The following is a 57276-nucleotide window of genomic DNA, read 5'->3' on the forward strand; positions in this document are numbered from 1 at the left end:
CACCGCCGTCTTCCCGAAGGGGCAGGTCAGCATCCGCGACATCGCGGGCCTGTACATCTACGAGAACACCCTCCGCGGAGTGGAGCTGACCGGAGCCGAGGTGCGCGACTACCTCGAGTTCTCGGCCCGCTACTTCGTGCAGACCGCCGAGGGCGCCGTGTTCGACCCCGAGACCGGCACCAACGCGACGACCGAGGACCGCCCCGACGGCATCCCGGACTACAACTACGACGCGATCTCGGGCCTGGACTACGTGATCGACGTCTCCCAGCCCGCCGGCTCGCGGATCCGCGGTCTCGCCCACGCCGACGGGACCCCGGTCGCCGACGACGAGCGCTTCGTGATGGCGGTCAACAACTACCGCCAGAGCGGCGGAGGCGCCTACCCGGCCGTCGCGCAGGCACCGCTCGTCTACGACGAGCGTCTCGAGATCCGCCAGCTCCTCATCGACTGGTCGACCGCCCGCGGCGTGATCGACCAGGCCGACTTCTACGACCCCAACTGGTCGCTGACGACGGAGCCCGCCGCCGAGGTCCCGGTCACCCCGGCGCCGACCGAGCCCGGCGCCCCGACGGAGCAGCCCACCACCGCTCCGTCGCCGCACCCCACCACCACGGCGGCCCCCGTCGCGGGAGGCTCCGGCCCGGGCTCGCTCGCGAACACCGGCGCCGACGCGGCCGGCCTGATCGGCGGAGCCCTCGTGCTGCTGCTGTCGGGTCTCGCGCTGGTCGTCGCGCGACGCCGCCTCGCGGCCTAGCCGAGCAGGGCACGGGCGGCGGTCGGCGGGGTCTCCCGCCGGCCGCCGTTCGTCGTTCCGGAGGATCGCGGGACGATCGGGCCGCGGACCGGCGGCTCAGTCCCCGCGGCGTCGCGACCGGCGGGCCCGCCAGGCCGAGAACGCCCCGGTCGACCAGAGCGCCCAGACCACCAGCAGGGGCTGGAAGACGAGCCGCACCGCGCGCGCCGCGTCCGTCTCGAGGCCGAACGCCGGCGTCCGCGTCACCAGCTGCGAGATGTTCCCCGGGAAGACCGCGACGAAGAACGCGGCCACCACGACTCCCACGATCACGCGCCACCGCACGAGCACGACGAGCGCGAGCCCGAGCGCGATCTCGACGACGCCCGACGCGACGACCACCAGGTCCGGGTCGGCCGGCAGCCACGGCGGGACCTGCGCCTGGAAGGCCTGACGCGCGACCGTCAGGTGCGCCGTGCCGGCCGTGACGAGCAGCAGGCCCAGGAGGATGCGGGCGAGAGTGCGCGGAACGGAGCGGCGTCCTCCGTCGGGCGCTGTGGCGGCGGTCATGCCCCCCAGTCTGCGCTCGGAGCCCGCTCGCGCCGACCGCGCGCGCGTTCCGGCGGCGCCCCGTATCCTCGTTACCGCCCCGTCCGCAGACCGTGAAACGAGTTCCATGAGCACCCTGCCCCGCCTGATGGCCTTCGACCTCGACGACACCCTCGCCGCCTCGAAGTCCCCCGTCGACCCGGCGATGGCCGACCTCTTCGTGAAGCTGCTCCAGGCCACCGAGGTGTGCATCATCTCGGGCGGCCAGATCGGCCAGTTCCGGATGCAGGTGCTCGACCGCCTCGAGGGCGCCGACCCCGAGGTCCTCGCGAAGCTGCACCTCATGCCCACCTGCGGCACGCAGTACTACCGGTACGAGAACGGCGACTGGGCGCAGATCTACGCCGAGAACCTCACCGAGGACGAGAAGTCGCGCGCGCTCGCCGCCGTCGAGGAGAAGGCGAAGGAGCTCGGCTACTGGGAGTCCGAGACCTGGGGCCCGATCCTCGAGGACCGCGACTCGCAGATCACCTTCTCGGCCCTCGGCCAGTCCGCGCCCGTCGAGGTCAAGCAGGCCTGGGACCCGGACGGCGAGAAGAAGAACACCCTCCGCGAGGCCGTGCAGGCCGTGCTCCCCGACCTCGAGGTGCGCTCCGGCGGCTCGACGTCGGTCGACATCACCCGCAAGGGCATCGACAAGGCGTACGGGATGAACAAGCTCACCGAGCTGACGGGCATCCCTCTCGACGACATGATCTTCGTCGGCGACCGCCTCGACCCGGACGGCAACGACTACCCCGTCAAGGCGATGGGCGTCGAGTGCTTCGCCGTCGAGGGCTGGCACGACACCGCCGCGTACCTCCGCTCCTACGGCCTGTAGGCCGCGCCCCGCGAGCCTCTGCCGCGGCGGGGGCGCTGCGGCAGGGCGGCGCCGGGCGGGCGTCGTTCAGCGGTCCTCGTTCAGCGAGCCGGCGGCGGTGCCGCCGAGGGCGAGCCGGAGCCGCTTGGGCAGTCCGGCGACGACGATCGCGTGGGACTCCTCGATCAGCTCCAGCACCAGCCCGGACTCCACCGCCCCGCCCGCATCGACGGTCACCCAGTGCTTCTTGTTCAGGTGGTACCCGGGCTCGATGCCCTCGACCCCCGCGACGAGGTGCACCACGTTCTCGGGCAGCGCCTTGACGCTCACGACGGGGCGCTCGAAGCGCTCCGACTCGAGCGCGAAGACCTTCCCGGCGACCTTCCACACCCGCGTGCCCGGGCCGAACGGGAAGCTCGCCTCCGCCCCCGCGAGCCCCTCGAGGAGCCGCCGTACCGCCGTGTCGTCCATCCGATCATCCTCCCGCACCCGACTGCGCCGGAGGCGGAACGCGCCCGCTCACCGGACCCGACCCGAGTCCCATCGGAGCGGCGCCCGTCGCCGCCGCTCCGGCGCCGAGGTCGGACGACGCGACGGCAGCGTCGGAGGAGCCGGAACGGAGCGGACGTCCTGATGGGTCGATGAGCGACTGCGGATGCGCCGGCGATCCTCCTCTCGCCGCCGGGGATCCGCGAACGAGCCCGCGCCCGGCCGAGGTGAGGCCGATCAGTCGGATCACGACGAGGCCGTGCAGCCGACGGAGACGCTGCACCTGAACGAGGAGGACGCCCTCGGGAGGCGGTCCTGCCCGTGCGCGCCTGGTGACGGAATCACGAAGGCCGCAGAGGCCGTCCTCCGATCGGCCTTGTAGGGGTTCCTCGGGCGGGAAAGCGAGCGGGGAGACGCATCCGGGCAGCCGACACCGGAGCGCCTCATCCGGCCGGACTCACGGCCCGATCGATCCGCCAGGAGAGAGAAGGAACACAAGCGGGAGACGGCTCTGCGCCTCACCTGTCGATCAATCATCTCTCTTGCGGCAGAACAGGGCGACCTCGGAGTGAGGCGGATAGTCGTTCCGCCGCCGTTTCGGAGCCTCTCTCATCTGTCTCGAGATCGTCGAACCCCGTTGCGTGGAATTACTTGGTGTGCAGTAGTCTCAGGCCTGCCGCGGGAAGGACAGCCCTCTCGCGAAATCAATCGTCGCGGAAAAACTCTCGGGACGCTGCGACATGAGCAGTGGATCTTCCGAGGGAACGTCTGCCGTCTACGGCTCAGGTCGTTCGTTGAAGATCCGCAGGCCATTCGTCCAACCAGAGAGGCATATTATGTCGAACACGTCCCCTTCTGATTCGCCCGTTCCGGCTCGCAATGCGGTTCCCGGCCGCCGGACCGTCCTGCAGGCGGCCGCATGGACCACTCCCGTCGTCGTCGCGGCGATCGGTGCGCCGCTCGCCGCCGCATCGGCCCCGGTGACCGTGCGCACGGTCGCTTTCGTCGACCAGGAGGGTGGCGATGCCACTACTTCCTACACGACGAGCAGCTGCAACCCGTTCAACGCCTACCTCCAGGTGAGCGATTCCGGAGTTCCGGCCGCCGCAGGCATCGCGGTGACGGTGACTCTGCCGACCGCGCTGCGCTGGTACGACGGCACGGCCACACCTCGCACGCTGTTCACGGGTGCCGGCGGAAGCCTCCTCCTGGAGGGCTTCAACGGTCTGCGTTTCGCCACCGCCGGAGTCAGCCAGACGGGCACCATCACGGCCACGACAGCAGGCGTGGTGAATCCGGCCCAGCCGACCGTTCCCGTGGCCGATGCGACCACCGCAGCGATCGTGAACGGCACCAGCGGCACCCGCACCTCGACCTTCCGCGGACGTCGCAACAATGTCGAGTCCGAGATGCCGGAAGCGGTCACCACTGTGGTCGATTTCGCAGTCGCGTGGACCGGCGTCGGTGACACGGCTGCGTCTGCGACCTACCTGAGCTACGTCGTCTCCCAGAACGGCGACGTCTACTCGCACACCGCCCCCTCCGGCGGCTTCTACGAGTGGGACACGACGACCCCCATCCGCATCGGCATGACCAGCATCGCGGCGGATGACGGTCTGATCATCGCCGGCGGCGACCGCGGAGCCCGCCTGTTCTCGGCCAGCGGCAGCACGGTGTACGACTGGGACGGCGTCGCGCTCGCGGCCGCGCCCGGAGGCCGCACTGTCCTCGACATCGCCGTGTCGTTCAGCGACGACAGCCTGTGGCGGGTGTCGCTCGTCGCGACCGACGGGACGGCATGGGAGGCGACGAAGACCATCGAGGCCGGAGCGTCTTGGTCGCCGTGGACGCAGGTCCTCGCCACAGTCACCGGGCTGCGTCAGGTCGCCGCCGACACCCAGGTCTTCGGCGCGACGCGTCGCATCTTCGCGACGACGGCCGCTGTGTTCGACCAGGACGGCACCCAGCTCACCGCACTTCCGGCCGGACGCACGGCGAAGGACCTCGGAGTCGAGATCGGCGGCAACTGGATCAACGTGATCGGTGACAACAACCAGTACTACCGCACCCCGTTGAGCAACCCCGGGACGTGGGACAGCAACAGCACCGGCAGCCCCGTCGTCACGATCACGAACGTCACCAGCGTGGCGTCGGCCTCGACGCCGAACATCGGCATCCGCGCGTTCTACGTGGCAGGCGCGGCACTCTGCGGCTGAGCTGATCACCAGGGGGCGCCCTGACGACGGCGCGCCCCCCCGAGCAGGACTCGCGGGTCCGGTGACGTCCTCCCCTCGATCACCGAGGGAGGACGTCACCGGACCCGCTCGTGCGAGCGGATGCCTCGCTCACAGGACGACCGGCTCGGGCGGACGGGGACAGGGCCTCGATCCCCGGTCGCGCTCACCGGCCCGAACCCGACACGACCCGAGCGATCCGCGACGTCCTGAACGGAGAGCGGAAGCGCCCCGGGAAGCCGTGACACGGCTCGTCATCGGCTCCGAGCAGCTCCCCGTCGAGGCAGGATCGTCCGCCGGCGAGGCACTCGCCCCCGGAGCGCCCGACCACGGGCGCCTGGCCGCGGCCGTGGCCGGAGCCGATGACCGCAGACGCATGCGCCGATCTCGGCTCCACGCCCAGGAGCACTCCGGCGCAGCACCTGTCCGTCTCGATGAGCACGAGTATGCCGTCGTCGTTTCCGGCAGCGGAAGCGTCCTGCTCGTCCCTGCCGGCGACGAAGTGCCCGCCGTCGGTGCCCGACGATCGTCCGCCGGTCTCCCCTCGCGAGCTCTCGCGGCGCCTCTCCCGAGTCTTCTCCTGCCGTTGCGCGTCACGCCCCATCGACAGCGGCGGGACGCCGCGACACCGCATCAGCACCGGACGCACGAGCGCCGACCGCGCGAGCCGAGAGACCTGAGCCGCCCGACGGATCCGACCCGCCGAACCACCTCGACTCCCCGTGCTCGGGACGTCTCCGCCGCCGACGTCCGAGCGGTCGTCGACGGCGCACAACGGAGGTCCGAGCGCGTCCTCATCGTCGGGGAATAGTCGGAATAGCCGAGAGCATCCCCTAGGAGGGGCCTTTGCGCGGAGCTTCGCTCAGGACGGAGGAGCACGACGCCCGACCACTACGCTGAGGGCAGGTCGCTTATGCGAGAGAACAGCGGTCAGTCGCAGACAGGGCTCACACGGTGAAACTGCAAACACCCACTTCCACGAAGAGCTCTTCCTCCGAGAAGGGCCGGAGCTCCTGGTCCCGAGCAGTGGCCAGAAAACTCGTCATCACCGATGTCCTCGTCATCGTGTTCTCGGTCTTCAGCAGTCAGTTCTTCTGGTTCGGAGTGGAGAGCCGAGAATTGTTCGTGGCCGGCCATCAGCCGGAGATCGCGGGCCTGCTCGCGAACTACTGGATCGTCTCCTCGATGATCGTGGTGCTGTGGGCCGCCCTGTTGAAGTTCTACGCCACACGCGAAGACCGTGTCCTCGGCGGAGAGGTGACGGAGTACAAGCGCATCCTCGATGCGACGCTCCTGCTGTTCGCCGTGATCACGTGCGTCGCCTACCTCGGCCAGATCGGCTTCGCCCGCGGGTACATCATCACCGCGCTCCCGCTCGGCCTCGTCCTGCTCTGGCTCGGACGCGGAGCCTGGAGGGTGTGGCTGCGGCAGCAGCGGAGCGCGGGCCGGTACTCCTCCTCCGTCGTCCTCGTCGGCTCGCCACGGAGCGTCGAGCACATCTACCGCGAGCTCGTCCGCGCCACCGGGGCCGGGTATCTCGTTGTCGGCGTGTGCATCCCCGAGGATCTGGCCAGCGATCGGGTGAGCGGGTGGGGGGTGCCTGTCTTCGAGAACATCACGGTGGATGCGGTGCCGGGCATCCTGAACCGGACCGGCGCCGATACCGTCATCATCACGAGCAGCGACCACCTGCCACCCGAGCAGATCCGACAGTTGAGCTGGAGTCTCGAGCCGAGGCGCCAGCACCTGGTCATGGCGCCGAGCCTCACCGACATCAGCGGACCGAGGATCCACATGCGCCCGGTGGCGGGCCTTCCTCTCGTGCACATCGAGACACCTCGATTCGAGGGCAGCAAGCAGGCCCGCAAGCGTGCCCTCGACATCGTCGGATCGCTGAGCCTCATCGCCGTGCTGATGCCTCTGATCGCCTCGGTCGCACTGGCCGTCAAGCTGACGAGCTCGGGGCCCCTGTTCTATCGCCAGACGCGGATCGGCATCAACGGCAAGCCCTTCGGCATGATCAAGTTCCGCTCGATGGTGGTGAACGCTCATGATCAGCTCGCCGAGCTGCTCGCCGCTCAGGGAACGTCCGGAACACCACTGTTCAAGATCACCGACGACCCTCGCATCACACCGATCGGACGCTTCATGCGCAAGTACTCGATCGACGAGGTCCCTCAGCTCTTCAACGTGCTGAGAGGCGACATGTCGCTCGTCGGGCCGCGGCCGCAGGTGGCGGGAGAAGTCGAGCTCTACGACGAGGCCGCGCGCCGGCGCCTCAACGTCAAGCCGGGCATGACCGGGCTCTGGCAGGTCAGCGGGCGGTCGACGCTCTCCTGGGAGGACGCCATCCGACTGGATCTCTACTACGTGGAGAACTGGTCGTTCACCGGGGACCTCGCGCTGCTCGCAAGAACCGTGCAGGCCGTCGTCGCCCCCGGAGGCGGCGCCCACTGACGCATCGGGCCACCGCGCGAGCGGCCGGTCCTCACATCTCGGTGACGACCGCGTCGTCGATGCCGACCGTTCCCGCGGCGGGGTCGTTCAGGCCGACGGTCACGCGGAAATGCGACGCCCAGGACGGCGCCTGGCGATCCACGCCGGTCGCGGGTCTTACCCGGAACGGGAGTGCCGCGGCCATCGCCGCCATCGACTGCGTCGTCGAGGAGACGGGCTCCGAGCGGACGGTGACAGGGATGCCGCGGGCGTCACGACCGGAGACGGTGACGAAGGACTCCGAGACGATCATCGACCCGTTCGCAGCGGCCTGTCCGATGACGAGGTCGGCGGCGTAGACCCGCCCGGGTCTGCTGAGCACATCGAACGAGAGACTCGTCTGTCCGGTGCCTGTCTTCCGGACCAGGAGCCGCCCTGACGCGACGGCGAGCGTGGCCGACGGGCTCGCACTCCGAGAGGTGGCGTCCGGAGTGTCCAGGTACGCGTCCGCGACCGTGCCCACATCGAAGGCTCCATCGACGAGCCGGTTCGCGGCGCGGTGGACGAGAACCGAGGTCGGCACGACGGAGGGCTCGTCCAGGATCGAGACGTCCGCCAACCGGACGAGTCCGGTCCCTCCGACGAGGTAGCCCGATGCCGGAGCGACGTTGCGGAAGGAGGTGCTCGTCACGACGATCCCGCCTCCCCAGCTCCTGTGAGCCGTCTCGAAGACTGTGGCCGCCGCCAGCGGGGCGGCGGCGGAGACCGTGCCGCCGTTGATGCTGATCCTGGCCGTCGTCGTCGCAGCGGTGGAGAACGCGCTGACCGTGCTCGCCGGGGTCAGGCGGACGGTCGCAGCGTGCAGCGTGACGGCACCCCCTGAAGCCTCGACCGCGCGATCGCATCCGCTGATGGCCAGCGACGTCGTGTGCAGCTCGCCACTGGTCGACGCGGAGGACAGTCCCGTCGTGCACGAGCGCACAGAACCGCCGACCATCGCGAGATTCGACCCAGGGGCAGTGCTGGCGACCAGGACGCCCGTGCCGCACTCCTCCACGGCCACGTGGAAGAGGCGCAGATGCTCGGCGCCGGGACCGAACCGGACACCCGTCTCGAATCCGATGATCTCCACTCCGTACAGTCCTGCGCCTCGGACGCCTGTCGCCGAGGACAGCTCGAGGCCGACGGATCCAGGAGCCGCTCGGCCGGGACCCGTGAGGCGCAGTCCGCGCAGGCTCACGCGCGTGTGCGGCGCATCATCGGAGGCCTCGGAGGCGGTGAGGACGAGCGCCGATCCCGACACCGCCGTCGCATCGACATCGCCTCCGGCGAACTCCATCGACACACGCGAGAGGTCGATCGTCAAGGGTGCTGTCAGCACGACGGGCTCGGAGACGACCAGGAAGGACTCGGTCGCGAGGGCGTGAGCCGCGTCGAGAGCGGCCCGGAGCCGCTGCTCAGCAGTCGCTCCCGGGAACTCGGTCGAGTCCCGGAAGCCGTCCAGCCGTGCGTCCGGGAAGGCGTTGGCCGCTGTCGCCGGGGGGGCCGTCGCCACCGCCGTCACGGCGCCCGCGCCCGCTGCCGCCGTCAGGCTCAGAAGCGCCCGTCGTCCTCGATCCCGCGATGATGCTCCCATTCCCGAACAGTACGGAGGAAAGGCCGCCGTCACGACCGCCGTTCACACCCCCCGCACGGCGCACACTGCTGCACGATGTCTCACCTTCAGCGCGAGGGCAGCCTGTGGACCACGTCTGCTGTGCTCAGCTCCAGGAGGAAACTGAGCACGTCCTCCTCGAGGACCTCTCGGGGGACGCCGAACTCGTCGGCGAGCCCCGCGAGGATCTCGACGGTCGTGGACGGATGCTCGAGCCTTCTCCAGATCGCGTGCGCCGTGCCCTTCAGCACGAGGGGCACGGGAAACGGCGACAACAGGTTCAGCAGCACCGCCTGCGCGTCGTCCTCGACGAAGGCCAGCTGATCGGATCGCGCCCACACGGCGTGATCCAGAGCTCCCGGATCGACGGTGGTCACGAGTGGGTCGCATTCTCTCGGCGACGGCGTCGACGATCGGCGGCGAGCGAGCGCACGAGCCCGAGGAACGCCCGCAGATCTGACAACGACGGCCGATCGAAGCGGACCATCCCCGTCTCCGCAGCCCTCCGGCGCGCCCGGCGTGTGAGACCGATCACGGTCGTCAGCGCGGACACGATCAGCACGATGCGCCGCTTCCCTGTGGCCTCGACGAAGGCGAGCGCCCAGTGATAGCTGGACCGCCCCGTTCCGGCCACCCGCAGATCCCACAACCGGCGCTCGTGCACGGCCAGGTCGTCCGGCACGTCCAGCCCGAGGGCGTGGAGCACCGGGCGGAGGGGGTAGGCGCTGCGGGTGCTCTCGACGAGCAGGAGCAGCGCCTCCCGGTCCGATTCGCTCGCGCCCCTGAGGAACCCGATGACCGACTCGAGCTCGGACGTGCTCCGGGCAAGGAGGGGATCCTTCAGCGCGTGGAGCGCGACGACGACCGCGCCCGCGACCGGGGAGGGCACAGCGACCCTCCTGTGCGCGATCGTCACGGTCCGGTGCGACGTCCACAGCACGTCGAGGACTTCCTCCGGCTCTGCGAAGAATCCGGGGTAGCGGTCGTGCACGTCGATGTCGCAGGTCCACTGCGGATGGAACAGGGTCACGGAGTGCACCGGGTACGCGCGCGGGGCCGGGCGGTCGGGCCGGGGGATCCATCCGCGCTCGGCCAGCAGGTCGACGAGGCGCTGGACGTCCGCCGGGTGGACGAGCACGTCGACATCGCTGGACACGCGTCTCGTGCGGATGCCCTGTGCATGGGCGGTGGGCCCCTTGATGAACAGGGTGCGGAGCCCGTGCGTGGAGGAGAGGTGGGCGGTGAGGGCGTGTGCAAGGTGTACCGCATCATCGAGGGAGAGCTCGGTCGTCGCGGGTGCGGAGCTCACCGTCGATCCGACAACTGCCGGTGCCGACCGGTGGACGGCGCCGGACGCACCGCCATGGATCGCGACACCGCCGCTGCCCGTCGCTCCGAGTCGAGGCCGGACCGGGCGATCGAGGTCGTCGCCGGCAGCGGCTCGGAGGCGAGCGATGCGGCGTACGCCAGCGCGATCCACACGGTCAAGGCGGTCCACGCGGGGGCGGAGGCCAGAGCGACGGCGAGGAAGACCCCCAGACCCAGTGCCGTCCCGTTGCGCCGATATCCCCGCACGATCAGCATCACGAGGAGGACGGCGAAGAGGGCCAGGGCGATCACTCCGGTCTCGGCAGCGAGCTGGGCGTAGACGTTGTTCGCGAGACCGCGAGAGGCGCCGTTCGAGGTGAGCCCCGCCACCGCCTGGGAGTAGTCGGTCCTCCACACGCCGAACCGGCCGGGTCCGACTCCGAACAGCGGATTGTCCGCGGCCATGGTGAAGCCCGTGCTCGACGACTGGGATCGGACGTTCAGCGAGCGGGTGCCGACGTCGACGGCGCCTGTGCCCAGTCCGAGCTTCGAGAGCTGCGCGAGGACGAAGCGCTGCAGGGCGGGAACGAGCAGGACGATCACCGCGCCCAGCGCGCCGACGCTGAAGATCTGCACTCCCACTCCCCGCTGGGGGCGGAGCGTCGCCGTGAGGACCGCCGCAGAGACGGTCGCGATCAGTGCCGACGTCGACTGCGAGTAGACGAGGCAGGCGACGGCGGCGGCGATTCCGATGCGGTCGCGACGGCGCAGGCAGGCGAACAGCGCGATCCCGGCGAAGAAACCGAGGTAGTTCCCCTCGAGGAACGGGCCGTTCCTCGGCAGGCTGACGCCGAAGGTCGCCCCCATCTGAATCGTCGAGTTGAGGAGAGCGGGCAGCGGGACCCCGGCGAGGTGGAGGGCCAGCTGGATCGCGCAGAAGACGAAAGCGAGGCGGACGGCGATCGAGAGAGCCCGCTCCATGTCCTGGAATCCCAGTCGGTGGCCGACGTACCACCAGACCACGAGGGCCAGCAGAGCGTATCCGCAGTAGAGGATCATGTCGTTGGTGAAGCCCAGGTCATAGCCGTAGGCGGCTGGAACCTCGGGTTGCTTGAACAGGAATGCCCAGATCGTCGCCAGAACGACCAGCGCACCGAGCCCCAGCACGATCTCCCGTCCCACCGGCGTGTACCGGTCCTTCTGGACGGTGATCACGGAGAAGCCGATGGCCAGGATGACGGCGATCTCGGTGATCTTCAGCGGAGAGCCGACCTGAATGGTGAGCGCCTGCTGGAACGGCATGAAGACGATGGCGAGGAACAGAAGCCGCTGGACGACATCCAGACGCGCCGCGCCCTCTCGCGTCGTCGCGGTCGCAGCGCCCCCTCGAGCCATCGCGCGCCTCATCTCCGACGTGATCGATCATCGATCGTCTCCTGCAGCAGCTCCGTTCAGCTCTGTAGGACTACAGACTAACCACGGTCCCGGTCCCCCGGAGGTGGTCCCCTTTCGACCTCATACCGTCGGCCGGGAGCACATAGGATCGCTCACGGAGTCATGCCGACGGACCGCGTGGTCGGTGAGGGATCCTGTCCGATGGACATCGACAGGGACCGGAGCCTTCCACGGCTCGGCCAAGCCGGAAGGGCGCGAACGGTTGACAAGCGGATCCACACTCGCTGAGGACTGGCGCGAAGGCGAGCGCACGATCGTGCACGTGACGGAGAGCTTCGGCGCAGGTACCGCGTCGGCGATCAGCGACTACGTAGCGGCCACGCCCGCCTTCCAGCACAGGCTCGTGTATTCACCGCGGGAGGACTCTCCGGTACCGGAGAGCGCCTTCGCGTCGTTCGCAGGCGTGACGGCGCTGCCGACAGGGCACGTCGCCCGAGTCCGCGCTCTGCGAACGGTTCTGGCCGGAATGCCGGGCGCTGTCGTACACGCGCACTCCAGCTTCGGCGGAGCGTACGCGCGCCTCGCGGTCCGGGCGGGCCGGCGACGTCCGATCGTCTACACGCCGCACTGCTACGGCTTCGAGCGCCGAGACCTCCCGCTGCCCGCCCGGGCGGCGTTCCGGGTCTTCGAGGGCGTCCTCGCCTTCAACACCACCGTGTTCGCCGCCTGCTCAGCTCGCGAGGCCCGTCTGAGCCGGTGGCCGTTCAGCCGGGCGGAGGTCGTGCACGTCCCCAACTCGGTGCCCGCCTCGCTCCCGCCCGCCACTCGCCCCGGCGGGCCGAGGCCTCTCCGCCTCGTCGGCGCCGGTCGGCTCTCGACGCACAAGGATCCCCGATTCTTCGCCGAGGCCGTGGAGGCCGTGCGCGCCGCCGGCCATTCCGTCGACGCGACGTGGATCGGCGGAGGCGAGGGGCGTCACCGCACCGCCCTCGACCAGGCCGGCGTCCACGTCACCGGCTGGCTCAGCCGCGACGAGGCGCTCCGCCGACTGGGCGATGCCGACGTGTACCTGCACAGCGCGCAGTGGGAGGGGATGCCGATGGCCGTTCTGGAGGCGCACGGCATGGGGCTGGCCCTCGTCGTGCGGGACATCCCCGCCTTCGATCGCCTCGGCCTGCCCCTGGTCGCGCACTCCCCCCACGATGTGGCGTCGTACTGGGGCGATCTGGAGGACCCGGCGGCCCGTTCCCGTCTCGTCGCCGCCGCCGAGCACGCCCTCGCCCTGAACACCGTGCAGCACCAGTCGCAGATGCTCGAGCGGCTCTACCTCGGCCTGCTGCCGACCGCCCCTCGGAGGAGGAAGCCATGACGACAGTGCTCGTCTCCGCCCGTGTCCTCGACAGACAGGTCGGCGGCAACACCCGATACGCCCGCACCGTCTACAGCGGGCTCGCCGGACACGGCGTGCAGCACGTGCTGTCCCGACCTCCGATCGAGGGGGGCCGAGCCCGCAGCGCCGTCTACGGCGCCTATGAGGGACTCGTGCTGCCGAGGCTCCGCCCCTCCGGGATCGACGTCCTCCACTTCCCCGCGGACACGGGGCCGCTGGTTCCGAGCCGCCTCCCGATCGTCGGCACGATCCACGGGCTGGCGACACTCCACGTGGACGATGTGCGCAGCCGGAGCTCCGACCGGTTGTGGCGCCTGCGCGTCGCGCGTCTCGCAGCACTCTCGACCACGATCATCACGGTCTCCGATTCCTCCGCCCGGGACATCGCGACTGTCGCACCCGACGCCGCCGGGAAGATCGTCACCATCCCGCACGGGATCGACCACGACACGTTCAACACCCGCTCCACCGACCAGGACTCCGTCGCGCTCGACGAGCTGGGGATCGACGGCCCGTACTTCCTCTACGCGGGCAACCTCGACCCCCGCAAGAACATCATCGAGCTGTGCCGAGCCGCCTCGAAGGTCTTCGACGAGACGGGGGTGCCGCTCCTGGTGTCCGGCGCTCCGGCGTGGGAGAGCGACGCGATCCTCGAGGCGGTCCGCGGAACCCGCGGCGTGCGCTACCTCGGCCGCGTACCGGATGAGGCGCTCGTCCCGCTGCTCCGGGGAGCGCTCGCCTTCTGCTTCCCCTCCACCTACGAGGGCTTCGGCTTCCCGGTCGTCGAGGCCATGGCGTGCGGCGTTCCCGTCATCTGCAGCGATCGCGGGTCGCTCGCCGAGGTGGCGGGCGGCGCGGCGCTGACGCTCACCGACATCGGCGCGACGGCGATCGCCGATCACATGCGCGAGATCGTCGCCGATCCGTCCCTCCGCAACGACCTGCGGAGCCGGGGTCTGATCAACGCTCGACGATTCCACTGGTCGGACTCCATCGCAGCGCATGCTCGCGTCTTCGAGGAGGCCGCGCGGTGAGGGTCACGATCGTCCACGCCTACAGCACCACCAACTCCGGCGACGGCCTGCTCGTCGAGGAGGCGCGGGAGCTGGTCCTCTCGGCCCTGCCGACGGCGGAGATCACGCTCGTCGCCCTCGATCCCGCGAGCTTCGACGAGGAGCTCTACGAGAGTGTCCTGCACCCCCTCACCGGCCGTGCCGGCAGCATCGGCAGCCTCGAGACGCTGCGACGCGGTGGGGTCGCGCTGCTCTCCGGCCGCCGGAGCGCCGGCTACGCCCGGGCGATCGCCGGGTCCGACCTCGTCGTCGGCGTGGGGGGCGGCTACCTCCGCACCAAGAATCCCGTCGAAGTCGTCAAGATGATGTGCACCAACTTCGTCCAGATGCCCCGGCGCAGCGACCGCGTTCCGTTCGTCTACCTTCCGCAGAGCATCGGGCCGCTCAATCTCGGGACCCGCCGTGTGATCGCGGCGCGACTGGCCCGCGCCGTCGGGGTCTTCGCCCGGGACGACCGCTCCGTCGAGGAGCTGTCCGGCCTCGCGAACGTGCACCGCGCTCCGGACATGGCCCTTCTGGGCCTCCCCGACGAGTTCGATCCGAGGACCGTCGTGCGGGCCGGAGCTCCCGGGCCCGTCGGGATCGTCGCCCGCGCGCTGTCCTCGAGCCGGTCGCGACGTGCCGCCTACGAGTCGCGGATCGACGCCCTCGCGCGCGATCCGGAGTCGGAGCTGCTCGCTCAAGCCACCGCTCGCGGCAACAACGATCCGCAGTTCTACGAGCGGCTCGGCCACGAAGGGCCATTCCGCCTGCTCCGCGACGCGGTCGGCAGCGGAGTCGCGGATCGGCCGGCGGTCGTGGTCTCGGTCCGGCTGCACGGCAGCATCCAGACCATCCGCAGCGGCGTTCCGAGTGTCCATCTGAGCTACGAGCGGAAGGGCTGGGGTGCCTACGACGACCTCGGGATCGACCGGTTCGTGCACAACGCCTTCGACGCCGATCTCTCGCTCATCCGCGACCAGATCGCTGAGCTGCGGGAGGACCCGTCCGACTACTGGAGGCGCGTCGGAGACTCCGTGTCGGCGCTTCGGATGCAGCGAGGACGACTCGTCGACCTCCTCGTCGACGCCTCCGGACCGGTCGGGCGCCCGTGAAGATCGTCTTCGCGAGCCACACCGCCGAGGTCGGGGTCTTCCGAGTGGGGAGCCACCACCTGGCTCGCGAGCTCTCGCGCCTCGGGAACACGGTGACGCACGTCTCGACGCCGTCCTCGCTCCTGCACGCGGGGCGCCTGCGGGACGCCACCGTGCGGGCCCGCTTCGGTCTTGCGCTGCGAGGTCCACGCACGGACGCGGCGGGCGTCGTGCACGCCGAACCGCTCACCGTCGCCCCACTGGGATCGCTCCCGGCGCGGATGCGGACGCAGTCTCTGCGGGTGCCGCTGCGGCCCTGGCGGGCGCCCAGTGGGGCGATGCGTCCTGATGTCCTCATCGTCGACCAGCCCCTGATGGGCGTGCCGCTCCTCGAGCTCCTGCAGCCGAAGCGTGTCGTCTACCGGCCCACGGACGCTCATTTCGAACCGGGGATGCGGGCGGCGGAGATCGAGCTCCTCGAGCGGGCGGACGCTCTCGTCGCCACGTCGGAGCCGGTGCTGCGCGCGGTCTCCGAGGGAGTGGCCGCGCCGGAGCGCACGCTGGTCCTCGAGAACGGAGTCGAGTACGAGCGGTTCCACGGTCTCGGTGCCGAGCGTGCGGGAGTCGTCTACCTCGGGGCGCTCGACCGCCGCTTCGACTGGGGAGGAGTCCGGATGCTCGCCTCGGCGTTCCCTGACGTCCCCTTCCGACTCGCCGGTCCGCTCCCGAAGAACGTGGAGACGCTGCCCGCGAACGTGGAGCTGCTCGGCGCCGTGCCCTACTCCCGGGCGCCCGCGCTGCTGAAGAGCGCCCGCGTCGGGCTGCTCCCGCTCTCGGACGACCCGGGCAACGCGGGTCGCAGCCCGATGAAGTACTTCGAGTACCTCGCCGCCGGCCTCAGGATCGTCTCGTCCGCCTCCCCTGCACTGCGAGCCCGCTCCGCCCCCGGCGTCTGGCTCTACGACGACCCTGCGGGCGCAGAGAACGGGCTGCGGTCCGCGCTGGAGGCTGCGGCGTCGGGACCCAACCGGGAGGGCTCGGTCTACGCGGAGCAGTACGGCTGGCACCGTCGCGCCGCCGACCTCGCACAGCTGCTCGACGCGGTGCTGGCGGCACCGCGCCGAGTGCGGCGCTGACGGCCCGTCCTCAGCGCCGCCAGCGGTCGATCGGGAAGGCGTCCAGCAGGGGCGCCGGATCCCACGCAGCCAGCGGGCGTCTAGGAGTGCAGCCGGATCCGCGTCGCGTGAGCCACGGCGGAGTCGAGATCATCGAAGAGGGTGTACTCCGACCCGGTCCGTCCTGTCCCCTCGAAGTAGTCCTGGTCCGTGAACGGCGGCTCGGCGCTGAACGCCTCATTCGACTCCCTGCGGCTCGTTCATCGATTCAGCTCGGAATGCCGGAGGAAGCGGGGGTCTGCGCGGAGGCGAGCGAGCGTCGCCGCTCTCCTCCCCTTCCCGCCTCGTCCTCGACCTCGGCCTGCAGCGACGAGCGCCTCGTACACGGCGCCGTGCAGCGCTCCCACGAGGGAACGCTCGCGCTTGGACAGGTCGGGTCGCTCCCTCTCTCCGTGCCGGCGCGCTCGCTCGAGGCCCGCCTCCAACGCCGCCGGCGACACGGGGCCGTCGAACAGCTCCACCCAGCCGCTCCCGACCTCCACGGCGAGGGCCCGCGTCGATCCGGTCGCCGGGACCAGGATCGTCTTCCGCGCGCCGAGGGCGAGCAGCGCGGCTCCGGAGTTGTAGAGGTACTTGTACGGCAGGGTGACGAGGTCCGCGCCTGCCAGGAGCTCGTCCAGCTCGGCGTCGTCGATGTGGCCGAGCCGCAGGTGGACGCGACCGTCGGCTCCGACCGCTCTGCGCACCTCGTCGGCGTACTCGGGGACAGCGGCCGCGCCGGCGATGACGAGTTCGCCGTCGGTGAGTGCGCTGAAGGCCGCGATCAGCTCCTCGAGTCCCTTGTAGGGCCGGATCTGCCCGAAGAACAGGATGCGCCGACCCGCTTCACGGGGGCCCGGGACAGAGGCCGACTCCGGATAGGCGCCGTGCAGGACGACGACTCCCCGGTCCAGGTCGTTCTCGTCGGACTCGTTCAGATAGATGCGGACGTCCGTGAGCCGGTCCAGCCAGCGCGCGAGGAGAGTCTCGACGGCACTGCCCGATTCGTGCGGTCGGAGGTTGTGCATCGTCACGACGACCGGCGTCCCCGACGCGAGCAGCCGGGCGATGAGCCCGAAGGCGAGGGCGGACTTCAGCCAGCGGCGCGGACCGCGCGGGGCACGGAAGAGGTACTCCGGCCAGTGCACGTGGAAGACGTCGTAGCGCCCGAGAAGGGCACGTCGCCAGGTGAACGCGACCGGTTCCACCGACGCCGGGAACGAACCGACGAGCAGCTCGATGTAGGGGTTGCTCGAGCCGGAGAAGTCCTTCACGGAGAAGAGCGCCCGGATCATTCGCGTGCTTCTCCTTCGTTCGTCTCTTCGGCGGACCGCCCCGGGCACCACGAGACGACCTGGGAGAGGGCACCACGGCCTGTGATCGGACCGCGACACGCCCGCTTCGGCGACGGAGCGGACGACCTCGGCCGGCGAGGGATGGTCTGACGCTACCAGTCGGGTTTCTCGAGGTCCGTCACCCGCCGCCCCCGTCAGAGTTCGGTGATGACGATCTCCGAGAAGCGAGTCACTCCTGCTGTCACCGATCCGAAGGTGAACCGCAGCCGGAAGTGCGTCGCCCACGCAGGAGCGACCCGGTTCCAGGTCGTCTGCTGATAGGTCTTGCGGAAGGGAGCCTGCGCGTTCGCGCCGGCGAGGTCGAGATTCGACACCGGGCGAGCGCTGCTCCGAGCGACGATCGGGATCCCCGACGAGGACACGCCGGTCACGGCGACGAAGGATTCGGACACGTACATCGTGCCCGTCGACGTGGATCCCGCGATGGTGAAGTCGACGCCGTACAGCAGCCCCGCTGTGACGGGGACGTCGATGGAGACCGCCGGACCGGGACCGCCGGCCACTCGGGTCATCAGCAGCTGGTTGCCGCTGGTGGTCAGCGTCATGGACGGGCTGGTGGTGCGGCTCGTCGCGTCGGCGCCATTGAGGAACGCGTCGACGGGCGCTGCGAGAGAGAAGTTCCCGTCGACGAGCTTGTTCGCCGCCTTCGAATGCAGAATCGACCCCTGCCCCGAACCGCTGCCGTTCCCGTCCGAGGTGACGTGCTGGCTGATACGGACCTTCGCAGTGCCACCGGCGAGATATCCCGATTTCATCTGCGTATTGAACATCGACAGTTGATGGACCTGGATTCCGCCGCCCCACCCTCCTGCAGTGGTCTCGAAGAGGTAGTTGGCCACCGGGACCTGATGGAAGAAGAGGTGTCCGCCTGAGATCGAGATCTGCGCAGCTGTACTCGACCCGGTGACGAACTGCGAGAGCGTGGAGTTCGCGCCGCTCTCGTTGATCTCGATATGCGGCTGGTGCAGGATCACCCGACCCGCGTCGACCTTCACGGCCTGCACGCAGAAGTCGATCGACGTCGAGACGAAGTGCAGCTCGCCGTTCGGGTTGGCGTTGTAGACGCCGAGGGTGCTGGTGCCGATACCACCGCCGATGAACTTGATGTTCTCGCCGTAGTTGACTCTGCCTGCGGGCATGGAAACGGCCGTCCTGCAGCGGAAGATGTGGAAGTTGTAGAAGCTGATCAGGAACGCATCGTTCTCGAAGGACACGCCGGTCCCGAAGCCCGAGATCTCCAGGCCCCAGAGTCCGAGCCCGCGCGTGGTGGCGGCAGTCGTGCTGTCGGTGTTGAACAGGATTCCGGTGCTGGCCGTCGCGGACGCTCCCGGCCCCAGCAGACGGAGTCCGGTGATCGCCGCCCTGTTGTTGGGGTAGCCGGACGTGGCACTGCCGATCACCGTGAGAGCAGGACCGCTGGTGATGGCGGTCGCATTCAGCGGACCGCAGGTGAACTCGAGCGAGATGTACGAGGAGTCGATCACGAGGGTGCGCGTGATCTTGAAGCTCTTCGAGATCGTCAACGTGACCTCTTGGCGAGCGGCGACGAAATAGTCGATCGCGGCGCGGAGCTTGTCCTCGTCAGTGGTCCCGGCGAATTCGAGGTAGTTGTGGATTCCGTTGACGCGGGTCGCAGGTATAGTCTCGTCCGCGGCTTCCGCGGCGGGTGCGGCGACGACGGCGGCCGCGGCCGCGGCCCCTCCGTAGCGGAGGAACGTGCGGCGGGATCCGGGTCCTGTTTCGAGAGTCGTCGTCATCTCCTCATGCTCGGATCATCCCGCCATCGGCTGTCGACGGCCGCACCCCCCGACCGCGGAGGGAAGCAGAGGAGACTCTGTCGTTTTCCTGGAACGACGACGCGGATCCATGGTTCCGCCCCTAGAAGGGGGGCCCAAGGGGCGGATCCTTCTTCACGAGCGGCCGCTCTCACAGGATTGCAGGATCAGCAGCTTGCCGAACGCCAGCACCTGATAGACCACCGCCAGAGTCCACTCGCTCACCCGCCGCGGCTCGTCGACCGAGCCGACCGAGAACGGTGTGCGCAGGCAGCGAGACGCGATCGTGCGGACCCGGGTCACATGCGGAGTGGAGGTCATCAGTGCCACCGAGGTCCAGTCGTACTCCGAGGAGAGCGTGTTCAGCTCGGAGATCTCACCGCCCGTAGTGAACGGGGAGGGAGTGAAGCAGACGACTCTGACCTCCTCGCCGGCATCGCATTCGGCTCGGGCGAACGAACCGTTCTCCAGGCGCGGAGTCGAGAGCACGAGGGTGACATCCCGGTGCTCCTCGAGCAGAGCGAGCGCACGGCCGACCCTGCGATCAGTAGCAGGACCCAGCACCACGAGCGCATCGGCTCCCCCCACGGGATCGAGAACGGGGCGGACGAAGAGGGGCACCGCCACCGCGGCGAGCAGTGCGACGGCGAGGAGGACGGCGAGCCACGTGCGCCAGAGGATCCGCAGTGAGCGTGCGGCGGATCGATTCGGGACGACTCGTCGGAGGATCGTGCCGACCAGCGCCCCGACCGCCGTGCCCGCGAGAACCGAGAGGAGGCCGTACAGCACGCCACCGACCGACGGCGGAGTGACGATCATCTCGACGGTCGACGCCCCCTCGAGCAGCGCGAGCACTCCGAGTGCGGGGACGAAGGGTCGACGGCTGCTCGCCGCCACCAGCGCGGCTGCCGCCGCTGCAGCCGGTGAGGCGAGAGCGCAGACTGCGATCCCTTCTCCACCCAGGGCGTGGACGAGACCAGTCGGATCATGGGAGCGGGCGATCCGGACGAACTGCCGCGAGGAGTCCGATCCGAAGGGATCGGCGCAGACGAGCAGGAGCAGAAAGGCGAGGACCGCCGTGGTCCCGGCGACCCGCAGGCGCCACCGGCTCACCGGAGCCTCCCCGGCCGACCGTGTCACGCCCAGCAGCCCGCCTCCGCGGACGCGAGGCGATCGCGCTCGCGTGCGCGCCTGAGGACGGGAAGGACGGGGAGGTCCGAGAAGAGCGTCACAGGAGCGAACACTACCCAGGGGAAGGGACGAGGAGGACCTGAGCGGTCGGGCTTCCGCCGGATCCTCGCCGGCGGGTGGCACGCCGACAGGAGACGATGCGCAGGACTGCGGGTGGACGGGATCGCGACTCCGCCTCCAGCCCTCCGGGCCGGCCTCCGAGCCCGACGCCCCCGGGACCGCGTCCCCGGCGCCGCCTAGTCGTTGCCGAGGATGACGATGGCGGCAGTGGGGGGAAGCGCGTCCTCGTGATAGCGCTCGATCTCGTCGATGGCGGCGGGATCGGCCTGCTGAAGGAAATGGGTGAGTCGCGCGACCTCCTCCGTCTCGCCGATCGAGTCGGCGGCGCGGCGGAGGGCGTAGAGGGCGAGGAGGAAACCGCGGTTGGGTCCGTGGCGCCACGGGATGGGACCCTGGCCGCGCCAGCCGGCGGATCGCAGGAGGTCCAGACCGCGGTGGTAGCCGACGCGGGCGTAGGCGTAGGAGGGGAGGGCCGCGTCGATGCCCCAGACGCTGTCGGCGAGCAGTGCCCAGGTCAGCGGGGAGCGCGGGTGGGCGGCGGCGAGGGCGGCGAATTCGACGGCTCCCGGGTTCGCGTGCTTCGCGAGGGCCGCGGTGACCGCGGGCTCGTCGGGGAGGAGGGTCGGTTCGGGGCCCAGCAGGTTCTCGCCACTCATGCCTCCCAGGCTATCCCGCTCGCGGCTGTGCGGGTCCGGGGTCCGGCCGTCCGGCGCACGACGGTCGTCCCTCCACCGGGGCGTCAGCGGAGGGAGCCGGGCGGTTCGCCGGTCGTCGCCGTCGTGCGCGGGGGTGCCGCCGATAGCATCGACCCATGGCGACGAACCGCAATGAAGTCGAGGCCTGGCTCACGGACATGGACGGCGTGCTGGTGCACGAGAACAAGGCGCTCCCCGGCGCGCCCGAGCTGATCCAGGAGTGGACCGATTCGGGCACGCCGTTCCTGGTGCTGACGAACAACTCGATCTTCACGCCGCGGGATCTGGCGGCGCGGCTGCGCGGGTCGGGGCTGCACGTGCCGGAGGAGCGGATCTGGACGAGCGCTCTGGCGACGGCGGACTTCTGCGCGTCGCAGAAGCCGGGCGGGAGCGCGTTCGTGATCGGCGAGGCGGGGATCACCACCGCGCTGCACGAGGCGGGCTTCATCATGACGGAGACGGCGCCGGACTACGTGGTCGTGGGCGAGACCCGCAACTACAGCTTCGAGGCGATCACGAAGGCGATCCGCCTGATCGTCGCGGGTGCGCGCTTCATCGTCACCAATCCCGATGCGACGGGGCCGAGCGCCGAGGGCGTGCTCCCGGCGACGGGGGCGATCGCGGCGCTCATCACGAAGGCGACGGGCAAGGATCCGTACGTCGTCGGCAAGCCGAACCCGATGATGTTCCGCTCGGCGATGAACAAGATCGGCGCGCACAGCGAGAACACCGGGATGATCGGCGACCGGATGGACACCGACATCGTCGCGGGCATCGAGGCGGGCCTGCACACCGTGCTGGTGCTGACGGGGATCAGCGACGAGGCCGAGATCGAGCGCTATCCGTTCCGCCCGGACGAGGTGCTGAGCGGGGTGCACGAGCTCCTGTCGTCGGAGCCGCTGGAGTCGGAGTTCCCGCCGGATTCGGCGGTCTGAGTCCCGGCGGCCCGGCAGTGGGTCGGGCGCCGGTTCCTGACACGGCACCGCGGCTCGCGGGGGTCAGAAGCGGACGTGCTGCAGCACCCAGGCGTGCATCGCGACGGCTGCCGCCGCCGAGGCGTTGATCGACCGGGTCGAGCCGAACTGCGTGATCTCGAGCACGGCCTCCGAGGCGGCGATCGCCTCCTCCGAGAGGCCGGGTCCCTCCTGCCCGAACAGCAGGAGGCAGCGCTCGGGGAGCCGGTAGGTCTCGAGCGGAACGCAGCCGGGGACGTTGTCGACGGCGAGGAGGGGCACGTCCGCCTCCGCGGCCCACTGCACGAGGTCGGCTACCGTCTCGTGGTGCTGGACGTGCTGGTAGCGGTCGGTGACCATCGCGCCGCGCTTGTTCCAGCGCCGCCGGCCGACGATGTGGACGCCTTCCGCGCCGAACGCGTTGGCGCTGCGGACGATCGAGCCGATGTTCATGTCGTGCTGCCAGTTCTCGATCGCGACGTGGAACGGGTGCCGCGTGCGGTCGAGCTCCGCGACGATCGCGTCCATCCGCCAGTAGCGGAAGCGGTCGACCACGTTGCGCGCGTCGCCGCGCTCCAGCAGCTCCGGGTCGAGGCGGTCGTCCTCGGGCCGCTCCCCCTGCCAGGGGCCGACGCCGTTCGTGGTGAGCTCCACGGAGGCGGTGGGTCCGGTCGCGGGGGTCGCCTCGTTCTCCTGCACGACGAGCGATCCTACTGGGCGCTCCGCGGCTCGGCCGGGTGCACCGGGCCGGAGCCCAACGGCGTCCTCCGAGGCCCGAGCGACGGCGCGCGTCAGGCCGCGGGGGTGCCGGCGAGGGAGCCGGTCAGCTCGCCGCCGCCCGCCCGGTCGACGAAGCAGTAGTAGCTGCGCTCGCCCGCGTCCCACTGCTCCTGGGTGACGGGGAACGCACCGGCGACCTGCACGTCGCCGTAGGTCTCGGCCGCGGCGACGTCCACGACGCCCTGCGCCTGGCAGAGCGAGGAGACGGTGACGGCCAGGGCGTCCTGGCCGGGGAACACCGCGTCGGTCAGCTCCGCGGTGGAGACGAGCTGGGCGGAGTGGGCCCCCGCGCAGTCCACGACGGTGAACTCCTCCGCCCAGACGGAGTCGAAGGGCTCGACGCACTCGCCGCCGAGGAGCGCGCTCCAGGCCCAGGTGCCGACGGGCAGCGGTCCGACGGTCGGGAGGGTCGCGGTCGGCGTGGGCGAGGGGGTCGGCTCCGCCGTGGGCGTCTCGCTGACGACCGGGACGGCCTGCGGCTCTGCTCGGCCGCCGGCGCTCCCGACGGCGATGCCGATCGCGAAGAGCCCGGCGAGGAGGATCACCGCACCCGCCGCGATCAGGCCGATCAGGAGCCGGCGTCGGCTGAGCGTGCGCCACGCGGGCGCTGCGGCGGGCGCCGAGTCGCGCTCGCGGCTCTCGGGTCGGGACCGGGCGGAGCGGCGCTTCCGCGGCGGAGCGGCGTTGACGTGGGCGGCCGCGGGAGCGGTGCGGAAGGGCGCGGGCTCGGCGCGGTCGGCGGGCTCGGCGGCCGGCTCGAGGTTCCACGAGTAGGCGCCGGCGGTCTCGCGCCACAGCTCCTCGTCGCCGCCGTCCTCGTCGGGCTCGTCATGCGGAGCGACGACCTGCTCCCACACGGGCGGCTGGTCCCAGTCCCCGCGCGGGTCGGGCCACTCGTAGACGGCGGGCGGAGTCGGCTCGCGCGGAGTCGGCGGGGTCGCGCCGACCGGGCGTCCGTCAGCGGGGTAGAGGGCGCCGGAGCGGTCCGCCGGGTCGACGTCGGTCGAGGATCCGGCATCGGGCTCGTCGTCCGGCCGGTGGGCGCTGCGCAGTCCGGCGGGGGCGGTCGGCAGGTCGGCGGGAGGGTCGGTGTGCGGCAGGACCGGGCGCACGGAGTCCGCTCCGCGGCGGTGCACCTCGGTGCGGCCGGCATCGGCGGAGGCGTCGGAGCCGGAGCCGGAGCCGTCGGCATCGTCGTCGAGGAGGGGAGCGAAGAACGCGTCGAAGGCGTCCTCGTCGGACACGTCCGCGTCGGAGGCACTCGTGTCGCGGGCAGTCGTCCCACCGGCACCCGCCTCGCGGACACCCGTCTCGCGGGCACTTGCCTCGCGGGCACCCGCCTCGTGCACTCCCATGGCGCGGGCTCCCGTGTCGGAGACTCCCGTGTCGTCGCCCGGAGAGCTCCGTCCCTCGGCGGAGACGCCGTCGCGGTCGGAGGAGCGCTCCGGCTCCACGACCGTTCCGCGGTCGGCGTCGGCGTCCTGCTCCTCCACCTGAGCGGAGTCGTCCGCGGGTTTCGGGAGGTCGCCGTCGGCCTCCTCGGCGGCGGGCGTCGCGCTCAGCACGGGCTCCCCCGGCCACAGGCCGACCGGAGCGGCAGGGGCACGGCGCGGCGCAGTGTCGGAGTCGCGGTCGCTCGAAGACGGTCCGGCCGCGTCGGCGGAGGAGGCCGACTCGCTCGCAACGCTCCGCTCCTCCGCTGACGCGTGGGCCTCGTCGGCTGCGGACTCAGCAGGACCGGACGTCCGCTCCGCGCGCGACTCCTCCACGGGAGGGACGGGGCGGGGCGAGTCGAAGATGCTCTTCAGGCGGCCGCCGCTGAGCTGCTGGAGCAGCCACTCGCTGCTGCCGACGGGACGCTCCGGCTCGGGTCGCTCCGGCTCGGCACGCTCCGGCTCGGAGGTCTCCGATCCGGCAAGCTCGGGCTCGCGGCCCTCCGGCTCGCGGCCCTCGGACCCGCGGCCCTCCGGCTCCGGGTGCTCGCCGCCTCCCGGGCCCCCGCCGCGTCCCCCCTCGTCGACCATCAGCTCAGGCCGAGGTCGGCCAGACCGATCGCGGCGAAGTACGGGTAGCCGGCGTCCTCGATGATCTCGCGGGCACCGGTCGCGCGGTCGACGACGACGGCGACTCCTGCGATCTCGGCGCCGACCTTCAGCAGGGCCTCGATCGCCTTCAGCGGCGAGCCGCCGGTGGTGGACGTGTCCTCGACGACGACGACGCGCTTGCCCTCGAGGTCGGGGCCCTCGACCTGCCGGCCGCGGCCGTGGTCCTTGGGCTCCTTGCGCACGACGAACGCGTCGTAGGCGAGACCGCGGGCGGCGCCCTGATGGAGGATCGCGGCGGCGATCGGGTCGGCTCCCATGGTGAGGCCGCCGACGGCGTCGACGCGCTCGATGGGCGCGATGAGGTCGAGCATGACCTGCCCGATCAGCGGCGCGACGCGGTGGTCGAGGCTCACGCGGCGCAGGTCGACGTAGTACGACGCCTTCTTGCCGCTCGTGAGGGTGAAGTCCCCGTGGAAGACGGCGTCGGAGCCGATGTACTCGATGAGCTGCTGGCGTGCGTCGGTCACGCGCCTACTCTACGGGGCGACCCCTCCCCCGCTCGGGAGCGCGCCCGCTGCGGCGTGCTCGCCCGCCTCGTCCCCTCCTCCGCGGAACTGGGTCATGTACAGCTCGTAGTAGGCGCCGCGCTGCTTTAGCAGCGCCTCGTGCGCGCCCTGCTCGACGATCCGGCCCGACTCCATCACCAGGATGGTGTCGGCGTCGCGGATCGTGGAGAGCCGGTGCGCGATGACGAACGAGGTCCGGTCGGTGCGCAGCGCGTTCATCGCGTGCTGCACGAGCAGCTCCGTGCGGGTGTCGACCGAGGAGGTGGCCTCGTCGAGGATCAGCAGCGACGGGTTCGCGAGGAACGCGCGCGCGATCGTGATCAGCTGCCTCTCGCCCGCCGAGACGCTGCCGCCGTCGGCGCCCAGCACCGTGTCGTAGCCGTCGGGCAGCTGGCGCACGAAGCGGTCGACCATGGTGGCCTTCGCCGCGTCGACGATCTCCTCGTCGGTCGCGTCCAGGCGCCCGTAGCGGATGTTCTCGCGGATGGTGCCCTGGAAGAGCCACGCGTCCTGCAGCACCATGCCCACGCGCGAGCGCAGATCGCCGCGCGCGAGGCTCGTGATGTCGACGCCGTCGAGCAGGATGCGCCCTCCGGTGAGCTCGTAGAAGCGCATGACCAGGTTGACCAGCGTGGTCTTGCCGGCGCCGGTCGGACCGACGATGGCGACCGTCTGCCCGGGCTGCGCCGAGAAGGTCAGGTCCTCGATCAGCGGCTGCTCCGGGTCGTACGAGAACGAGACGCCCTCGAACTCCACGTGGCCGTCGGTGCGCTGCGGGAGCGACGCGGTCGCCGTCTCCGGCTCCTGCTCCTCGGCGTCGAGCAGCTCGAACGTGCGCTCGGCCGAGGCGACGCCGGACTGCAGCATGTTCGCCATGCTCGCCAGCTGGGTCACCGGCTGGGTGAACTCGCGCGAGTACTGGATGAACGCGGTCGCGTCGCCGAGCGTCAGCTGACCGGAGGCGACCCGCAGGCCGCCGACCACGGCGATGAGCACGTAGGAGAGGTAGGAGACGAAGGTCATCGCGGGCATGATCATGCCCGAGACGAACTGGGCGCCGAACGAGGCGGTGTAGAGGCTGTCGTTGCGGCGGTCGAACTCCTCGAGCATCTCGCGGTCGCGGCCGAAGGCGCGGACGATCTCGAGCCCGGAGAAGGTCTCCTCGATGTGGCCGTTGAGCGCGCCCGTGTTCTTCCACTGGGCGGCGAAGAGCTTCTGGGAGCGGGCGCCGATCACGCCCGCGATCACGCCCGAGAGCGGGATCGAGATCAGCGCGATCAGCGCGAGCTGCCACGAGACGATGAACATCATCGCGGCGATGCCGATGATGGTGAGCACCGACTGCACCAGCTGCGAGAAGGCCTGCTGCAGCGCCGTCTGGATGTTGTCGACGTCGTTCGTGACGCGCGACATCACGTCGCCGCGCTGCCGGGTGTCGAAGAAGCGCAACGGGAGGCGGTTGAGCTTGGCCTCGATGTCCTGGCGGAGGTCGAAGACCACCCGCATCACGAGGCCGTTGAGGATGTAGCCCTGCGCCCACATGAGCACCGACGCGACGACGTACATCAGCAGCACGATGATGATCAGGCGGCCGAGGACCACGAAGTCGATGCCCGCGCCGGGCACGATGTCGGTCTTGGCCAGCATGTCGGCGAAGGTGCCGTTGCCCGAGGCGCGCTGCTGCTCGATGATCTGCTCGAGCGGGACGCCGGCGGGGAGCTGCGAGCCGATCACGCCGTTGAAGATCGTGTCCATCGCCTGCCCGAGGATCTTGGGCGCGATGACGGTGAGGACGACCGACAGCGAGACCAGGGCGACCACGAGGACCATCCGGGCGCGCTCGGGGCCGAGCAGCGAGAAGAGGCGCTTGGCCGAGGGCCAGAAGTTCTGCGCCTTGCGGGCGGGCGGCCCGTCCCCGAACATGCCGCCGTCGCCCTCGCCGGGCTCGAACTCGGGCTCGGGGGACGTCGTCTCCTCGGGGGCGGTGGTGTCGCGTGTGCGCGCCATCTCAGGACACTCCTTCGACGCTCAGCTGGGATTCGACGATCTCGCGGTAGGTCGCGTTCGTCTCGAGGAGCTCGTCGTGCGTGCCGCGGCCGACGACGCGGCCCGCGTCGAGCACGACGATCTGGTCGGCGTGGCGGATGGTCGACACCCGCTGGGCCACGATGATCACGGTCGCGTCGGTGGTGGCGTCGGCCAGCGACTCCCGCAGCCGCGCATCGGTCGCGACGTCGAGCGCCGAGAACGAGTCGTCGAACAGGTAGACCCGCGGCTTCGCGACGAGGGCGCGCGCGATGCAGAGCCGCTGGCGCTGCCCGCCGGAGACGTTGGTGCCGCCCTGCGAGACCGGCTCGTCGAGCCCGTGCTCCTTGCTCCGCACGAAGTCCTCGCCCTGGGCGATGCGCAGCGCCTCCCACAGCTCGGCGTCCGTCGCGTCGGGGCGGCCGAAGCGCAGGTTCGAGGCGATCGTCCCCGAGAAGAGGTAGGGGCGCTGGGGCACGAGCCCGATCACCTCGGCGAGCTGCGCCCGGTCGAGGGAGGAGACGGGCACGCCGTCGATCGTGACGGTGCCCTCCTGCGGGTCGAACAGGCGCGGCACGAGGCCGAGCAGGGTGGTCTTGCCAGCGCCGGTGGAGCCGACGACGGCCGTGGTGCGGCCCGGCTCCGCGACGATGTCGATGCCCGAGAGCACGGGGCGCTCGGCGCCCGGGTAGCCGAAGACGACCCCGGAGAACTCGACGCGGCCGCGCGCGGGCGTCGGGACTCCGCCCTCGGGCGTGGTGAGGCTGGTGCGGGCGTCGAGCACCTGCTGGATCCGCTCGGCGCAGACGACCGCGCGCGGGATCATCATCACCATGAAGACGCCCATCATCACGGCGGTGAGGATCTGGAGGAGGTACTGCAGGAACGCGGTGAGCGAGCCCACCTGCATCTGACCTGCGTCGACCCGCTGCCCGCCGAACCACAGCACGGCCGCGGTGGCCAGGTGCAGGATCATCATGATCGCGGGGAACATCAGCACGAAGATGTTGCCGACCTTGATCGACACCTCGGTGATCGCCGCGTTGGCCTTGCGGTACCGCTCGGACTCGAACGGCTCGCGCACGAAGGCGCGCACCACGCGGATGCCCGTGATCTGCTCGCGCAGCACGCTGTTGATCCCGTCGATCCGGTCCTGCATGAGGCGGAACAGCGGCAGCAGCAGGAACACCAGGAAGCCGACCACGACGAACAGCAGCGGCACCGACACCCAGACCAGCCAGGAGAGGCCGGCGTCCTCGCGCAGGGCGAAGACGATGCCGCCGACGCACATGATCGGCGCGGAGACCATGAAGTTGAGGGTCATCAGCACGAGCATCTGCACCTGCTGCACGTCGTTCGTGCCGCGGGTGATCAGGGTGGCCGTGCCGAAGCCGCCGACCTCGAGCCCGCTGAGCGAGTCGACGCGGCGGTAGACGTCGCGGCGCAGGTCGCGGCCGACGGACATGGCGGTGCGGGCGCCGAAGTAGACGGCTCCGATCGCCGCGGCGACCTGCACGACGCAGACCCCGAGCATGGTCATGCCGGTGCCCCAGATGAAGTCGGTGTCGCCGCGGCCGATGCCCTGGTCGATGATCTCGGCGTTGAGGCTCGGCAGGTAGAGCGCGGCGAGCGTCGCGACGAGCTGCAGCACGACGACGGCGGCCACCCAGCGCGCGTAGGGCTTCGCGTAGGCGGAGGCGAGGCGGAGCAGGATCATGGGTCCTCCGGAGGGGCGGAGCAGGAGCGGGAGGGGAGTGGACCGGGCTGGGGAGCGCGGAGCGCCGGGGAGCCCGTCGGGCCCGCACGGCGCGGGCGGCGGCGGCGTCCGGACGACACGAACGGCCGGTCGGGACGGCGCTAGACAACCATCGACCACCGACACCGGTTCCGCAATCCGCCGAGGGGATGACTCCCCCGGCCCGCGGCCGCCGGGACGCGCGGAGGACGCGCAGGAGACGTGTCGGCGGCGGCTCCTACACTTCCAGGATGCGCATCGCCACCTGGAACGTGAACTCCATCCGGGCCCGCACCGGCCGCGTCGTCGACTGGCTCGTGCGCGAGGACGTGGACGTCCTCGCCATGCAGGAGCTCAAGTGCAAGCCCGAGCAGTTCCCGCACGAGGCCTTCGCCGACGCCGGGTACCACGTCGAGATGGTCGGGCTCAGCCAGTGGAACGGCGTCGGCATCGCCTCGCGCCTGCCGATGGAGGACGTGCAGGTCGGCTTCCCGGGCATGCCCGGCTTCGCGAAGGAGGCGGCGGCCGACGGCTCCTACCCGCTCGAGGCCCGCGCGATCGGCGCGACGGTCGACGGCGTGCGCGTCTGGAGCCTCTACGTTCCGAACGGCCGCGCGGTCGACGACCCGCACTACCTCTACAAGCTCGAGTGGCTCGCGGCCCTCGAGGCGAGCACCCGCGAGTGGCTGGCCGCCGAGCCCGACCTGCCGCTCGCCCTGGTCGGCGACTGGAACGTCGCGCCGCTCGACAGCGACGTGGGCGATCCGAGCCTCGGCCCCGGATCCACGCACGTCTCGATCCCCGAGCGCGCCGCCTTCGCCGCCTTCGAGGACGCGGGCCTGCGCGACGTCGTCCGCCCCCTCGTGCCCGAGGGCTACACCTACTGGGACTACAAGCAGCTCCGCTTCCCGCGCAACGAGGGGCTGCGGATCGACTTCGTGCTCGGCTCCCCCGCGTTCGGCGAGCTCGTCACCGGCGCCTCGATCCACCGCGACGAGCGCAAGGGCGACGCCCCGAGCGACCACGTCCCGGTGGTGGTCGACCTCGACCTCGAGACGACCCTCGACGACGACCGCCCGATGATCTTCTGACCATGGCCTCGTCGAAGAAGAAGCGCGCGCGGGCCGAGGCCGCCTCGGCCGGCGCCTCCCGCCCCGCCGCCCGACCCGCGACGGCGCGCCCTGCGACCGCCCGCCCCGCGACCGCCCGCCCCGGAGCCGCGCACGACGAGTTCCGGTCCGACGCCTATGGCTCGGTGGGCGAGATCATCGCCGCCGGGAAGCCGCGCCGACGCCGCTGGGACCTCGTGCTCTCGATCCTCGGCTGCCTCGCCCTCGGCCTGCTCACGATCGTGCTCGGCTACCTCGCCGCGATCCTCTCGGTCTTCCCCGCGCAGTGCGAGGGCCAGAACTTCGCCTGCGACTTCGACCGGATCGACTGGGGCGTCTCGATCGCGCTGATCGGGCCGCCCGCGCTGACGCTGATCGCCGTGGCCGTGACGGTCGTGCGCTACCTCGTGGGCCGTCGCGCGTTCCTCGTGCCGGTCATCGGGTTCGTGCTCTGCATCGCCACCGCGTTCCTCGCCTCCTCGCTCGTGACGAGCTCGATCCCCGGTTCGGCGCTGGTCTAGCACTTACCCGGGGGGCGCGTCAGCGGTCGGAGCGGTCGGCGCTGGTCCAGCACCGACCCGGGGGGCGCGTCAGCGATCGGCGTGCTCGGCGCTGGTCCAGCACCGACCCGGGGGCGCGTCAAGGCGAGGTCAGCCGCAGGCGGGCTCGTCGTTCAGCGTCACCGCGGTGGGGTTGATCATCGGGGTCACCCGCACGGCCTGGTCGCCGAAGCCGGAGGCGTCGCCGGCGCTGAACTGCACGTCGAACGTCTCGGATTGGCCGGGCGAGAGCTGCACGGCGACCTTCGAGACGGGACGGCCGAGGTCGTCGAGGCTCTCGGGTCCGTACCCCGTGCCGTCGGCCCAGGCCGCGCTCGACACCGTGGTCCCGGGAGGGCCGTAGACGTAGATGTTGGTGACGAAGTCGCCCAGGGGGTACGCACCGCGCCCGCCGGCCGCGGCGACGTAGCCGGGCAGCGTCCGAGCGATCGCCTTCGAGATCGTGTTGGTCACGGTGACGGAGGTGGTGAAGACCGCGCCGGAGGCGGCGCACCGGCCCGCGCTCGACTGCGTGACCGCCGTGCTCAGGTAGTAGTCCATCTTCGAGCCGCCCGAGGCGTCCTGGAAGAACACTCCGGTGGTCGTGCCGTCGGTCGTCGTCTGCGGCAGGACCCCCGCGATCGGCGTGGGCGCGAGGAGCGCCTGCTCGTCGGCGTCGGAGCTGTAGGCGAGGATGCGGCTCTCGTCGACCGCCTTCACGATCGCCGGGAGCATCTTCGTCGGCTCCATCTCCCCGCCGAGGATCTTGCCCAGGACCGTCGCGCTCGCCTCCGAGAAGAACTCGTCGGTGCGCTCGGCCACGACCGACTCCGGGTAGCGGAAGTAGACCTCGTTGAGCAGGGTCGAGACGGTGTTCTCGCTCGTGAGGACCGTGCCGTCGGTGAGGGTCACCGGCCCGGTCGAGCCGAGGAGGTAGGAGAGGGCGACGGGGTCGATCGCGAGGACGCCGTCGATCCTCTGCTCGGGGAACTTCTGCGCCCAGAACTGTGAGGCGATCGAGGCGGCCGTCGGGAAGTCGGGGCGGCTGGTCGAGACGTTGAAGGTCGTCGCCATGTTCTCGCCGATGGTGTCGAGCGCGCTCTGGTCGACGGTGACGGGCGCCAGACCGCGGAAGTCGCCGCTGCCCAGCTGACGGCCGATCGAGATCGCGCCGCCGTCGACGTCGAGCTGCATCACCGACGACGCGCCGCCGCCCAGAGCCTGCGACTCCGCCAGGTTCTGGAACATCACCAGGTAGTGGCGCGGGCCGGAGGCTCCGAGGGAGTCGGGGAGGATCGCGGTGAGCGGCTCGACCTGCTCCATCGCCGCGGTGGCGGTGGCCAGCTGCGGAGTGAAGGAGTCGAGCGCGGAGGCGACCTGCGGCACCAGCGCACCGCGGTCGATGCCCTCGACGCGGGTCTGCGCCGCGTCGACGACCTCCTTGGCGACGGTGATCTTCTGCGAGAGCTCGGTGATCGCCGCGAGGTCGACCCTGCCGTCGACGGGCTTGAGGATGTCGAGCGAGGTCGTGGAGAGCGGCGTGACGATCCGGCCGGAGACGTCGTCGGCGATCTCGGTCGCGGCGCGGACCGCGGACAGGTTCGGCCCGAGGACGGGCACCACCTCCATCACCCGCCACACCGGGTCCTCGGTCTCGTCGCGCGCCTCGCCGGTGAGGGTCGCGATCCGGCCCGCGGTCTCCTCCGCTCCGGAGGTGTCGAACGTCGTCAGCCTGTCCGTCACCTGCGACACCAGCGGGATCGCCTCGGTCAGCTTGTCGCGGACGGTCATCGCCTTGTCGTAGGTGCGCACGCCGAGGAGCACCGCGACGACGGCGCCGATCAGCAGGACCAGGAGGACGATCAGCGTGATCCAGAGGCCGCGACGGCGGCGCGGCCTGCCGCGGGTGGAGCGGTCGGCGGACGTGGTGGTGCTCATTCGAGAGAGCCTAAGCGACGGTCGGCGGAGTGCGACCGGGCCCGCGCCACCGGCCCCGTCCCAGGACGAGGGACACGCGATGCGGATGCGCGGGCCGTCAGGCGCCTCCGCCGGGACCGAGCGGGAGGCGGAATGCTGCTCCGCTCAGCCCAGCAGGAGGGACACCCCGATGAGCACGGGCACCGCGGCGACCGTGGTCACGAGGGCCGTGTCGCGGGCGACGGCGACGCCCCGGTCGTAGCGCGAGGCGAAGGTGAAGATGTTCTGCGCGGTCGGCAGCGCGGCGGTCACCGTCACCACGAAGAGGTGCTCGGAGTCGAGGTGGAACGCGAAGCGCCCCAGCAGCAGCGCGACCGCCGGCATCACCAGCGACTTGAGGACGGACGCGACCACCACCTCGACCCGCGCCGGCCCCGCCTCCAGCGGCCGCTGCCCGCGCAGCGACATCCCGAAGGCGATCAGCACCAGCGGGATCGACGCGTTGCCGATGATCGAGAACGGCTGCAGCACGGGCGCGGGCAGCTCGACGCCGGTGAGTGCGACGACGAGGCCGAGGGCGGAGGCGATGATCATCGGGTTCCGCAGCGGCTGCGTGAGGATCGCGCCGACCGAGGTCCGCCCGCTCGTCGAGACGTCGAGCAGCGTCAGGATCGTCGGCGCGAGGACGATCAGCTGCAGGAGGAGCGTCGGGGCCACCCACTGCGGATCGCCCAGCACGTAGATGGCGACCGGCAGCCCGATGTTGTTGGCGTTGACGTAGGAGGAGGCCGCGGTCCCGATCACCGTCTCCGGCAGCGGGCGGGGGAAGAGCAGCCGCGAGGCCAGCACGTAGAGCAGGGCGACGGTCAGCACCGTCAGGAGCGAGACGAGCAGGAACGAGGAGAAGAGGACGGAGACGTCGGCCCGCGACAGCACGGTGAACAGCAGCGCCGGCGTCGTGACGAAGAAGGCGATCCGCGACAGGATCAGCCGGCTCTCGGGCGGGACGATCCGGAACCGCGCGATCAGGTAGCCGACCGCGATGACGACCCCGATGATCGAGAAGCCGGTGAGCACGCCCTCCACGCCGCCGCCTCCCCGCCGCGGCCCGTCCGCTGTCGCGCCTCCACCCTAGGCAGTGGCCGGGCGTTGCAGCGTCGGCGGGACGCGCCTACGGTGTGCGGCATGCCGCATCTCGAGGTCCCCGGCGCGAGCCTCCACTGGGAGGCGGACGGCCACGCCTCCGCGCCCGCCCTGCTGCTCGTGCACGCGGGCATCGCCGACCTGCGGATGTGGGACCCGCTCGTCCCCGACCTCTCCCGCGACCGGCTGGTGGTCCGCTACGACGTCCGCGGCGCGGGCGGAACGAGCACGGAGGACGTGGAGTACGACCCGCGCCGGGACGCCCTGGACGTGCTCGACCACCTCGGCGTCGAGCGCGCGGTGGTCGTCGGCTGCTCGCGGGGCGGAACGCTCGCGCTCGACCTGGCGCTCGAGCATCCGGAGCGGGTGACCGGCCTGGTCGTGATCGCGCCGGGCCTGGCGGGCTTCGACTACCCCGCGCTGACGGCGGAGGAGGAGCGGCGCTTCGGGGAGGTCGAGGCGCTGGAGCTCGCGGGCGAGCGGGAGGCCGCGGCGATCGTCGAGGCGGAGCTCTGGGCCGTGGGTCCCGACCGCTCCGCGGACGACGTCGCTCCGGAGTTCCTCGCGCGGGTCCGGGAGCTCGCGCTCACGGGCGTCGGCCACGAGGAGGAGGCCCCCCGCCCGATCGAGCCCTCCGGGCCGGCGGGCGAGCGGCTCGGGGAGATCGCCGTGCCGACCCTCGTCGTGGCGGGCGCGCACGACCTCTCGGAGTCGCTGCCGGTCTGCGAGCACCTCGCCGCCGAGGTGAGCGGTGCCGAGCTGCACGTGCTCGAGGACGCGGCGCACCTGCCCGGCCTCGAGCACCCGGAGGAGTTCCTCGCGGTGCTGCGGCCGTGGCTGGAGCGCCACGGGATCTGATCAGGCCACGGCGGCCAGGTCGAACGCCCAGTCCACGTAGAGCTCCGGCGGCTCGCCCTGCTCGACGAGGTCGATCCGGTCGAAGCCGGCCTCGACGCAGGTCGCGCCGGCGTCCAGGTCGCTCTCCGCCACGAAGGCGTGCACGAAGCGGGGCACGGGGAACGCCGCCGCCTCCTCGAGCAGCATCCGCACGGAGGCCGCGGTGATGCCGCGGGCGTGCGGAGCGATGCTCCACGCCGCCTCGTAGGCGACGACGCCGCGCGAGCAGCCGTACCAATAGCCGATGGAGCCGACGGAGAGTCCGTCCAGCTCGACCACGTAGAAGAACGCGTCGCCGTCCGCCCAACCGCGCAGGTAGCGGTCGTGGCGCACGAGGATCTCGCTCTCGCTCTCGAGTCCGCCGCCCGCGTGCGCGAGGGTGTCGCGCAGGACGGAGGCGTCCGCCTGCGGCCAGGGGAGCAGGCGGAGGTTCTCGGGGTGGTGGTCGATGCTGGCTGTTCTCTGGTCGCTTCCGGGTTCGGGTCCCGTCACGCGCTCCGATCCTCTCTCTCAGGATGGCTCGCCGATCGAGCGCGCCGCCAGGGTGTTCGGCGCGCCTGTCCGATCGGATGTCTCCGCACTCGGGATGCGGACACGGTGTCGCCCCATTTTCGACCCGATCAGGGGAGGGAAACGGAAGCGGTGAGGAATCTAGCCCCGGACGGGGGGTGGCACCTGCACAACACCTGGGCAGCCGCTGACCGCGGGGCCTCCGAGGGGCGGCGGAGACGTGCGCCCGCCCCCGCGAGATCGCCGCTTCGCTCCGCTGAGACGCAAGAAAAGCGCGCGCACGAGCCCATACGCTCGGAGTCGGAGCGCGTTCCGCTCCTGCAGCCCCGTATCACCAGCGTGAGGAGGATCACCATGTCGCAAGCCGTGCAGAGCACCGTCGTCGGAGAACCCGAGGTCGTCGAGGACCGCGTGGAGGAGTCCGCCGCCTGGCTCGACCTGAAGGCGGCCGCCGCCGCGCTGCAGCCGCTCCAGTCCCAGGACGGCTCGCTCGCCGGGCCCGAGAGGCTCGAGGAGGCGCGCACCCTCGTCGAGCGGATCGTCGCCGGCGTCCGCACCCTCGCCCCCGCGTTCCCGCACGACGCCGCGTACCTCGACGCGCTGGTCGTCGACCTCGAGCGCTGGAGCGCCGACGGCCTCGGCCTGCCGGACTTCCTCGACTCGCTCACCGCGTTCCAGCCGCAGCTCGAGCGCGTCGACGGCCGCCGCCACCTCGTCGTCTTCCCCATGTACACCCAGAACGGCAGCCGCGACCGCCACGTCGAGGCCGTCCTCGTCGAGGTCGTCTGGCCGCGGTTCGTCGCCGAGCTGGAGGCGGGGGACTACTCCAACGCCCTCTTCGTGCCCGTGCGCTTCGTCGACTTCACCGCCGGCTACGACACCGACAGCGCCGTGCTGTTCCCCGAGACGGTCGCGATGCGCTCCGTCCCGTCCTTCACCTGGGGCGCGATCTTCGCCGACCGCGAGGCGGCCCGGTTCCGCCGCGTCGTCACGGAGGCGGCCCGGATCACCCGTCTCGAGCTCCCGGAGGACGCGCAGCGCCTGCTGGCCGACCAGCGCCTGGCGGAGGAGTCCTTCGTGATGTGGGACCTCATCCACGACCGCACCCACATGCGCGGCGACCTGCCGTTCGACCCGTTCATGATCAAGCAGCGGATGCCCTTCTTCCTCTACTCGCTGGAGGAGCTGCGGTGCGACCTCACCGCCTTCCGCGAGGCCGTCGCCATCGAGCGCCGCCTCGGCGCGCTCGACCGCCGCGACGACGAGGAGGAGGCGCTGGCCGAGCGCTCGCGCTTCGTGCAGTACGCGATCCTGTTCGACCGGCTCTTCCGCTTCCCGCTCACCGGGTCGCGGGTGCGCAACTACGACGGCCTCGGCGGCCAGCTGCTCTTCGCCTGGCTGCACCAGCACGGCGTCCTGCACTGGACCGACACCCGGCTGGCGTTCGAGTGGGACGGCGTCGCCGACGTGGTCGTCGCCCTCTCGGACGCGATCGACGAGCTCTACTGGCGCTCGATCGACCGGCCGAAGACGGCGCACTGGCTGGCCGCGCACGAGCTGATCGCGGCCACTCTCACTCCGCACCCCGCCTCCGCCTGGGCCCGCGGGCTCCCGGACGAGGTGCTGCTCGGCGCCCCGCGCGGCCTCACCGACGCGGTGCTGGACGACGAGTTCCCGCTGTCGATGTTCTACGAGGCCCTCGGGAGGAAGATGGGCGACGTCATCGCCTCGACCCGGGGCATCACCGGCCGGGACTGACGTCGCGCCCGGGAGGCGGCGGGGTGCGCTCCTCCGCCTCCCGGGGCCCCGTCCGACCGGCGTCGGTTAGCGTGGGGCGCATGCCCTCAGGTGACGGAGCCGCGGACCCGCTCGATGCGGGCTGGATCCGGCGAGCGCCGAGCCGGGCCGGATACGTGCGCGACGCGGTCACCGCGGGGATCCTGCTGGTGGCGACGGTCGTCTCCGTCGCGCTGTACTCCTCGGCGGGATTCCCGGACGCGGCGCACCCCGTCGTCAGCGCCCACTGGGCCGTCCTGATGACCCTTCCCCTCGCGCTGCGCCGCCGGTTCCCCGCGAGCGTGGCGGCCGGACTCTCCGTCGTCTACGCGCTCGGGATCGTGCTCCAGGTGCCGGAGTCGCTCTTCGGCCAGATCTGCCTGTTCCTCGCGCTCTACACGGTCGGCGCGTGGGGCCGGAACCGGCGCACGGCGCTCGTCGTCCGAGTGGCGATCGCGGTCGGGATGCTGGGCTGGCTGCTCACCACCCTCGCCACGGGCGAGTACTTCGGCAGCTCCGTGCCGGTCGACGACTCCCCCGGCCTGCTCTCGCCCTACGCGGCGGAGTCGGCCCTCGCGGTCGTCTCGAACCTGCTCTACTTCGGCAGCGCCTACGTCTTCGGCGAGGCGTCGTGGCAGTCGGCCCGCCGGCTGGAGGCGCTCGAGACGCGCACGGCCGAGCTCGACGACGAGCGGGAGCGCTCCTCGCGGCAGGCCGTGTCCTCCGAGCGGCTGCGGATCGCGCGCGAGCTGCACGACGTGGTCGCGCACCACGTCAGCGTGATGGGCGTGCAGGCGGGAGCGGCGCGGCGGGTGCTGGCGCGGGATCCGGAGCGGGCGGCAGCATCGCTCAGCGCCATCGAGGGCGACGCGCGCTCGGCGATCGAGGAGCTGCACCGCATCCTGGTCGCGCTGCGCGCCGAGGACGCGGTCCCGAATCCGCTCACCGACGCCGCGTCCACCCGCGGGGTGGCCCAGCTCGAGGAGCTGGTCGCGGCGTCCAGCGGATCGGGCCTGCCCACCGTCTTCCTCACCCTCGGCACGCCCCGCGAGATCCCCGCGACGGTGGGGCTCAGCCTCTACCGCATCGCGCAGGAGTCGCTCACGAACGTCCGCAAGCACGCGGGGCGCGGCGCGCACGCCGAGGTGCGCCTCCGCTACGCCCCCGACGCGGTCGAGCTCGAGATCGCCGACGACGGCGGGTCCGGCCCGCACCCGAGCGCTCCCGCCTCCTGCGGACTGGGGCACACCGGCATGAGCGAGCGCGCGGCCGCGGTCGGCGGCTGGATCGAGATGGGGCCGAGGGGCGGAGGGTACCTCGTGCACGCCCGGGTGCCGCTGTCCCCCGTCCGGGCGAGCGTGCCGGACGCCGACGACCCGGTACCGTCGTCGGAGACGTCGCGGGGGCGTCAGGAGCGAGCGAGCGGGGGCCGCCCATGACCGAGCACGTGCGCGTGCTGCTCGTCGACGACCAGGAGCTCGTCCGCGTGGGCTTCCGCATCATCCTCGAGTCGGAGCCGGGGATCGAGGTGGTCGGCGAGGCCCGCACCGGTCTCGAGGCCCTGCAGCGCGCCTCCGAGCTGCGCCCCGACGTGATCTGCATGGACGTGCAGATGCCCGGGCTCGACGGCCTGGCCGCGACCCGCGAGATCGTGGCCGACCCGCGCCTGTGCTCGCGGGTGCTCATCCTCACCACCTTCGACCGCGACGACTACCTCTTCGAGGCGCTCTCGGCCGGCGCCAGCGGGTTCCTGCTCAAGAACGCGTCGCCGGAGGAGCTGGTCGAGGCCGTGCAGGTGGTCGCCCGCGGCGACGCGATGCTCGCCCCCGACGTCACCCGGCGCGTGATCGAGCGGTTCGCGTCCGTGCCCGAGCACACGCCGGCCGCGGCCGAGCACTCCGGAGTGGCCGACCTGACGGACCGCGAGCGGGAGGTGCTCGTGCACCTGGCGCGGGGCTGGTCGAACGCCGAGATCGCGGCCGAGCTGTTCGTGGGCGAGGCGACCGTGAAGACGCACGTCTCGAAGATCCTGATGAAGCTCGGCGTGCGCGACCGGATCCAGGCGGTCGTGTTCGCCTACGAGCACGGGATCGCGGTACCGGGGCGCCCCTGAGCGGTCGGCCGGGCGGTCAGCGCCGGGACTGGCTCGAGGCCGGGCGCGGCGGGGTGCGGCGGACGAACTCCATCCGGATCTCCGGCACGATCTTCCGGTCGAGCACGACCGTCATGTAGCGGCCGTCGACGCGGGCGCCGATCGCGACCACGTCCGGATCGGTGTCCACGCGGTAGCCGCGCAGCGCCTCCCCGTCCACGATCACCGGGACGCCCCGCACGACGTCCTCGTCGCGGAGGGCGGCGGCGACCACCGGCATCCCGCCGCGGCGGCTGCGCACGCGGCCCGGGAAGGTGTTGCGGAGCACGTCGCCCATGTGGGCCGCGAGGCGGGACTCCAGGGGCCGGCTGCGCTCGGAGGGGATCGGCACGGAGGTGCGGACCGCCTCCCAGAGCACCGGGTACCGCATCCGCGTCACCTGGTCGACCATCCACGGCGGCAGGTGGTCGTTCTCGGCGCGCTCGATCGCGCGCTTCTGCTCGGGGGACAGCGGGACGTGGTTGACGGGGTCGGCGCGGTTGCGCGGGTTCTTGTAGAACGAGTACGAGAGCGAGATCTCGACGAAGCGGCCGAGCGCCATCGTCTGCGCCGCGGCGAACTCCTCCAGCCTCGGCTGGGGCGCGAACGCGAGGACGGGATCGCCGAAGCGAGCCGCGATCTCGTCCACCCCGGGAGGGGCGGGCATGTCGCGGACAGCTCCCGTCGTGTCCATGCGCATACGTCAAGAGTGGCCTGCCTCCCAGCCGATACCAACTTCTTGACGGAGATCGGCTTTCGGGTCGTCGTCCTTTCACCTGCCCGAAACATGCGGGAGGCAGGAGGGGTGTCTCGGCGGGCGCCTCCGGGGCTCCTCCGGGCGGCGGGCTGCGAAGATGGAGGGATGAGCGCTCTGCACGATCCCGACGTCCGCGGCTTCGCCTCCGACAACTACTCCGGAGTGCACGACGAGGTCCTCGCCGCGATCGCCGCGGCCAACGGAGCGCACCAGATCGCCTACGGCGAGGACGTCTACACCGAGCGCCTGCAGGAGGCGTTCCGCCGCGAGTTCGGCGAGCAGGCCCAGGCCTTCCCCGTCTTCAACGGCACGGGCGCCAACGTCACCGGCCTGCAGTCGATGCTGCCGCGGTGGGGCGCCGTCGTCTCGGCGGGCACCGCGCACATCACCTCCGACGAGGGCGGAGCGCCGGAAAAGGTCGGCGGGATCAAGATCCTCACGGTCCCCACGCCCGACGGCAAGCTGACCCCGGCGCTGGTCGACCAGGAGGCGTGGGGCTTCGGCGACGAGCACCGCGCCCAGCCGCTCGTGGTCTCGATCACCCAGTCCTCCGAGCTCGGCACCGTCTACACCCCGGAGGAGGTGCGCGCGCTCGCCGACCACGCGCACGGCCTCGGCATGCGGCTGCACATGGACGGGGCGCGCATCGCGAACGCCGCGGCCGCCCTCGGCCTGCCCCTGCGCTCCTTCACGACCGACGCAGGCGTCGACGTGCTCTCGTTCGGCGGCACCAAGAACGGCATCCTGCTCGGCGAGGCGATCGTCGTGCTCGACCCGGCGGCCTCGACCGGGCTGACCTTCCTCCGCAAGACCAACATGCAGCTGTCCTCCAAGATGCGCTTCATCTCGGCGCAGCTGCTCGCCCTGCTCGGCGACGGCGGCGAGGAGGAGCCCCTGTGGCTCCGCTCGGCCCGGCACGCGAACGCCATGGCGGCGCGCCTGCGCTCGGGGCTCGAGGAGGCGATCGCCGCCGGCCGGATCACCGGGCTCGAGTTCACGCAGCAGACCCAGGCCAACGCGGTGTTCGCGACGCTGCCGCCCGGAGTCGCGGACCGGCTCCGCGCCGCCTACCGCTTCTACGACTGGAACCCGGCGACCGGCGAGGTCCGCTGGGTCTGCTCCTTCGACACGACGGAGGACGACATCGACGCGTTCACGGCCGCGATCGAGCGCGAGCTGGCCGCGTGAGGGCCCGCCTCCCGCGCCTGGCGACGGTCGGCGCCGCGCTCGCCGTTCTCGTCGCGCTGACGGGCTGCACGTCGGCCGAACGCTCGGACGTCGCGGCCACCCCGTCGGCGTCCGAGACCGCCGCTCCGACTCCCTCCGCGACTCCGACGCCCTCGCCCACGCCCACGGCCTCGACCCGCCTGGGCTGCGACTCCCTCCTCCCCGCCACGCGGGCGGCCTCGGCGCTGGGGGTCTCCCGCAGCGCTCTCGAGGGCAGCCGCGAGGTGACGACGCGCTCCTCGGGCGAGCTGATCCGCGAGGCCGCGGAGGAGAACGGCGGAGTGCTCCGCTGCGCCTGGTACGACGAGGACGCCTCGATCACCGCGGCCGCGGTCGACGACGCCGCCGAGGCCTTCGCCGGCCGTCCGGGCCCGCGCCTCGAGACCGCCGTCGAGGCCTACGGCTCCTGCACCGACGGCAGCTGCGACCTGGACCTGCTCGCCGGCGCCACCTGGGTGACGCTGCAGCTGCGCGGCGCCCCCGCGGCCGTCGACCTCGCCGCGCTGGCGACCGGCACCGCCTCCGCCGCGCTCGGCACCCTCGACGAGCCGGTCACCGCGACGGCGCCCGTCTGCACCGAGGTCCTGACGGCCGAGCAGCTGTCCGGTGCCGCCGGTCTCGCGCAGGCGACCGCGGGGACGGGGACCGGGACGCCGACCACCGCGTCGGCCGCTGCCGCCGCCCGGGCCGGGTACGCCTCCTGCAGCTGGAGCGACGCCTCCAGCGCCGCCTACTCGGGCGTGACGGTCGACGCGCTCCCGAACGGCGACGACGGCTGGCGGAACCTCTCGCTGACCTCGGGCCTGGCGATCCCGCTCGAGCCGCTCGACGGCTTCGGCGAGAAGGCCCTCACCGGCTGCGCGGCGGGCGTCTGCGAGATCGACGCGCTCGCCGACGACGTGTGGTGGCGCGTGACCGTCACCGGCGACGCGGCGACGGCCGAGGCCGTCGCCCGCGCCGTGCTCGCGAACGCCTGACCCGCGGCGCCCCGCTCCTCCTCCGCGAGCGGGTCAGCGCCAGTACTCGTACCAGGACGACTCGCGGCAGCCGAGGGACGCGTAGAGGCGGCGGGCGCCGGCGTTCTCGGCGAGCACCTGGAGCCAGAAGCGCGCGACGCCCCGGCCGGACGCGTCCTCGAGGAGGGCGCGGACCACGGCGGAGGCGAGCCCGCGGCGCCGGGCGTCCGGGCGGGTCGCCAGGGCGAAGAGGCCGCCCCAGAGCTCGCCGTCCGGCGCCGTGACGAGCGCGAGGCGGCCGGTCGCGGCCGGGCCGTCCCCGTCGACGGCGAGAGCGTAGGAGGAGGGGCAGCCCGCGAGGATGCGCTCGGCGACCGCACGCTCCTCCGCTCCACCGCGACCGTCCACCGACCACCAGAGGGCGAGCCAGTCCTCGTCGGGAGCCGGGGCGAGCCGGACGCGAGGCCGCGGCGCGGATATCGGCGGCGCGGATACCGGCGGCGCGGATACCGACGGCGCGGACAGGGCGGCGAGCGCCTCCTGCACCGAACCCGTCAGCACGAGCGTCCGGTCGATCGGCGCGGCGCCCCGCTCGGCGAGCAGCCCGGTCAGACCGGCGGGGCTCGGCGGCCCGATCTGCACGAGGGGCGCGATCCCGTGCTCGCGGGCGAACGCCTCCGCCGCGTCGAGCGCCGCCTCCTGGTCGACGACGTCGCCGGACGCGAGCACCGAGTTCGCGCGCTTGGTGACTCCTGCGGAGGCGCGCAGCTCCCACGCGCCGAGGGGGCGCCGCACGAGCGCGGGCCAGGCGTCGGCGGCGAGGCGGTCGAGCAGGCGCGGATCCATCGGGCCACGGTAGCGGGAGCGGCGCCGGAGCCCTGTGGACGCCCCCGGAAACGGCTCCGGCCCGCAGGATCCGCCGCGGACGAGCCGAGCGGGATCCTGCGGGCCGGAGGCCGTGGAGGGACGAGCCCTACATGTTGATCATGTGCCCCTTGAGGCCGTGGAAGCCCTCCTGCAGCGCCTCTGACAGCGTCGGGTGGGTGTGCACGTTCCGGGCCAGCTCGGTCGCGGTGAGGTCCCACTTCTGGGCGAGCGTGAGCTCGGGGAGCAGCTCCGAGACGTCCGGGCCGATCATGTGGGCGCCGAGGAGCTCGCCGTACTTCTTGCTCGCGATGAGCTTCACGAAGCCGGTGGGCTCGCCGAGGCCGTGGGCCTTGCCGTTCGCCATGAAGGGGAAGGTCGAGACGGTGATCTCGTGTCCCTCGTCCGTCGCCTGCTTCTCGGTGAGGCCGAAGGAGGCGATCTGCGGCTGGCAGAACGTCGCGCGCGGCATCATCCGGTAGTCGCCCAGGGTCTGGGTCTCGGCACCGGCGAGGGTCTCAGCGGCGACGACGCCCTGCGCCTCCGCGACGTGCGCGAGCTGCAGCTTCGCGGTGACGTCGCCGATGGCGTAGATGTGCGGCACGTTGGTGCGCATGTGGTCGTCGATCGCGATCGCGCCGCGCTCGGTGAGCTCGACACCCGTCTTCTCGAGGCCGAAGCCCTCGGTGCGGGGGACCCAGCCGATCGACATGAGCACCTTGTCGACCTCGAGGGTCGACTGCGTGCCGTCCTTCGCGGTGTAGGTGACCGTGACGTAGCCGTCCTTGTCGACGACCGACTCGACCTTGGTCGAGGTCAGGATCTCGACGCCGAGCTTCTTGTACTGCTTCTGGATCTCCTTGGAGACGTCCGGGTCCTCGTTGGGGAGGGCGCGGTCCATGAACTCGATGATCGTCACGTCGACGCCGTAGTTCTTGAGGACGTAGGCGAACTCCATGCCGATCGCGCCCGCGCCCACGATGGCCATCGTGTCGGGGAGCTCGCGGGTCATGATCTGGGTCTCGTAGGTGACGACGTTCTCGGAGAGCTCGACGCCGGGGAGGAGGCGGACGCTCGCGCCGGTCGCGATGATCGCGTCGTCGAAGGTCAGCGACTCCGTGCCGCCCTTGCTCAGCTGCACGTCGAGGCCCTGCGGGCCGGTGAAGGAGCCGACGCCGTCGAACTCGGCGATCTTGTTCTTCTTCATCAGGAAGTGGACGCCCTTGGTGCGGCCGTCCGCGACCGAGCGGCTGCGGTCGAACGCCGCGCCGAAGTCGAACGAGACGTCGCCCGAGATGCCGAACTGCTTCGCCTGGGTGTGGAAGAGGTGGGCGAGCTCCGCGTTGCGCAGCAGCGCCTTGGACGGGATGCAGCCGACGTTGAGGCAGACACCGCCCCAGTACTGCTTCTCGACGACGGCGACGGACTTGCCGAGCTGGGCGGCGCGGATCGCGGCCACGTATCCGCCGGGGCCTGCCCCCAGGACGACGACGTCGAAGTGCTGGGCCATGGATGATCCTCCAGAGTCGTGGATGGTGGTGCGCGGGGTGACCACGCCGTCTCCCACCGTACCGTTCCGGGGCTCGGAGGCGGCCCGCTCCTCCGTGGGCGAACGCGCGTGCGGGCGCCTGCCGTGCGCGCGCGGGAATGCCCGCGGGGCGGGGACGGTTGGGCTCCACGGGCGACGGAGCCCCTCCCCCAGTCCCCCGCACGGAAGAAGCCCCGCGATGTCCGCCACCGCCTCCCGCACCGCCAGCACCAGCGCCCCGATCCTCGACGTCCTCGCGGAGCGCTGGAGCCCCCGCTCCTACGACGCGTCCGCGACCGTCTCCGACGAGACCCTCGCGTCCCTCCTCGAGGCCGCGCGCTGGTCCCCGTCCGCCAGCAACTCGCAGCCGTGGCGCTTCATCGTCGCCCGCCGCGGAACCGACGAGTTCGACCGCATCGTCGCGACGCTCGCCGGCTTCAACGGCGCCTGGGCCGGCTCCGCCGCCGTCCTGGTCGTCGCGCTGGCCGAGACCATCGACTCCGAGGGGAAGCCGCGCCCCTGGGCCGTCTACGACCTCGGCCAGTCGATCGCCCACCTCAGCGTCCAGGCGCACCACGAGGGCCTGCACGTGCACCAGATGGCCGGCTTCGACAAGGACGCCGTCCGCGCCGCGTTCGGCGTCGACGAGCGCTTCGACCCGGTGACGATCGCCGCGGTGGGAGTCGCGGCCGACGCCGACGCGCTGGCGAACGAGACCCTCCGCGAGCGCGAGACCGCGCCGCGCACCCGCCTGCCCCTCGAGGAGCTCGTGCTCGTCCAGGCGTAGCCCTCCGGCGGAAGGCCTCCCCCGTCCGCGGACCGGGGAGGCCTTCCGCGTCCCACCCCCTGTGTTACTCCCCGTGTCGGTCCCCGCTGTGCCGCCGGGAGCCTCTCCGTACGATCGGACGATCCGCCCGCCCGTCCCGCTGCCCGGAGAGACATGCCCGCCACCCCCGCCGCCCGCACGAGCCTGGCCTTCGACGCCGAGCTCGGCCAGTCGGCGTTCCCCGTGCGCTTCGAGGGGGTCGGCCGCACCTTCGCGCCCGGGTCCCCCGTGCTGACGGACGTGACGCTCGAGGCCGCCGCGGGCGAGGTCATCGCGATCCTCGGCCCGAGCGGCTGCGGCAAGTCCACGCTGCTGCGCATCGCGGCGGGCCTGGACACCGCCTCCGAGGGGTCCGTCCTCATCGACGGCGCCCCCGTCTCCGGCATCGACCCGCGCTGCGCGGTGGCGTTCCAGGAGCCGCGGCTGCTGCCCTGGCGGAGCATCGCCGACAACGTCGCGCTCGGCCTGCCGCGCGGCACCCCGCGCCCGGCGGCCCGCGCCGCCGTCGACGAGCTGCTCTCGCTGGTCGGCCTCACCGCGCACGCCCGCTCGCGGCCCCGCGAGGTGTCCGGAGGGATGGCCCAGCGCGCCTCCCTCGCCCGCGCCCTCGCCCGGAACCCCGGCGTGCTCCTCCTGGACGAGCCCTTCGGGGCGCTCGACGCGCTGACCCGCCTGCGGATGCAGGACCTGCTGCTCGACGTGCACGCGGCGGCTCCGGCGACGATCCTGCTCGTCACCCACGACGTCGACGAGGCCCTCCAGCTGGCCGACCGCATCGTGCTCCTCGGGCGCGACGAGCCCGGAGGCGTCTCGCGCATCCAGCGGATCGTCACCGTCCCCGGAGCGCGGCCGCGCGACCGCGGCTCGGCGGAGCTCGCCGAGCACCGGGCCGAGCTCCTCGCGGGGCTGGGCATCGAGCGGCACTGACCCCGGGCGGATCGACCCGCGTCCCTCCACCCGGGCGGCACGGTCCGGGCGGCACGACCTCCCTCCCCAGCCGCCTCCTCCTCCCGCTCTCCACCGCACGAGCACCTCCCCGCACCGCCCCTCCCCTGCAGCGTCCACACTCGCTGTCACCGCATCCCCGAAGCCGAGGCCCCCATGTCGTTCACCAGCTCCCCGCTCACCCGCCGCACCGCTCTCGCCGGTCTGCTCACCGCCGCCGCCGTCCCGCTCCTCGCGGGCTGCGTGCAGGGCGAGGGCGGAGGAGGAGCGGCGGCCGCGACCGCCGACGCCGCCTCCGGAGGAACTCAGGGCGGCACGCTCACGCTCGACTTCGCGACGTACAACCCGCTGAGCCTGGTCATCAAGGAGAAGGGCTGGCTCGAGGCCGCCCTCGCCGAGCAGCAGGTCACCGTCGCCTGGGTGCAGTCGGCCGGCTCCAACAAGGCCAACGAGGCCCTGCGCGCCGGAGCGATCGACGTCGGCTCCACCGCCGGCTCAGCCGCACTGCTCGCCCGCTCGAACGGCTCGCCGATCAGGACGATCGACATCTTCTCGCAGCCGGAGTGGTCGGCCCTCGTCGTCCCCGCCGGCTCGGCGATCACGTCGGTCGAGCAGCTCGAGGGCAAGCAGATCGCGGCCACCAAGGGCACCGACCCGTACTTCTTCCTGGTGCAGGCGCTCGAGGCCGCCGGCCTGGGCATCGGCGACGTGACGGTGCAGAACCTGCAGCACGCCGACGGCTGGGCGGCGCTGCAGAACGGCTCCGTCGACGCCTGGGCGGGCCTGGACCCGATCATGGCCGGCGCCGAGGCGGCCGGGGCGACCCTGCTCTACCGCAACGTCGACTTCAACTCCTACGGCCTGCTCAACGCGACCGAGAGCTTCCTCGCCGAGAAGCCGGACCTCGCGCAGACCGTCGTGAACGCGTACGAGCACGCCCGCGCCTGGGCGCTCGAGAACCAGGACGAGACGGCGAGCATCCTCGCCTCCGTCGCCGGCCTCGACGTGGCGGTGGCGACGACGGTCATCACCGAGCGCAGCAACCTCGACGTCGACAACGTCCCCGGCTCCGCGCAGACCGACGTGCTCGCCGTGATCGGCCCGATCTTCGTCGAGAACGGCGACGTCGCCTCGCAGCAGCAGGTCGACGACGCGCTCGACTCGCTGCTCGACGACACCTACGCCTCGGCGGCCGACCCGAGCGCCATCGGCGCCTGAGGGTCCGGCCCTCCGCCCCCGACCCCGTGATCCGAGGAGACCGACGATGACGATCCGCGACGACGACACCGCGACCGACGCCGATGTGCTGCGGCGGAGCGCGCTGTCCGCGCCGATGCCGGGTGAGCCCGGACTCGTGACGGCGGGCCCGTCGGTCGCGGCCTCCCAGCGCCGCCTCCGCGAGGACCGCTCCCACCCGCTCACCACGCGACGGTGGTTCGTGGTCGCGGGAGGCGCGATCCTGCCCGTGCTGCTGCTCGCCGCCTGGCAGATCGCGACGACGACCGGGATGGTCTCGGTGGCGGTCTTCCCCTCGCCCGCGATGGTCTGGGCGGCCGGCGTCGACCTCGCCCAGCGCGGCGACCTCGGCCAGGACGTCGCCATCTCGACGCAGCGCGTCCTCATCGGGTTCGCGCTCGGCTCGGCGCTCGGGCTCGTGGTCGGCGCGCTCTTCGGGCTCTCCCGCGTCTGGGAGGTCGTCCTCGGACCGACGCTCGGCGCGATCCGGGCGGTCCCGTCGCTGGCCTGGGTCCCGCTGCTGCTGCTCTGGATGGGCATCGGCGAGGAGTCGAAGATCACGCTGATCACGATCGGCGCGTTCTTCCCCGTCTTCACCACGGTGGCCACGGCGCTCGGCCACGTCGACCGGCACCTCGTCGAGGCGGGCCGCGCCTTCGGCCTCTCGGGCGTCCGGCTCTTCACGACGGTGCAGCTGCCCGCGGTGATCCCGTCCGTGATCTCCGGGCTGCGCCTCGCGCTCGCCCAGTCGTGGCTGTTCCTGGTCGCCTCCGAGCTCATCGCCTCCTCGATGGGCCTCGGCTTCCGCCTCATCGACAGCCAGAACAACGGCCGGATCGACCGGGTGTTCCTGGCGATCGTCCTGCTGGCCGTGCTGGGCAAGCTCACCGATGCCGTCGTCGGCGTGTTCCAGCGCTACGCCGTGAGGAAGTGGGCGTGAGCGCCGGGGAGGGAGCTCCGAGCGTGAGCGGGACGATCGCCAACCTGCTCGACGAGCACCGCCGGTTCCCCCCGCCCGCGGCCTTCGCCGCCCAGGCGAACGCGGGCGCGGAGGAGTACTCGCGCGCCGCCGCCGATCCGGTCGCGTTCTGGGAGGAGGCGGCCCGCCGCCTCGAGTGGGCGGAGCCGTGGCACACCGCCCACAGCTGGGAGCCTGCCGCTCCGCTGCCCGACGGCTCGCTCTCGGTGCCGCGCACGACCTGGTTCGAGGGCGGGCGGCTGAACGTGGCCGTCAATTGCGTCGACCGCCACGTGGACGCGGGACGCGGCGCGAAGACCGCCCTCCACTTCGAGGGCGAGCGCGGCGACCGGCGGTCGATCACCTACGCCGAGCTCCAGCGCGAGGTCTCCCGCGCCGCGAACGCGCTGATTGCGCTCGGGATCGGGAAGGGCGACCGCGTCGTCGTCTATCTCCCGGTGATCCCCGAGACCATCGTCATCACGCTCGCGATCGCGCGGATCGGAGCGATCCACTCGCTCGTCTTCGGCGGCTTCTCCGCCGAGGCGGTGCGGTTCCGCGTGGAGGACACCGGCGCGAAGCTCCTGGTCACCACGGACGGGCAGTTCCGGCGCGGAGCGGCGGTGCCGGTCAAGGCGAGCGCCGACCGGGCGGTCGAGGGCGTCGCGTCGATCGAGCACGTCCTCGTCGTCCGCCGCACCGATGAGACCGACGTCCCGTGGACCCCGGGCCGCGACGTCTGGTGGCACGAGCTGGTCGACGCGCAGAGCGACGTCCACGAGGCCGAGGCCTTCGACTCCGAGACGCCGCTGTTCATCATCTACACCTCCGGCACGACCGGGAAGCCCAAGGGGCTGGTGCACACCAGCGGCGGTTACCTCACGCAGGCCTCGTGGACGCACTGGGCGGTGTTCGACGCGAAGCCGGACGACGTGCACTGGTGCACCGCCGACCTCGCCTGGGTCACCGCGCACACCTACGAGATCTACGGACCGCTCTCGAACGGGCTCACCCAGGTGATCTACGAGGGCACCCCGAGCACCCCGCACACCGCCCGGCACTTCGAGATCATCGAGCGGTACGGGGTGACCGTCTACTACACGGCGCCGACGCTGATCCGGACGCTGATGACCTGGTTCCCCGAGGGCGTGCCCGCCCGGTACGACCTGTCGAGCCTGCGCCTGCTCGGCACCGTCGGCGAGTCCATCAACCCCGAGGCCTGGGTCTGGTTCCACGAGGCGATCGGCGGCGGACGCTGCCCGATCGTCGACACCTGGTGGCAGTCCGAGACCGGCGCCGCGGTGATGTGCCCGCTGCCGGGCGTCTCGACCCTCAAGCCGGGCTCGTCGCTCGGAGCCCTGCCCGGGCTCGGCGTCCTCGTGGTGGACGAGCACGGCGAGCGGGTGCCGAACGGCTCCGGCGGCTACCTCGTGGTCGACCGTACCGGGCCGGCGCTCGCCCGCACCGTGTGGGGCGACCCGGAGCGGTACCGCGACTCCTACTGGGCCCGCTACGCGTCCCAGGGGTGGTTCTTCTCCGGGGACGGCGCGAAGTACGACGCCGACGGCGACGTCTGGGTGCTCGGCCGCGTCGACGACGTCATCAACGTCTCCGGGCACCGCCTGTCCACGATCGAGATCGAGTCGGCACTCGTCGCCCATCCGGCCGTCGGCGAGGCCGGAGTCGTCGGAGTCGCCGACGCGACGACCGGCCAGGCCATCGCGGCGTTCGTCATCCCCTCCGACGAGGCCGTCGACCGCGCCGAGGAGGACCCGGCCTACTGGGCCGCGCTCGGCTCGACGCTCTCGGCGCTCCTGCGCGACCACGTGGCGGTCGCGATCGGTCCGATCGCCAAGCCGCGCGACGTGGTGGTGGTGCCGGATCTGCCCAAGACCCGCTCCGGCAAGATCATGCGGCGGCTGCTCGGCGACATCCGCGACGGCCGCCCGCTCGGAGACGTGACGAGCCTCCAGGACGACACCGTCCCGGCTCGCATCGCCCGCATCGTCGCCGAGCGCGGGTAGGCGCCGCGCCAGTCGGACGCGGCGGGCGGACCCTGTTTCGGGGAGGCGTCGGGAGCCTGCGCGTCCGCGGCGAGGAGGGGCCGCCGGGGAGCATCCGGAGTAGCGTGAAGCCGTGCGCGACGTCCAACAGCAGATCATCTCCGAGCTCCACGTCTCCCCCGCCGTCGATCCGGCCGTCGAGGTCGAACGGCGCAGCGGATTCCTCGCCGACTACCTCCGCAGCACCGGCGCGAAGGGCCTCGTCCTCGGCATCAGCGGCGGCCAGGACTCGAGCCTCGCCGGGCGCCTCTGCCAGCTCGCGGTCGAGCAGGTCCGCGCGAGCGGCGGCGACGCCTCCTTCATCGCGGTCCGCCTGCCGTACAAGGTGCAGGCCGACGAGGAGGACGCCCAGCTCGCCCTCACGTTCATCCGCCCGGACCGCCAGGTCGTCTTCGACATCCACCAGGGCGTCGACGGCGTGGCCGCAGCATTCGGCGACGCGGTCGACGAGCCGATCAGCGACTTCGTGAAGGGCAACGTGAAGGCGCGGATGCGGATGATCGCGCAGTACGCGATCGCCGGCCAGGCCGGGATGCTCGTCGTCGGGACCGACCACGCGGCCGAGGCGGTCACCGGCTTCTTCACGAAGTACGGCGACGGCGGCGCCGACGTCCTCCCGCTCACCGGCCTCACCAAGCGGCAGGGGCGCTCGCTCCTCGAGCACCTGGACGCACCGGCCCGGCTCTACGAGAAGGCGCCGACGGCGGACCTGCTCGACGACAACCCCGGCCAGACCGACGAGACGAACCTCGGGCTCACCTACGCCGACCTCGACACGTACCTCGAGGGCGGCGAGGTCGACCAGGCCGTCGCCGAGGCCATCGAGGCGCGGTACGCCGCGACCGAGCACAAGCGCCAGGTGCCGCTGTCGATGTTCGACGACTGGTGGCGCTGAGCCGCCGCTGACCGCTTCCAGCGGCCGGCAGCTCAGGACCGCACGGGGCCCCGCTGAGGCGGGGCTCCCGTGCGTCCGGCGCGGAACCGATGCGAGGACCGGACCCGCCGCGAGGTCAGGAGTCGGCGCGGGCGTTGTAGACGAGCACCTCGCCGGAGTCGACGGAGGCGCGGTAGGCGCGGAACACGTCGAGGGCCTCGTCGCGGAGCACGCCGTCGACGACCTCGATGCCGCGGGCCTCGAACTGCGCGGCCCAGTCCTCGCGCATCGGCCCCTCGTCGAAGGTGCTGATCTCCTCGAGCTCGGGGCCGGAGCCCGCGACGACCAGGCGGCGCACCCCCGACCACATCGTCGCTCCGTAGCACTGCACGCACGGGCGCCAGTTGACGACCAGGTCGTGCGCGGGGAGGCCCTCGCCGCCGAGGTCCCAGGTGCCGAGCGCGGTCTGCGCGAGACCGAGCGCCGTCACCTCGGCGTGGCCGGACGAGACCCCGCTGCCGAGGACGACGTTCACTCCGACCGAGACGAGACGACCGGAGTCGCGCTCGACGACGATCGCCGCGAACGGGCCGCCGTTCCCCTCGCGGAAGTTACGGTCGGCGAGCGCGTGCACGAGGGCCATCCGGTCCTCGAGGCTCGGGAGGACCTCGGGGACGTCGCGGAGGGCGTCGCCGATCCAGGCGGGCAGGGCGATCTCGTAGCGGGTGGCGACGCGGTCGATGTCCATGGGTCCTCCGGGAGACGGGGCGGGGCGGGGCGGCGGGCGGAGAGGGATGCGCGGCAGGCACGGCACAAATGACGCGCGGGCGGCGGCGGCCGTCGCCCCTCAGCCTCGCAGTGCCGAGCGCCGGAGACGGAATCGGCCCGGCGCGTCGACGCGGAGGTCAGGCGAGGAGGGCCTCGCCGAGCGCCGCGGCCTGCGCCGCCCAGAAGCGCTTCGCCACGCCGGTCCGGCGGAACAGGGCGTCGAAGCCGTGGAAGGCGCCCTCCACGATCTCGAGCCCGCACGGCACTCCGGCCGCGCGCAGGCGCTCGGCGTAGCGGACGTCCTCGTCGTGGAAGAGGTCGAGGCCGCCGACGCCGATCCAGGCCGGCGGCAGGCCCGTGAGGTCGTCGCGGCGGGCGGGGGCGGCGTAGGCCGTGACGCCGGGGCCGCCGGGCTCGCCGGCGAGGTAGGCGGTCCAGCCGAAGCGGTTGCTGCCCGGGGTCCAGACGCGGACTCCGCGCGGAGGAGGACCGGGCCGGGTGACGGTGCGGTCGTCGAGCATCGGGTAGACGAGCAGCTGGAACGCGGGCTGCGCTCCTCCGCAGTCGTGGGCGAGGAGGGTCGCACCCGCGGCGATGCCGCCGCGCGCGCTCGCGCCTCCGACGGCGATGCGCGCCGGGTCGACGCCGCGCTCCTGCGCGTGCTCGACGAGCCAGTCGAACGCGGCCAGCACGTCCTCGACGGCAGCCGGGGCCGGATGCGCGGGCGCGAGGCGGTAGTCGACGGAGACGACCGTGATGCCCAGGGTGCGGGCGAAGTCGATGCAGGACGCCTCGTCCTGGAGGTGGCTGCCGAGCACCATGCCGCCGCCGTGCACCCAGAGGAGCGCGGGAGCGGTACCGCGGAGGATGCGCGGCCGATAGCTGCGGGCCCGGACGGGAGCGGCTCCGGCGACGGGGATCTCGACGTCGTCGACCACGATGTCGGGCGGAGCGTCGCCTCCCTCGGCGGCGCGTCGCGTGGCGAGGCGCAGCAGTCGCGGGCCGAGGACGATCGGCGGGAGGAAGCGGCCGAGCGCGAGGTCGGGGTGGAAGAGGGGCGCCGTCGCGGCGGTGCGGGCTGACGCGGTCATGCGCGGGAGGCTACTCCTCGCGACCGTGCCGGCGCCCCTCGGCGGGACTACGGACGCACGAGGGTCTTGATCGCGCGGCGCTCGTCCATGGCGGCGTACGCCTCGGCGATCTCCTCGAGGGGCAGCTCGAGGTCGAAGACCAGACCGGGCTCGATCGCGCCGCTGAGCACGTCGGGCAGCAGCTCGGCCATGTAGCCGCGGACCGGCGCGACTCCGCCGTTGACGCCCACGTTCGAGCCGAACATCTGGCGGACGGGCAGCTCGGGGCCTCCGTTGGGGACGCCGACGTAGCCGACCATGCCGCCGGGGCGGGCGGAGTCGAGGGCCTGCTGCATCGACTCCTTGGTGCCGACGCACTCGAGCACGCAGTCGGCGCCGATCCCGCCGGTCAGCTCGCGGACGCGCGCGACGCCCTCGTCGCCGCGGGTCTCGACGATGTGGGTCGCCCCGAAGCGGCGGGCGAGGTTCTGCCGCGACTCGTGCCGCGACATCGCGATGATCGTGGTCGCGCCGAGGCGCTTGGCCGCCAGGACGGCGCAGAGGCCGACCGCGCCGTCGCCGACGACCGCGACGGTCGAGCCAGCGGTGACGCCGGCCGAGACCGCGGCGTGGTGGCCGGTCCCCATCACGTCGGCGAGGGTGAGCAGGCTGGGGATGAGCGCCGGGTCCGGGTCGATGCCCACGCGGAAGAGCGTGCCGTCGGCGAGGGGCACGCGCACCTTCTCACCCTGGGCGCCGTCCGCGAAGCCCTCCTCGCGGACCTCGGCGCCCCACCAGCCGCCGGTGAGGCACGAGGTGGAGACGCCGTTCGCGCAGTTCGCGCAGGTGCCGTCGCAGACGTAGAACGGGGCGATCACGAAGTCGCCGACCGCGACGTCGTGCACGTCGTCGCCGATCTCCTCGACGACGCCGACGAACTCGTGGCCGATGCGGTGCGCCTCCTTGGTGGGCGTGACGCCGCGGTAGGGCCAGAGGTCCGAGCCGCAGACGCAGGCCGCGGTGACGCGGACGATCGCGTCGCGCCCCGTCGAGAGCTGCGGGTCGGGGACCTCCTCGAGTCGGATGTCGCGCTCGCCGTGGATGAGTGTTGCTCGCATGGGTGCTCCTGGTCGGGAGGGGGGTGGGGTCGGCGTCCACGGTACGCCCGCGATTGGCCGCGGGTGCCGGAGAGGCGGGGGCTTGCACGAACGCGCGCCGACGCGGCACGGGTGGAGAGCCGGGGCACGGCCGGGGGCGGTCCGGCGCGGGGCGGGAGGCGTCCTGCCGGATCGGAGCAGCCTCGCAGCAGCCCTGCGCCGCGTCACGGCTGCGCCTCCGCCCAGCCGTCGCGCCCGATCACGACGTGCGCGAGGAACCGCAGGCCGCACGCCTCTGCCCCGTCGGCGATCGCCCGCGTCGCCGCACGGTCGGAGGGGAGCACCACGGCCTCGCCCGCGTGGCTGTGCGCCAGGCCGATGCCCGCCGCGCCGCGCGCCAGCACCTCGGCGAGCACGGCGGCGACGGGGATCTCGGCGTGCGCCGGGGCTCCGTCGGCCAGCATCAGGACGTCGCGGACGGCTCCGGACTCGGCGAGCGCCACCGCCAGCACGGTCTCGACCGGCCGGGCGGCCAGCAGCGGAGCGACGAGCCCGGCCAGGCCGGCGGCGTCGGTCACCCGGGCGGCGCGCGAGGCGCGGTTCATCCTCCGCCGCAGCTCGAAGGAGGCGACCAGGCGGCAGGCGGCGACCTCGCCGACTCCGCGGTGCCGCATCAGATCGCCCACCCCGGCCCGGGCGACGGCGTCGATGCCGCCGAAGCGCGCGAGGAGGCGCTGCGCGACGACGGTCGCGTTGGCGCCGCGGACGCCGGCCCCGATGAGCACGGCGAGGGTCTCGGCGTCGGTGAGCGCCTCCGGTCCGTAGGCGCGGAGGCGCTCCCTCGGCCTCTCCTCGGGAGGGAGGTCGGCCATCCGGGGGCCGGGCGTTTCGAAGGACATGCCGCCGACGCTACGGAGCCCGCCGGACGCGCGGCCCGCGGATCCCACCACTGTGAACGAGTACCGCCCGCGAGCGCCCTGTGGAGGGACCTCCCGTCACCGCCCGCGCGCTACTCTCGCGTCCCCCTGCGAGAACGCAGACGTCGAACTCGCGACAGGGGTCGAGCACCCCGGTCAGTCCGACGCGGGCATCCCGGCCGTCACCGACAGGCTCTCGCCGTCCGGCGCCACGTCCACCAGCACCACGTCCCCGTCGCGCACCGTGCCGCCGAGCAGCGCCGTGGCCAGCTGGTCGTCGATCGCCCGCTGCATCAGCCGGCGCAGCGGCCGCGCGCCGTACTGCGGGTCGTAGCCGCGCTCGGCCAGCCACCCGCGGGCCGCGGGCGTCACCGCCAGGTCGAGCCGTCGCTCCGAGAGCCTCCTCGACAGCCGGTCGACGTACAGCGACACGATCTCGCCGAGCTCGGTGCGGTCGAGCGCGTCGAAGATCACGATGTCGTCGAGCCGGTTCACGAACTCGGGCTTGAAGGCCTGGCGCACCATCTGCTGGACCGCCTCCTCCTTCTGCGGCCGTGACAGCGCCGGGTCCACGAGGAACTGCGACCCCAGGTTGGAGGTGAGGATGAGGATCGTGTTGCGGAAGTCGACCGTCCGCCCCTGGCCGTCGGTGAGCCGGCCGTCGTCGAGCACCTGGAGCAGGACGTCGAACACCTCGGGGTGCGCCTTCTCGATCTCGTCGAGGAGCACCACCGAGTACGGGCGGCGGCGGACCGCCTCCGTGAGCTGGCCGCCCTGCTCGTAGCCGATGTAGCCGGGAGGGGCGCCGACCAGCCGCGAGACGGCGAACTTCTCGCCGTACTCCGACATGTCGATGCGGACCATCGCCTTCTCGTCGTCGAAGAGGTGGTCGGCGAGCGCCTTCGCCAGCTCGGTCTTGCCGACGCCGGTCGGCCCGAGGAAGAGGAAGGAGCCGGTCGGCCGGTCGGGGTCGGAGATGCCCGCGCGGGTGCGGCGCACCGCGTCCGCGACGGCCGACACCGCCTCGTCCTGGCCGATCAGTCGGCGGTGCAGCTCGGTCTCGAGGTGCAGCAGCTTCTCGGTCTCGCCCTGCAGGAGGCGCCCGACGGGGATCCCCGTCCAGGCGGCGATCACCGCGGCGATGTCGTCGGCCGTCACCTGCTCGTTGACCATGCGGCCCTCGGCCGGCTCCTCCTCCGCCTCGGCGGCCGCGAGCTCGCGCTCGATCACCGGGATGTCGCCGTAGAGCAGCTTCGACGCGCGCTCGAGCTTCCCCTCGCGCTGCGCGCGCTCGGCGGCGATCCGCAGGGCGTCGAGCCGGTTCTTGAGCTCGCCGACGCGGTTGAGGGAGGCGCGCTCGCGCTCCCAGCGCTCCTGCAGCTCCTCGAGCTGGGCGCCGCGGCGGGCCAGGTCCTCGCGCAGCTTCTCCAGCCGCGCCTTCGAGGCCTCGTCCTTCTCCTTCTTCAGCGCCAGCTCCTCGAGCCTCAGCCGGTCGACGGAGCGGCGCAGCTCGTCGATCTCGACGGGAGCGGAGTCGATCTCCATGCGCAGCCGCGACGCGGCCTCGTCGATCAGGTCGATCGCCTTGTCCGGCAGCTGGCGGGAGGTGATGTAGCGGTTCGAGAGCGACGCGGCGGC

General features: G+C 72.1%; 49 protein-coding genes (2 of these 49 only partly in view). 23 read left to right on the plus strand and 26 right to left on the minus strand.

The genetic code is table 11. The annotated features are described in order from the left end of the window. Positions 1-757, plus strand: partial view of a bifunctional UDP-sugar hydrolase/5'-nucleotidase gene (locus C5C44_RS08995; RefSeq protein WP_104335717.1) — the 3' end only. 1268 nt of this gene lie to the left of the window's left edge; 757 of the gene's 2025 nt are visible here — the last part of the coding sequence; its start codon lies beyond the left edge, outside the window; the stop codon is at positions 755-757. A gap of 96 nt (positions 758-853) precedes the next feature. Here the strand turns inward: C5C44_RS08995 and C5C44_RS09000 are convergent, their stop codons facing one another. Beyond that, positions 854-1306, minus strand: a complete 453-nt coding sequence (locus tag C5C44_RS09000; protein ID WP_104234284.1) for a DoxX family membrane protein — start codon at positions 1304-1306, stop codon at positions 854-856. A gap of 106 nt (positions 1307-1412) precedes the next feature. Here C5C44_RS09000 and C5C44_RS09005 point away from each other — a divergent pair, with 106 nt between their 5' ends. Further along, positions 1413-2165, plus strand: coding sequence for an HAD-IIB family hydrolase (locus C5C44_RS09005; protein WP_104222786.1), 753 nt, complete (start codon positions 1413-1415; stop codon positions 2163-2165). 66 nt (positions 2166-2231) lie between these two features. Here C5C44_RS09005 and C5C44_RS09010 read toward each other — a convergent pair whose 3' ends face one another. Further along, the gene (locus tag C5C44_RS09010; RefSeq protein ID WP_104222787.1) at positions 2232-2615 is read right to left on the minus strand and encodes an MmcQ/YjbR family DNA-binding protein; all 384 of its coding nucleotides are present in this window, start codon (positions 2613-2615) and stop codon (positions 2232-2234) included. Positions 2616-3469: 854 nt separating this feature from the next. Here C5C44_RS09010 and C5C44_RS09015 point away from each other — a divergent pair. Together C5C44_RS09015 and C5C44_RS09025 are read left to right on the plus strand one after the other, a co-directional pair. Then, the gene (locus C5C44_RS09015; protein ID WP_146084325.1) at positions 3470-4849 is read left to right on the plus strand and encodes a hypothetical protein; all 1380 of its coding nucleotides are present in this window, start codon (positions 3470-3472) and stop codon (positions 4847-4849) included. Positions 4850-5893: 1044 nt separating this feature from the next. Further along, positions 5894-7324 (plus strand): sugar transferase, encoded by a 1431-nt coding sequence (locus tag C5C44_RS09025; RefSeq protein ID WP_258063295.1) that lies wholly within the window; start codon positions 5894-5896, stop codon positions 7322-7324. Positions 7325-7355: 31 nt separating this feature from the next. Here the strand turns inward: C5C44_RS09025 and C5C44_RS09030 are convergent, their stop codons facing one another. The 4 genes from C5C44_RS09030 to C5C44_RS09045 form a co-directional block, all read right to left on the minus strand. After that, entirely contained in the window at positions 7356-8858 is a 1503-nt protein-coding gene (locus C5C44_RS09030; RefSeq protein ID WP_146084326.1) for a hypothetical protein, read from the minus strand. Positions 8859-9025: 167 nt separating this feature from the next. Next, the gene (locus C5C44_RS17010) at positions 9026-9334 is read right to left on the minus strand and encodes a PqqD family protein (RefSeq protein WP_181027179.1); all 309 of its coding nucleotides are present in this window, start codon (positions 9332-9334) and stop codon (positions 9026-9028) included. Further along, positions 9331-10266, minus strand: a complete 936-nt coding sequence (locus C5C44_RS16700; protein ID WP_181127690.1) for a nucleotidyltransferase family protein — start codon at positions 10264-10266, stop codon at positions 9331-9333. Before C5C44_RS16700 ends, C5C44_RS17010 begins: the two co-directional genes overlap by 4 nt. Further along, entirely contained in the window at positions 10263-11660 is a 1398-nt protein-coding gene (locus C5C44_RS09045; RefSeq protein WP_181065509.1) for an O-antigen ligase, read from the minus strand. Before C5C44_RS09045 ends, C5C44_RS16700 begins: the two co-directional genes overlap by 4 nt. Between C5C44_RS09045 and C5C44_RS09050 the strand changes: the two genes are divergently transcribed. From C5C44_RS09050 to C5C44_RS09065, 4 genes are read left to right on the plus strand one after another with little or no spacing between them, the layout of a single operon-like run. Next, entirely contained in the window at positions 11575-13029 is a 1455-nt protein-coding gene (locus tag C5C44_RS09050; protein WP_258059310.1) for a glycosyltransferase family 4 protein, read from the plus strand. The two genes, C5C44_RS09045 and C5C44_RS09050, sit on opposite strands and share 86 nt — an antisense overlap. Beyond that, on the plus strand, positions 13026-14084 hold the full coding sequence (locus tag C5C44_RS09055; protein WP_104225715.1) for a glycosyltransferase family 1 protein: 1059 nt from the start codon (positions 13026-13028) through the stop codon (positions 14082-14084). The genes C5C44_RS09050 and C5C44_RS09055 overlap by 4 nt, the downstream gene beginning before the upstream one ends. Continuing rightward, complete coding sequence (locus C5C44_RS09060; protein ID WP_181027183.1) at positions 14081-15217, plus strand: polysaccharide pyruvyl transferase family protein; 1137 nt, start codon at positions 14081-14083, stop codon at positions 15215-15217. The genes C5C44_RS09055 and C5C44_RS09060 overlap by 4 nt, the downstream gene beginning before the upstream one ends. Continuing rightward, on the plus strand, positions 15214-16332 hold the full coding sequence (locus tag C5C44_RS09065; RefSeq protein WP_104327658.1) for a glycosyltransferase: 1119 nt from the start codon (positions 15214-15216) through the stop codon (positions 16330-16332). The genes C5C44_RS09060 and C5C44_RS09065 overlap by 4 nt, the downstream gene beginning before the upstream one ends. Positions 16333-16571: 239 nt before the next feature. On the opposite strand, the gene C5C44_RS09070 is transcribed toward C5C44_RS09065, so the two are convergent. The 4 genes from C5C44_RS09070 to C5C44_RS09085 all read right to left on the minus strand — a co-directional run bounded on the left by C5C44_RS09070 (position 16572) and on the right by C5C44_RS09085 (position 21387). Further along, on the minus strand, positions 16572-17645 hold the full coding sequence (locus C5C44_RS09070; RefSeq protein WP_104335721.1) for a glycosyltransferase: 1074 nt from the start codon (positions 17643-17645) through the stop codon (positions 16572-16574). A gap of 194 nt (positions 17646-17839) precedes the next feature. Then, positions 17840-19462, minus strand: a complete 1623-nt coding sequence (locus C5C44_RS09075) for a twin-arginine translocation signal domain-containing protein (protein ID WP_104222798.1) — start codon at positions 19460-19462, stop codon at positions 17840-17842. Positions 19463-19615: 153 nt separating this feature from the next. After that, positions 19616-20593 (minus strand): ElyC/SanA/YdcF family protein, encoded by a 978-nt coding sequence (locus tag C5C44_RS09080; RefSeq protein WP_104222799.1) that lies wholly within the window; start codon positions 20591-20593, stop codon positions 19616-19618. A 314-nt stretch (positions 20594-20907) separates the two neighbouring features. Further along, a complete protein-coding gene (locus C5C44_RS09085) occupies positions 20908-21387 on the minus strand; it encodes a DUF3151 domain-containing protein (protein ID WP_104335722.1) in 480 nt (159 codons plus the stop codon). A gap of 155 nt (positions 21388-21542) precedes the next feature. On the opposite strand from C5C44_RS09085, the gene C5C44_RS09090 reads away from it, so the two are divergent. After that, on the plus strand, positions 21543-22361 hold the full coding sequence (locus tag C5C44_RS09090; protein WP_104335723.1) for an HAD-IIA family hydrolase: 819 nt from the start codon (positions 21543-21545) through the stop codon (positions 22359-22361). A gap of 63 nt (positions 22362-22424) precedes the next feature. Here the strand turns inward: C5C44_RS09090 and C5C44_RS09095 are convergent, their stop codons facing one another. From C5C44_RS09095 to C5C44_RS09115, 5 genes are all read right to left on the minus strand, one after another. Further along, a complete protein-coding gene (locus tag C5C44_RS09095; RefSeq protein WP_104225722.1) occupies positions 22425-23078 on the minus strand; it encodes a TrmH family RNA methyltransferase in 654 nt (217 codons plus the stop codon). Between the two features lie 92 nt (positions 23079-23170). Next, positions 23171-25183: a hypothetical protein gene (locus C5C44_RS09100; RefSeq protein WP_104335724.1), complete on the minus strand. Its 2013-nt coding sequence runs from the start codon at positions 25181-25183 to the stop codon at positions 23171-23173. Continuing rightward, a complete protein-coding gene (gene pyrE / locus C5C44_RS09105) occupies positions 25183-25731 on the minus strand; it encodes an orotate phosphoribosyltransferase (RefSeq protein ID WP_104222804.1) in 549 nt (182 codons plus the stop codon). The genes C5C44_RS09100 and pyrE overlap by 1 nt, the downstream gene beginning before the upstream one ends. 9 nt (positions 25732-25740) lie before the next feature. Further along, positions 25741-27777, minus strand: coding sequence for an ABC transporter ATP-binding protein (locus tag C5C44_RS09110; protein WP_104335725.1), 2037 nt, complete (start codon positions 27775-27777; stop codon positions 25741-25743). A gap of 1 nt (position 27778) precedes the next feature. Further along, positions 27779-29512 (minus strand): ABC transporter ATP-binding protein, encoded by a 1734-nt coding sequence (locus C5C44_RS09115; RefSeq protein ID WP_104239193.1) that lies wholly within the window; start codon positions 29510-29512, stop codon positions 27779-27781. Between the two features lie 269 nt (positions 29513-29781). On the opposite strand from C5C44_RS09115, the gene C5C44_RS09120 reads away from it, so the two are divergent. Together C5C44_RS09120 and C5C44_RS09125 are read left to right on the plus strand one after the other, a co-directional pair. After that, the gene (locus tag C5C44_RS09120; protein WP_104269033.1) at positions 29782-30621 is read left to right on the plus strand and encodes an exodeoxyribonuclease III; all 840 of its coding nucleotides are present in this window, start codon (positions 29782-29784) and stop codon (positions 30619-30621) included. Between the two features lie 2 nt (positions 30622-30623). Continuing rightward, positions 30624-31160: a hypothetical protein gene (locus tag C5C44_RS09125; RefSeq protein WP_104335726.1), complete on the plus strand. Its 537-nt coding sequence runs from the start codon at positions 30624-30626 to the stop codon at positions 31158-31160. Positions 31161-31289: 129 nt separating this feature from the next. Here C5C44_RS09125 and C5C44_RS09130 read toward each other — a convergent pair whose 3' ends face one another. Together C5C44_RS09130 and C5C44_RS09135 are read right to left on the minus strand one after the other, a co-directional pair. Then, positions 31290-33116 (minus strand): DUF4012 domain-containing protein, encoded by a 1827-nt coding sequence (locus C5C44_RS09130; RefSeq protein ID WP_104335727.1) that lies wholly within the window; start codon positions 33114-33116, stop codon positions 31290-31292. Between the two features lie 144 nt (positions 33117-33260). Further along, positions 33261-34181, minus strand: a complete 921-nt coding sequence (locus C5C44_RS09135; protein ID WP_104222809.1) for an AEC family transporter — start codon at positions 34179-34181, stop codon at positions 33261-33263. A 99-nt stretch (positions 34182-34280) separates the two neighbouring features. On the opposite strand from C5C44_RS09135, the gene C5C44_RS09140 reads away from it, so the two are divergent. Further along, a complete protein-coding gene (locus C5C44_RS09140; RefSeq protein WP_104258172.1) occupies positions 34281-35096 on the plus strand; it encodes an alpha/beta fold hydrolase in 816 nt (271 codons plus the stop codon). Here C5C44_RS09140 and C5C44_RS09145 read toward each other — a convergent pair whose 3' ends face one another. Then, a complete protein-coding gene (locus C5C44_RS09145; protein ID WP_104222811.1) occupies positions 35097-35627 on the minus strand; it encodes a hypothetical protein in 531 nt (176 codons plus the stop codon). 372 nt (positions 35628-35999) lie between these two features. On the opposite strand from C5C44_RS09145, the gene C5C44_RS09150 reads away from it, so the two are divergent. The 3 genes from C5C44_RS09150 to C5C44_RS09160 all read left to right on the plus strand — a co-directional run bounded on the left by C5C44_RS09150 (position 36000) and on the right by C5C44_RS09160 (position 39534). Then, complete coding sequence (locus C5C44_RS09150; protein ID WP_104335728.1) at positions 36000-37403, plus strand: DUF6421 family protein; 1404 nt, start codon at positions 36000-36002, stop codon at positions 37401-37403. Positions 37404-37483: 80 nt separating this feature from the next. Beyond that, positions 37484-38860 carry a sensor histidine kinase gene (locus C5C44_RS09155; protein ID WP_104234378.1) on the plus strand — a complete coding sequence of 459 codons (1377 nt, stop codon included), beginning with the start codon at positions 37484-37486 and terminating at the stop codon, positions 38858-38860. Further along, positions 38857-39534 carry a response regulator transcription factor gene (locus C5C44_RS09160; RefSeq protein WP_104250690.1) on the plus strand — a complete coding sequence of 226 codons (678 nt, stop codon included), beginning with the start codon at positions 38857-38859 and terminating at the stop codon, positions 39532-39534. Before C5C44_RS09155 ends, C5C44_RS09160 begins: the two co-directional genes overlap by 4 nt. A 16-nt stretch (positions 39535-39550) precedes the next feature. On the opposite strand, the gene C5C44_RS09165 is transcribed toward C5C44_RS09160, so the two are convergent. Continuing rightward, positions 39551-40246 (minus strand): hypothetical protein, encoded by a 696-nt coding sequence (locus C5C44_RS09165; RefSeq protein WP_104335729.1) that lies wholly within the window; start codon positions 40244-40246, stop codon positions 39551-39553. A 168-nt stretch (positions 40247-40414) separates the two neighbouring features. Between C5C44_RS09165 and C5C44_RS09170 the strand changes: the two genes are divergently transcribed. Together C5C44_RS09170 and C5C44_RS17015 are read left to right on the plus strand one after the other, a co-directional pair. Further along, positions 40415-41497, plus strand: coding sequence for a low specificity L-threonine aldolase (locus C5C44_RS09170; protein WP_104222816.1), 1083 nt, complete (start codon positions 40415-40417; stop codon positions 41495-41497). Beyond that, positions 41494-42513, plus strand: coding sequence for a hypothetical protein (locus C5C44_RS17015; protein WP_181132777.1), 1020 nt, complete (start codon positions 41494-41496; stop codon positions 42511-42513). The genes C5C44_RS09170 and C5C44_RS17015 overlap by 4 nt, the downstream gene beginning before the upstream one ends. Positions 42514-42546: 33 nt before the next feature. Here C5C44_RS17015 and C5C44_RS09180 read toward each other — a convergent pair whose 3' ends face one another. Both C5C44_RS09180 and lpdA read right to left on the minus strand, forming a co-directional pair. Further along, on the minus strand, positions 42547-43338 hold the full coding sequence (locus tag C5C44_RS09180) for a GNAT family N-acetyltransferase (RefSeq protein ID WP_104335730.1): 792 nt from the start codon (positions 43336-43338) through the stop codon (positions 42547-42549). Between the two features lie 127 nt (positions 43339-43465). Then, positions 43466-44866: a dihydrolipoyl dehydrogenase gene (lpdA, locus tag C5C44_RS09185; RefSeq protein WP_104222818.1), complete on the minus strand. Its 1401-nt coding sequence runs from the start codon at positions 44864-44866 to the stop codon at positions 43466-43468. A 217-nt stretch (positions 44867-45083) separates the two neighbouring features. On the opposite strand from lpdA, the gene C5C44_RS09190 reads away from it, so the two are divergent. From C5C44_RS09190 to nadE, 6 genes are all read left to right on the plus strand, one after another. After that, positions 45084-45671 (plus strand): nitroreductase family protein, encoded by a 588-nt coding sequence (locus C5C44_RS09190; RefSeq protein WP_104335731.1) that lies wholly within the window; start codon positions 45084-45086, stop codon positions 45669-45671. Between the two features lie 153 nt (positions 45672-45824). Next, a complete protein-coding gene (locus C5C44_RS09195; RefSeq protein ID WP_104222820.1) occupies positions 45825-46637 on the plus strand; it encodes an ABC transporter ATP-binding protein in 813 nt (270 codons plus the stop codon). A 174-nt stretch (positions 46638-46811) separates the two neighbouring features. Further along, positions 46812-47873, plus strand: coding sequence for an aliphatic sulfonate ABC transporter substrate-binding protein (locus C5C44_RS09200; RefSeq protein ID WP_104225735.1), 1062 nt, complete (start codon positions 46812-46814; stop codon positions 47871-47873). A gap of 46 nt (positions 47874-47919) precedes the next feature. Next, positions 47920-48831, plus strand: coding sequence for an ABC transporter permease (locus tag C5C44_RS09205; protein WP_244229541.1), 912 nt, complete (start codon positions 47920-47922; stop codon positions 48829-48831). A 23-nt stretch (positions 48832-48854) separates the two neighbouring features. Further along, complete coding sequence (gene acs, locus C5C44_RS09210; RefSeq protein ID WP_104222846.1) at positions 48855-50873, plus strand: acetate--CoA ligase; 2019 nt, start codon at positions 48855-48857, stop codon at positions 50871-50873. 112 nt (positions 50874-50985) lie between these two features. Continuing rightward, complete coding sequence (gene nadE, locus C5C44_RS09215; RefSeq protein WP_104225736.1) at positions 50986-51807, plus strand: ammonia-dependent NAD(+) synthetase; 822 nt, start codon at positions 50986-50988, stop codon at positions 51805-51807. A 115-nt stretch (positions 51808-51922) separates the two neighbouring features. On the opposite strand, the gene C5C44_RS09220 is transcribed toward nadE, so the two are convergent. From C5C44_RS09220 to C5C44_RS09240, 5 genes are all read right to left on the minus strand, one after another. Further along, positions 51923-52534, minus strand: coding sequence for a nucleoside deaminase (locus C5C44_RS09220; RefSeq protein WP_181132780.1), 612 nt, complete (start codon positions 52532-52534; stop codon positions 51923-51925). Positions 52535-52691: 157 nt separating this feature from the next. Beyond that, positions 52692-53645, minus strand: coding sequence for an alpha/beta hydrolase (locus tag C5C44_RS09225; protein WP_104335732.1), 954 nt, complete (start codon positions 53643-53645; stop codon positions 52692-52694). Positions 53646-53692: 47 nt separating this feature from the next. Further along, the gene (locus C5C44_RS09230) at positions 53693-54742 is read right to left on the minus strand and encodes a zinc-dependent alcohol dehydrogenase family protein (RefSeq protein WP_104222823.1); all 1050 of its coding nucleotides are present in this window, start codon (positions 54740-54742) and stop codon (positions 53693-53695) included. Between the two features lie 203 nt (positions 54743-54945). Beyond that, complete coding sequence (locus C5C44_RS09235; protein ID WP_104335733.1) at positions 54946-55620, minus strand: RadC family protein; 675 nt, start codon at positions 55618-55620, stop codon at positions 54946-54948. Between the two features lie 174 nt (positions 55621-55794). After that, positions 55795-57276 carry the 3' portion of an ATP-dependent Clp protease ATP-binding subunit gene (locus tag C5C44_RS09240; RefSeq protein WP_374952925.1) on the minus strand. 660 nt of this gene lie beyond the right edge of the window, so only the last 1482 of its 2142 coding nucleotides appear in the window; the start codon falls outside the window, past its right edge; the stop codon is at positions 55795-55797.

This window comes from Rathayibacter sp. AY1F6, from assembly GCF_002932035.1.
Classification (GTDB): Bacteria; Actinomycetota; Actinomycetes; order Actinomycetales; family Microbacteriaceae; genus Rathayibacter.

Bases quoted from the DNA above. Each gene is read 5' to 3' on its own strand.
- C5C44_RS09120 (WP_104269033.1), top strand. From the start codon at position 29,782: ATGCGCATCGCCACCTGGAACGTGAACTCCATCCGGGCCCGCACCGGC.
- C5C44_RS09180 (WP_104335730.1), bottom strand. From the start codon at position 43,338: ATGGATCCGCGCCTGCTCGACCGCCTCGCCGCCGACGCCTGGCCCGCG.
- C5C44_RS09140 (WP_104258172.1), top strand. From the start codon at position 34,281: ATGCCGCATCTCGAGGTCCCCGGCGCGAGCCTCCACTGGGAGGCGGAC.
- C5C44_RS09100 (WP_104335724.1), bottom strand. From the start codon at position 25,183: ATGGTCGACGAGGGGGGACGCGGCGGGGGCCCGGGAGGCGGCGAGCAC.
- C5C44_RS09165 (WP_104335729.1), bottom strand. From the start codon at position 40,246: ATGGACACGACGGGAGCTGTCCGCGACATGCCCGCCCCTCCCGGGGTG.
- C5C44_RS09160 (WP_104250690.1), top strand. From the start codon at position 38,857: ATGACCGAGCACGTGCGCGTGCTGCTCGTCGACGACCAGGAGCTCGTC.
- C5C44_RS09205 (WP_244229541.1), top strand. From the start codon at position 47,920: ATGACGATCCGCGACGACGACACCGCGACCGACGCCGATGTGCTGCGG.
- C5C44_RS09200 (WP_104225735.1), top strand. From the start codon at position 46,812: ATGTCGTTCACCAGCTCCCCGCTCACCCGCCGCACCGCTCTCGCCGGT.
- C5C44_RS09115 (WP_104239193.1), bottom strand. From the start codon at position 29,512: ATGATCCTGCTCCGCCTCGCCTCCGCCTACGCGAAGCCCTACGCGCGC.
- C5C44_RS09150 (WP_104335728.1), top strand. From the start codon at position 36,000: ATGTCGCAAGCCGTGCAGAGCACCGTCGTCGGAGAACCCGAGGTCGTC.
- C5C44_RS09195 (WP_104222820.1), top strand. From the start codon at position 45,825: ATGCCCGCCACCCCCGCCGCCCGCACGAGCCTGGCCTTCGACGCCGAG.
- C5C44_RS09125 (WP_104335726.1), top strand. From the start codon at position 30,624: ATGGCCTCGTCGAAGAAGAAGCGCGCGCGGGCCGAGGCCGCCTCGGCC.
- C5C44_RS09155 (WP_104234378.1), top strand. From the start codon at position 37,484: ATGCCCTCAGGTGACGGAGCCGCGGACCCGCTCGATGCGGGCTGGATC.
- lpdA (WP_104222818.1), bottom strand. From the start codon at position 44,866: ATGGCCCAGCACTTCGACGTCGTCGTCCTGGGGGCAGGCCCCGGCGGA.
- C5C44_RS09000 (WP_104234284.1), bottom strand. From the start codon at position 1,306: ATGACCGCCGCCACAGCGCCCGACGGAGGACGCCGCTCCGTTCCGCGC.
- C5C44_RS09130 (WP_104335727.1), bottom strand. From the start codon at position 33,116: ATGAGCACCACCACGTCCGCCGACCGCTCCACCCGCGGCAGGCCGCGC.
- C5C44_RS09235 (WP_104335733.1), bottom strand. From the start codon at position 55,620: ATGTCCTTCGAAACGCCCGGCCCCCGGATGGCCGACCTCCCTCCCGAG.
- C5C44_RS09090 (WP_104335723.1), top strand. From the start codon at position 21,543: ATGGCGACGAACCGCAATGAAGTCGAGGCCTGGCTCACGGACATGGAC.
- C5C44_RS09075 (WP_104222798.1), bottom strand. From the start codon at position 19,462: ATGACGACGACTCTCGAAACAGGACCCGGATCCCGCCGCACGTTCCTC.
- C5C44_RS09225 (WP_104335732.1), bottom strand. From the start codon at position 53,645: ATGACCGCGTCAGCCCGCACCGCCGCGACGGCGCCCCTCTTCCACCCC.
- C5C44_RS09045 (WP_181065509.1), bottom strand. From the start codon at position 11,660: ATGGCTCGAGGGGGCGCTGCGACCGCGACGACGCGAGAGGGCGCGGCG.
- C5C44_RS09005 (WP_104222786.1), top strand. From the start codon at position 1,413: ATGAGCACCCTGCCCCGCCTGATGGCCTTCGACCTCGACGACACCCTC.
- C5C44_RS09015 (WP_146084325.1), top strand. From the start codon at position 3,470: ATGTCGAACACGTCCCCTTCTGATTCGCCCGTTCCGGCTCGCAATGCG.
- C5C44_RS09010 (WP_104222787.1), bottom strand. From the start codon at position 2,615: ATGGACGACACGGCGGTACGGCGGCTCCTCGAGGGGCTCGCGGGGGCG.
- C5C44_RS09190 (WP_104335731.1), top strand. From the start codon at position 45,084: ATGTCCGCCACCGCCTCCCGCACCGCCAGCACCAGCGCCCCGATCCTC.
- C5C44_RS09050 (WP_258059310.1), top strand. From the start codon at position 11,575: ATGGCGAGGAACAGAAGCCGCTGGACGACATCCAGACGCGCCGCGCCC.
- C5C44_RS09170 (WP_104222816.1), top strand. From the start codon at position 40,415: ATGAGCGCTCTGCACGATCCCGACGTCCGCGGCTTCGCCTCCGACAAC.
- C5C44_RS09055 (WP_104225715.1), top strand. From the start codon at position 13,026: ATGACGACAGTGCTCGTCTCCGCCCGTGTCCTCGACAGACAGGTCGGC.
- C5C44_RS09230 (WP_104222823.1), bottom strand. From the start codon at position 54,742: ATGCGAGCAACACTCATCCACGGCGAGCGCGACATCCGACTCGAGGAG.
- C5C44_RS09110 (WP_104335725.1), bottom strand. From the start codon at position 27,777: ATGGCGCGCACACGCGACACCACCGCCCCCGAGGAGACGACGTCCCCC.
- C5C44_RS09070 (WP_104335721.1), bottom strand. From the start codon at position 17,645: ATGATCCGGGCGCTCTTCTCCGTGAAGGACTTCTCCGGCTCGAGCAAC.
- C5C44_RS09085 (WP_104335722.1), bottom strand. From the start codon at position 21,387: ATGAGTGGCGAGAACCTGCTGGGCCCCGAACCGACCCTCCTCCCCGAC.
- C5C44_RS09220 (WP_181132780.1), bottom strand. From the start codon at position 52,534: ATGGACATCGACCGCGTCGCCACCCGCTACGAGATCGCCCTGCCCGCC.